49 protein-coding genes (1 of these 49 running past the window's edge) are annotated in these 57671 nt (G+C 59.7%); 28 read left to right on the top strand and 21 right to left on the bottom strand.

The features are described 5' to 3' along the window. Nucleotides 1-208 precede the first annotated feature (208 nt). From Q7W83_RS28170 to Q7W83_RS28180, 3 genes are all read left to right on the top strand, one after another. Nucleotides 209-1240: a histone deacetylase family protein gene (locus Q7W83_RS28170; RefSeq protein ID WP_473658240.1), complete on the top strand. Its 1032-nt coding sequence runs from the start codon at nucleotides 209-211 to the stop codon at nucleotides 1238-1240. A 13-nt stretch (nucleotides 1241-1253) separates the two neighbouring features. Then, nucleotides 1254-2354, top strand: coding sequence for a polyamine ABC transporter substrate-binding protein (locus Q7W83_RS28175; RefSeq protein ID WP_473658242.1), 1101 nt, complete (start codon nucleotides 1254-1256; stop codon nucleotides 2352-2354). Nucleotides 2355-2504: 150 nt separating this feature from the next. After that, nucleotides 2505-7088: a hypothetical protein gene (locus Q7W83_RS28180; RefSeq protein ID WP_473658245.1), complete on the top strand. Its 4584-nt coding sequence runs from the start codon at nucleotides 2505-2507 to the stop codon at nucleotides 7086-7088. Nucleotides 7089-7116: 28 nt separating this feature from the next. Here Q7W83_RS28180 and pdxR read toward each other — a convergent pair whose 3' ends face one another. Continuing rightward, nucleotides 7117-8667, bottom strand: a complete 1551-nt coding sequence (pdxR, locus tag Q7W83_RS28185) for a MocR-like pyridoxine biosynthesis transcription factor PdxR (RefSeq protein WP_473658247.1) — start codon at nucleotides 8665-8667, stop codon at nucleotides 7117-7119. Nucleotides 8668-8757: 90 nt separating this feature from the next. On the opposite strand from pdxR, the gene Q7W83_RS28190 reads away from it, so the two are divergent. From Q7W83_RS28190 to Q7W83_RS28200, 3 genes are read left to right on the top strand one after another with little or no spacing between them, the layout of a single operon-like run. Then, nucleotides 8758-9381 (top strand): FMN-binding negative transcriptional regulator, encoded by a 624-nt coding sequence (locus Q7W83_RS28190; protein ID WP_473658249.1) that lies wholly within the window; start codon nucleotides 8758-8760, stop codon nucleotides 9379-9381. Between the two features lie 9 nt (nucleotides 9382-9390). Beyond that, a complete protein-coding gene (locus Q7W83_RS28195; protein WP_473658252.1) occupies nucleotides 9391-9837 on the top strand; it encodes a GNAT family N-acetyltransferase in 447 nt (148 codons plus the stop codon). A 17-nt stretch (nucleotides 9838-9854) separates the two neighbouring features. Then, nucleotides 9855-10526 (top strand): GNAT family N-acetyltransferase, encoded by a 672-nt coding sequence (locus Q7W83_RS28200; protein ID WP_150638234.1) that lies wholly within the window; start codon nucleotides 9855-9857, stop codon nucleotides 10524-10526. 125 nt (nucleotides 10527-10651) lie between these two features. Here Q7W83_RS28200 and Q7W83_RS28205 read toward each other — a convergent pair whose 3' ends face one another. Continuing rightward, on the bottom strand, nucleotides 10652-11551 hold the full coding sequence (locus Q7W83_RS28205; protein WP_150638236.1) for a homocysteine S-methyltransferase family protein: 900 nt from the start codon (nucleotides 11549-11551) through the stop codon (nucleotides 10652-10654). 111 nt (nucleotides 11552-11662) lie between these two features. On the opposite strand from Q7W83_RS28205, the gene Q7W83_RS28210 reads away from it, so the two are divergent. The 3 genes from Q7W83_RS28210 (at nucleotide 11663) to Q7W83_RS28220 (ending at nucleotide 15982) form a co-directional block, all read left to right on the top strand. Beyond that, the gene (locus Q7W83_RS28210) at nucleotides 11663-12484 is read left to right on the top strand and encodes an ABC transporter substrate-binding protein (RefSeq protein ID WP_150634581.1); all 822 of its coding nucleotides are present in this window, start codon (nucleotides 11663-11665) and stop codon (nucleotides 12482-12484) included. After that, nucleotides 12481-13317: an amino acid ABC transporter permease gene (locus Q7W83_RS28215; protein ID WP_150634580.1), complete on the top strand. Its 837-nt coding sequence runs from the start codon at nucleotides 12481-12483 to the stop codon at nucleotides 13315-13317. The genes Q7W83_RS28210 and Q7W83_RS28215 overlap by 4 nt, the downstream gene beginning before the upstream one ends. Before the next feature lie 331 nt (nucleotides 13318-13648). Beyond that, nucleotides 13649-15982, top strand: coding sequence for an autotransporter outer membrane beta-barrel domain-containing protein (locus Q7W83_RS28220; RefSeq protein ID WP_473658258.1), 2334 nt, complete (start codon nucleotides 13649-13651; stop codon nucleotides 15980-15982). Between the two features lie 78 nt (nucleotides 15983-16060). Here Q7W83_RS28220 and oadA read toward each other — a convergent pair whose 3' ends face one another. Further along, complete coding sequence (gene oadA / locus Q7W83_RS28225; protein WP_150634579.1) at nucleotides 16061-17869, bottom strand: sodium-extruding oxaloacetate decarboxylase subunit alpha; 1809 nt, start codon at nucleotides 17867-17869, stop codon at nucleotides 16061-16063. A gap of 11 nt (nucleotides 17870-17880) precedes the next feature. Then, on the bottom strand, nucleotides 17881-19296 hold the full coding sequence (locus Q7W83_RS28230) for an acetyl-CoA carboxylase biotin carboxylase subunit (RefSeq protein ID WP_150634578.1): 1416 nt from the start codon (nucleotides 19294-19296) through the stop codon (nucleotides 17881-17883). Between the two features lie 190 nt (nucleotides 19297-19486). On the opposite strand from Q7W83_RS28230, the gene Q7W83_RS28235 reads away from it, so the two are divergent. Next, complete coding sequence (locus Q7W83_RS28235; protein ID WP_150634577.1) at nucleotides 19487-20449, top strand: LysR family transcriptional regulator; 963 nt, start codon at nucleotides 19487-19489, stop codon at nucleotides 20447-20449. Here the strand turns inward: Q7W83_RS28235 and Q7W83_RS28240 are convergent. Both Q7W83_RS28240 and hexR read right to left on the bottom strand, forming a co-directional pair. Further along, entirely contained in the window at nucleotides 20391-20600 is a 210-nt protein-coding gene (locus Q7W83_RS28240; protein WP_010465375.1) for a PA3496 family putative envelope integrity protein, read from the bottom strand. The two genes, Q7W83_RS28235 and Q7W83_RS28240, sit on opposite strands and share 59 nt — an antisense overlap. Before the next feature lie 216 nt (nucleotides 20601-20816). Beyond that, on the bottom strand, nucleotides 20817-21683 hold the full coding sequence (gene hexR / locus Q7W83_RS28245; protein WP_008027445.1) for a transcriptional regulator HexR: 867 nt from the start codon (nucleotides 21681-21683) through the stop codon (nucleotides 20817-20819). Between the two features lie 353 nt (nucleotides 21684-22036). Between hexR and Q7W83_RS28250 the strand changes: the two genes are divergently transcribed. Next, complete coding sequence (locus Q7W83_RS28250; RefSeq protein ID WP_150634576.1) at nucleotides 22037-22351, top strand: hypothetical protein; 315 nt, start codon at nucleotides 22037-22039, stop codon at nucleotides 22349-22351. A 60-nt stretch (nucleotides 22352-22411) separates the two neighbouring features. Here Q7W83_RS28250 and Q7W83_RS28255 read toward each other — a convergent pair whose 3' ends face one another. After that, the gene (locus tag Q7W83_RS28255; protein WP_458376884.1) at nucleotides 22412-25279 is read right to left on the bottom strand and encodes an EAL domain-containing protein; all 2868 of its coding nucleotides are present in this window, start codon (nucleotides 25277-25279) and stop codon (nucleotides 22412-22414) included. Nucleotides 25280-25537: 258 nt separating this feature from the next. Between Q7W83_RS28255 and uvrD the strand changes: the two genes are divergently transcribed. From uvrD to Q7W83_RS28270, 3 genes are all read left to right on the top strand, one after another. Continuing rightward, complete coding sequence (uvrD, locus tag Q7W83_RS28260; protein ID WP_150634574.1) at nucleotides 25538-27721, top strand: DNA helicase II; 2184 nt, start codon at nucleotides 25538-25540, stop codon at nucleotides 27719-27721. 240 nt (nucleotides 27722-27961) lie between these two features. Next, nucleotides 27962-28834, top strand: coding sequence for a Tim44 domain-containing protein (locus tag Q7W83_RS28265; RefSeq protein ID WP_473658267.1), 873 nt, complete (start codon nucleotides 27962-27964; stop codon nucleotides 28832-28834). A gap of 137 nt (nucleotides 28835-28971) precedes the next feature. Next, complete coding sequence (locus tag Q7W83_RS28270) at nucleotides 28972-29379, top strand: SMI1/KNR4 family protein (RefSeq protein WP_003187120.1); 408 nt, start codon at nucleotides 28972-28974, stop codon at nucleotides 29377-29379. Nucleotides 29380-29400: 21 nt separating this feature from the next. Here the strand turns inward: Q7W83_RS28270 and Q7W83_RS28275 are convergent, their stop codons facing one another. After that, nucleotides 29401-31164, bottom strand: coding sequence for a cation:proton antiporter (locus Q7W83_RS28275; RefSeq protein ID WP_150639419.1), 1764 nt, complete (start codon nucleotides 31162-31164; stop codon nucleotides 29401-29403). A gap of 201 nt (nucleotides 31165-31365) precedes the next feature. On the opposite strand from Q7W83_RS28275, the gene Q7W83_RS28280 reads away from it, so the two are divergent. After that, on the top strand, nucleotides 31366-31848 hold the full coding sequence (locus Q7W83_RS28280; RefSeq protein WP_150630602.1) for an acyl-CoA thioesterase: 483 nt from the start codon (nucleotides 31366-31368) through the stop codon (nucleotides 31846-31848). An 89-nt stretch (nucleotides 31849-31937) separates the two neighbouring features. Here Q7W83_RS28280 and pdxY read toward each other — a convergent pair whose 3' ends face one another. Next, nucleotides 31938-32810: a pyridoxal kinase PdxY gene (pdxY, locus tag Q7W83_RS28285; RefSeq protein WP_150630603.1), complete on the bottom strand. Its 873-nt coding sequence runs from the start codon at nucleotides 32808-32810 to the stop codon at nucleotides 31938-31940. 118 nt (nucleotides 32811-32928) lie between these two features. Between pdxY and Q7W83_RS28290 the strand changes: the two genes are divergently transcribed. Then, complete coding sequence (locus tag Q7W83_RS28290) at nucleotides 32929-33342, top strand: DUF3301 domain-containing protein (RefSeq protein WP_150630604.1); 414 nt, start codon at nucleotides 32929-32931, stop codon at nucleotides 33340-33342. Here the strand turns inward: Q7W83_RS28290 and Q7W83_RS28295 are convergent. Next, nucleotides 33339-34304, bottom strand: a complete 966-nt coding sequence (locus tag Q7W83_RS28295) for a CobW family GTP-binding protein (protein WP_458376881.1) — start codon at nucleotides 34302-34304, stop codon at nucleotides 33339-33341. The two genes, Q7W83_RS28290 and Q7W83_RS28295, sit on opposite strands and share 4 nt — an antisense overlap. A gap of 27 nt (nucleotides 34305-34331) precedes the next feature. Here Q7W83_RS28295 and Q7W83_RS28300 point away from each other — a divergent pair, with 27 nt between their 5' ends. Next, nucleotides 34332-34688, top strand: a complete 357-nt coding sequence (locus Q7W83_RS28300; RefSeq protein ID WP_473658278.1) for an NADH:ubiquinone oxidoreductase — start codon at nucleotides 34332-34334, stop codon at nucleotides 34686-34688. Between the two features lie 4 nt (nucleotides 34689-34692). Here the strand turns inward: Q7W83_RS28300 and Q7W83_RS28305 are convergent, their stop codons facing one another. Next, on the bottom strand, nucleotides 34693-35343 hold the full coding sequence (locus tag Q7W83_RS28305) for a DUF1826 domain-containing protein (protein WP_473658281.1): 651 nt from the start codon (nucleotides 35341-35343) through the stop codon (nucleotides 34693-34695). Then, on the bottom strand, nucleotides 35343-36551 hold the full coding sequence (gene zigA, locus Q7W83_RS28310) for a zinc metallochaperone GTPase ZigA (protein ID WP_150630608.1): 1209 nt from the start codon (nucleotides 36549-36551) through the stop codon (nucleotides 35343-35345). Before zigA ends, Q7W83_RS28305 begins: the two co-directional genes overlap by 1 nt. 141 nt (nucleotides 36552-36692) lie before the next feature. Between zigA and Q7W83_RS28315 the strand changes: the two genes are divergently transcribed. Beyond that, a complete protein-coding gene (locus Q7W83_RS28315; protein WP_150630609.1) occupies nucleotides 36693-37070 on the top strand; it encodes a glutamine synthetase in 378 nt (125 codons plus the stop codon). Here Q7W83_RS28315 and Q7W83_RS28320 read toward each other — a convergent pair. Further along, nucleotides 37067-37210 carry a hypothetical protein gene (locus Q7W83_RS28320; protein WP_473658404.1) on the bottom strand — a complete coding sequence of 48 codons (144 nt, stop codon included), beginning with the start codon at nucleotides 37208-37210 and terminating at the stop codon, nucleotides 37067-37069. The genes Q7W83_RS28315 and Q7W83_RS28320 overlap by 4 nt on opposite strands. An 85-nt stretch (nucleotides 37211-37295) precedes the next feature. Between Q7W83_RS28320 and folE2 the strand changes: the two genes are divergently transcribed. From folE2 to Q7W83_RS28355, 7 genes are read left to right on the top strand one after another with little or no spacing between them, the layout of a single operon-like run. After that, a complete protein-coding gene (gene folE2, locus Q7W83_RS28325; protein ID WP_473658287.1) occupies nucleotides 37296-38192 on the top strand; it encodes a GTP cyclohydrolase FolE2 in 897 nt (298 codons plus the stop codon). Continuing rightward, a complete protein-coding gene (locus tag Q7W83_RS28330) occupies nucleotides 38189-38857 on the top strand; it encodes a metal ABC transporter ATP-binding protein (RefSeq protein ID WP_458376877.1) in 669 nt (222 codons plus the stop codon). The genes folE2 and Q7W83_RS28330 overlap by 4 nt, the downstream gene beginning before the upstream one ends. Beyond that, complete coding sequence (locus Q7W83_RS28335; RefSeq protein WP_150639416.1) at nucleotides 38857-39723, top strand: metal ABC transporter permease; 867 nt, start codon at nucleotides 38857-38859, stop codon at nucleotides 39721-39723. The genes Q7W83_RS28330 and Q7W83_RS28335 overlap by 1 nt, the downstream gene beginning before the upstream one ends. An 11-nt stretch (nucleotides 39724-39734) precedes the next feature. Continuing rightward, the gene (locus tag Q7W83_RS28340) at nucleotides 39735-40610 is read left to right on the top strand and encodes a metal ABC transporter substrate-binding protein (protein ID WP_150630613.1); all 876 of its coding nucleotides are present in this window, start codon (nucleotides 39735-39737) and stop codon (nucleotides 40608-40610) included. Beyond that, nucleotides 40607-41167 (top strand): gamma carbonic anhydrase family protein, encoded by a 561-nt coding sequence (locus Q7W83_RS28345; protein WP_150630614.1) that lies wholly within the window; start codon nucleotides 40607-40609, stop codon nucleotides 41165-41167. The genes Q7W83_RS28340 and Q7W83_RS28345 overlap by 4 nt, the downstream gene beginning before the upstream one ends. 2 nt (nucleotides 41168-41169) lie before the next feature. Further along, a complete protein-coding gene (locus Q7W83_RS28350) occupies nucleotides 41170-42507 on the top strand; it encodes a dihydroorotase (protein WP_473658297.1) in 1338 nt (445 codons plus the stop codon). A gap of 22 nt (nucleotides 42508-42529) precedes the next feature. After that, complete coding sequence (locus tag Q7W83_RS28355) at nucleotides 42530-43435, top strand: His/Gly/Thr/Pro-type tRNA ligase C-terminal domain-containing protein (protein WP_473658300.1); 906 nt, start codon at nucleotides 42530-42532, stop codon at nucleotides 43433-43435. A gap of 90 nt (nucleotides 43436-43525) precedes the next feature. Here the strand turns inward: Q7W83_RS28355 and Q7W83_RS28360 are convergent, their stop codons facing one another. After that, nucleotides 43526-44047 (bottom strand): DUF3617 domain-containing protein, encoded by a 522-nt coding sequence (locus tag Q7W83_RS28360; protein WP_473658304.1) that lies wholly within the window; start codon nucleotides 44045-44047, stop codon nucleotides 43526-43528. 132 nt (nucleotides 44048-44179) lie between these two features. Here Q7W83_RS28360 and cls point away from each other — a divergent pair, with 132 nt between their 5' ends. Further along, a complete protein-coding gene (cls, locus tag Q7W83_RS28365) occupies nucleotides 44180-45619 on the top strand; it encodes a cardiolipin synthase (RefSeq protein ID WP_473658308.1) in 1440 nt (479 codons plus the stop codon). On the opposite strand, the gene cfaB is transcribed toward cls, so the two are convergent. The 5 genes from cfaB to hflK (Q7W83_RS28390) all read right to left on the bottom strand — a co-directional run bounded on the left by cfaB (nucleotide 45616) and on the right by hflK (Q7W83_RS28390) (nucleotide 52950). Then, nucleotides 45616-46800, bottom strand: a complete 1185-nt coding sequence (gene cfaB, locus Q7W83_RS28370) for a C17 cyclopropane fatty acid synthase CfaB (RefSeq protein ID WP_150630619.1) — start codon at nucleotides 46798-46800, stop codon at nucleotides 45616-45618. The genes cls and cfaB overlap by 4 nt on opposite strands. Before the next feature lie 192 nt (nucleotides 46801-46992). Next, nucleotides 46993-48903: a cation-translocating P-type ATPase gene (locus tag Q7W83_RS28375; RefSeq protein WP_150639412.1), complete on the bottom strand. Its 1911-nt coding sequence runs from the start codon at nucleotides 48901-48903 to the stop codon at nucleotides 46993-46995. Next, nucleotides 48900-49958, bottom strand: a complete 1059-nt coding sequence (gene hflK, locus Q7W83_RS28380) for a protease modulator HflK (protein ID WP_150630621.1) — start codon at nucleotides 49956-49958, stop codon at nucleotides 48900-48902. Before hflK (Q7W83_RS28380) ends, Q7W83_RS28375 begins: the two co-directional genes overlap by 4 nt. Next, complete coding sequence (gene hflC, locus Q7W83_RS28385; protein WP_150653873.1) at nucleotides 49955-50995, bottom strand: protease modulator HflC; 1041 nt, start codon at nucleotides 50993-50995, stop codon at nucleotides 49955-49957. Before hflC ends, hflK (Q7W83_RS28380) begins: the two co-directional genes overlap by 4 nt. Next, the gene (hflK, locus tag Q7W83_RS28390; RefSeq protein ID WP_473658399.1) at nucleotides 50992-52950 is read right to left on the bottom strand and encodes a protease modulator HflK; all 1959 of its coding nucleotides are present in this window, start codon (nucleotides 52948-52950) and stop codon (nucleotides 50992-50994) included. The genes hflC and hflK (Q7W83_RS28390) overlap by 4 nt, the downstream gene beginning before the upstream one ends. Before the next feature lie 217 nt (nucleotides 52951-53167). Here hflK (Q7W83_RS28390) and lpdA point away from each other — a divergent pair, with 217 nt between their 5' ends. Beyond that, entirely contained in the window at nucleotides 53168-54568 is a 1401-nt protein-coding gene (gene lpdA / locus Q7W83_RS28395; RefSeq protein ID WP_150639410.1) for a dihydrolipoyl dehydrogenase, read from the top strand. 114 nt (nucleotides 54569-54682) lie between these two features. Here lpdA and Q7W83_RS28400 read toward each other — a convergent pair whose 3' ends face one another. Then, on the bottom strand, nucleotides 54683-55156 hold the full coding sequence (locus Q7W83_RS28400) for an Lrp/AsnC family transcriptional regulator (RefSeq protein WP_008027506.1): 474 nt from the start codon (nucleotides 55154-55156) through the stop codon (nucleotides 54683-54685). Between the two features lie 144 nt (nucleotides 55157-55300). Between Q7W83_RS28400 and Q7W83_RS28405 the strand changes: the two genes are divergently transcribed. Next, nucleotides 55301-55930, top strand: coding sequence for a LysE family translocator (locus Q7W83_RS28405; RefSeq protein ID WP_150630624.1), 630 nt, complete (start codon nucleotides 55301-55303; stop codon nucleotides 55928-55930). A 3-nt stretch (nucleotides 55931-55933) separates the two neighbouring features. Here the strand turns inward: Q7W83_RS28405 and Q7W83_RS28410 are convergent, their stop codons facing one another. Beyond that, on the bottom strand, nucleotides 55934-57671 hold the 3' portion of the coding sequence (locus tag Q7W83_RS28410) for a hypothetical protein (protein ID WP_473658316.1). It continues 383 nt past the right edge of the window; 1738 of the gene's 2121 nt are visible here — the last part of the coding sequence; its start codon lies off the right edge, out of view; its stop codon occupies nucleotides 55934-55936.

Raw genomic sequence — 57671 nt, forward strand, 5'->3', positions numbered from 1 at the left:
TCTCCGGTTTAAAACGTAAAGGATGTCTCCGGTTTCTACCCGGGCAAGCCCGCTCCCACAGGGTCGGTGCACCCCCTTGCCAACAAGGGGCGAATTTCGGTCAACTATTTTGGCCATATCGATCCCCTTTTGGCCTTTCCTGCCGTTCTCCGAATCGCCATCCGCCGCAAGACTGTGTTCAACCGAATCAGCCTGCGGAGAACAAGAAATGCTGACGATCTACTCGCACGATCACCACCTGCACCACGGCCGCTGTGAATTGATAGACGGGCAACTCAAGCCCTGCTTTGAAATGCCTTCGCGTGCCGACCATGTGCTGGCGCGGGTGCAAAACCAGAACCTGGGCCCCGTCGAAGTGCCGAAGGATTTCGGCCTCGACCCGATCGCGCGCATCCACAGCCGCGACTACCTCGACTTCTTCAAAGGCGCCTGGGCGCGCTGGACCGAATTCAACACCGACGGCGATTTGCTGCCCTACACTTGGCCAGCCCGCACCTTGCGTCGCATCAAACCCACCAGCCTGCATGGCGAACTGGGTTATTACAGCTTCGACGGCGGTGCGCCAATTACCGCCGGCACCTGGCAAGCAGCGTACAGCGCAGCCCAAGTGGCGCTCACCGCCCAGGCAGAAATCCAGCGCGGCGCACGCAGCGCTTTCGCGTTGTGCCGTCCACCGGGACACCACGCCGCCAGCGACTTGATGGGCGGCTATTGCTACCTCAACAACGCGGCCATCGCCGCTCAGGCCTTCCTCGATCAGGGCCACCAGAAAGTCGCGATCCTCGATGTCGACTACCACCACGGCAACGGCACCCAATCGATTTTCTACGAGCGCAGCGACGTGCTGTTCACTTCGATCCACGGCCATCCGGAAGCCGAATTCCCGTTCTTCCTCGGTTATGAAGACGAGCTGGGCGAAGGCGCGGGCGAAGGCTTCAACTTCAACTACCCTTTGCCCGCCGGCAGCGGTTGGGACACCTGGAGCGCAGCGCTGGAACACGCCTGCAAAGAGATCGAAAAGTACGGCGCCGACATCGTTGTCGTGTCCCTGGGCGTCGATACGTTCAAGGACGATCCGATTTCCCAATTCAAGCTCGACAGCCCGGATTACCTGGCGATGGGCGAGCGCATTGCGAAACTCGGCGTGCCGACGCTGTTCGTGATGGAAGGCGGTTACGCGGTCGAAGAAATCGGTATCAACGCGGTGAACGTTCTTGAAGGTTTTGAAAGCGCTCAATGAGGAAACAACAATAATGAACAGACTCAAGCGTCTTATCGTCCCCGCCCTGTGCGCCACGGTGCTCAGCGGGGCCGCTCACGCCGAAGAGCGAACGTTGCGCGTCTACAACTGGTTCGACTACATCACCCCCAAAGCGCTGGAAGACTTCAAGGCACAGAACACCCAGACCAAACTGGTCTACGACATCTTCGACACCAACGAAGCGCTGGAAGCCAAGTTGCTGACCGGCAACTCCGGGTACGACGTGGTGGTGCCGTCCAACGTGTTCCTCGCCAAGCAGATCGAGGCCGGCGTTTTCCAACCGTTGGACCGTAGCAAACTGCCGAACTGGAACCACCTCGATCCGAAGCTGATGAAGCTGATCGAAGCCAACGATCCGGGCAACAAATTTGCCGTGCCGTACATGTACGGCACCATCCTGATCGGTTTCAACCCGGACAAAGTCAAAGCCGCGCTGGGCGCCGACGCGCCGGTGGACAGCTGGGACCTGATCTTCAAGGAAGAAAACATCAGCAAGCTCAAGCAGTGCGGCGTCGCCCTGCTCGACTCGCCGTCGGAGATCTTGCCGCTGGCCCTGCAACACCTCGGCCTGGACCCCAACAGCAAGAAGCCGGCGGACTACGCAAAGGCTGAAGCGCTGTTGATGAAAATCCGCCCGTACGTCACGTACTTCCACTCCTCCAAGTACATGGCCGACATCGCCAACGGTGACATCTGCGTCGCGGTCGGTTATTCCGGCAGCTTCTCCCAGGCCGCCAACCGCGCCAAGGAAGCCAAGAACGGCGTGACCGTCGACATGCGCCTGCCCAAAGAGGGCGCGCCGATCTGGTTCGACATGCTCGCCATTCCGAAGGGCGCGAAGAACACGGAAGACGCCTACACCTTCATCAACTATTTGCTGCAACCGCAGGTGATCGCGCCGGTCAGCGACTTCGTCGGTTACCCGAACCCGAACAAGGACGCCACGGAACTGGTCGACCCGGCGATCCGCAACAATCCCAACCGGTACCCGACCGAAGCGGCCATGGGCACGCTTTACACACTGCAACCACTGCCGCGTGATGCCGAACGTGCACGCACGCGCGCCTGGACCAAAATCAAGTCAGGGACCTGAAACCCCTTGAAAACCGAAGACCCGCCGTGATGCGGGTCTTTTTTTGCCTGCGATATTTATGTACCGCCAGGCCTGTGAGGTCGCCCGATACCGTCACCTGATCCAGCGCTGCGCAATCAACAGCGGCGCATCCTCAATCAGGAAACGACCATGCCCGACACCGCTTCCCCGAGTGCAGAAAACATACTGACCCAACTGGTCACCGGCCCCTCGATCAGAGAGGTTGCAGCGACTGCATTGGCGCCTGCGCTCAACGCGCTCTATCCGCAGTTGAAGATTGATCCGACGCTCGCCACGGTCGTCACCCCGACCTGGGTCGAGACCGGCGACGATGTCGTGCCCGGCAGTAATCTGTATGAATCGCTCACCGACGTGTTGGTGCGGATCGGGCTGTCGGACTCCACGGTGACACTCATCGATGGCGAGCATTTCCTGACCCTGCAACCGGGCGTTGACCCGCCGGCTCAACTGCCGGTAAACATTACTGCCATCGGATCGCTGATCAATACGCTCGCTTCGCAGCTGTTCATTGCCTACCAGCAACAGCAACTTGATTACTGGAATCATGAGACAAGCCCTTCGATCCCGCGCTGGCATCAGCTCTCACAGGCGCTGCAGGACCTCTGGAATCTCGATGAGGCCACGGATTGGGATGCCGATCAAAAAGCCATGGCCCGTGCCGTGTTCAATGATCCGGATCGAGCCACACGGCGCCTACAGGACAAGTACCTGACCAAGGCCTGTTTGATCGACACCGAACGCACAGCAAACGCGGTGACCGAACATCTGCGTGTAATGGAGATCGCCGTGTTCGTGGGCACGCTGGGCACCCGAACCCTGGTGCTGACGCACTCGATTGCCGAAGGCTTCAAGCACTACGACTCTGTTGCGGCACTGGGTGAAACATTGTTCGCACATCCTGGGACGTCAAGCACCGAGCAGACGCTGCAATGGCGCCTGTACGAACCCGAGGGCAATTTCTTTCATCATCAGGCCTGTGCACTGATCGCACTTGAAGCAGAAGCCATCGGTACCTTCAATTCCTTCCGGAGCACCGCTCCAACGAGGCTTTCACCGCACATCAGCGCGGCAGCCAAAAGCTTCACAGAATTTGAAGCCTTGCCCTCGTCGCGTTTCAACAAGGTTCAGGGGTTGCTGACAGACTGGCTGAAAAACGCATCGTCCGCGGACCTGACCCGTTACAGCCGCCACCTGATGGACCTGGCGCAGTTGCGGGAGCAGGACGCTGGAAAAACCTTCGACGAAGGCATCGCTTCACTGCCGGATTTCGCCTTGCACACCTTGCGAGAACAGATGATCAAAGATCATCCAGCGGCAGCGAACCTGAACCTTGAGGACGTGCAAATCAGCATCACCAGCGTCATCGTGCTGGGCGCAATCGTGATACCCGGCAAAACGCAGACCTTCACCTTGTCGCTGATCGAGCTGGCGTTGCAAAACCTGATTGCCGTTCCGCTGGGTAACAAGACAGTGCAGTACAAAAACGGCGACCCGGTGCCCGTCTGGATGACGCCCGCCTACCTGGAGAACCTCGTCACCCAGGTGGATATCGGCGCAGTTTACCCGGCACTGATCAAGCGCAAGCTGCTTGATGACTCGCAAGAAACAGCGCGCCGGCAAGCGCTCTACACGCGTCATTTACGCACCCAGTTGCCGTTGCAGGCGCTGCAACACAAGATGCGCGGCGAAGCCGGTATCGATGAAAGAGGCTACCAGTACGTCAACGCAGCCCTGCAGCAAAACGCGACCGACCGCCGAGTGAACGGACAGGAGATTGTCATTCGCCCGTTGGCCTTCATCACCGGCGATCGCGCCGACAGCAAGGGCGACGAAGTCGCCAACATGTTCGTCATCGGTCCGAAGTCCGCTGATCAGGGACCCTGTCTGCTCTACCGGCCATTGCTCGTCCCCTCGCTGACGCAGTACCCGAACGAGGCCAATCTGCTGTATGCGATCAAGCACGAAAAGTCCCTTCGCCAATCGGTTCTGGCGTGGCTGGCCGATGACGTGCGCTTCAACTATTCCCAGTATGTGTTTTGCGGTGAGTTGCCTTCGGTCTGGACCCTGACCCAATTGCTGGTCGACCCCACTTCAGCGCTGGGCAAAATGGGCGCGGTGTCGCTCAGTGCGGCAGCCCTTGATGACGCTTCACTGGCGCCGCTGTTCAAAGCCAACGCCAACGCTATGATGACCCTGGCTGACCGGCAATCGGTGTCCAACGCCCAAGCTCGCTGGGCAACGCTCAAGCACGGCGCATGGATGCTGTTCAACGTCGCACTGCCCTTTCTTGGTCGCACTGCCGGGGTTGCCGGGTGGATCTGGCAGATCATGGACGACTTGCAGGCCATCACCGATGCCAAAGAGAACGACGACAGCGAATCCGCCTGGTCCGCCCTGACCGACTTGCTGTTGACGCTCGGCATGGTGCTGGCCCATCGGGCTGCCGCTCGCCAAAAACCGGTCTCGCGGCGGGTCGAGAACGTCGGGCCACCGGTCACAACGGACATCAAACCGGCGCAGGAAATCACCGTCACGCGTCTGCCCGACCTCAATCAACTGCCTCACACCCATGAGACGTCTCTGCACGCTGTCGCTACGTTACCGCCCGTAGCGTTGGGCACCTTGCTGGATGAACTGGCCATCGCCGAACCCAAAGACCTGGCCGGTGCTTCCAGCGCGCCCGGCCCTCACCAACACCTCAATTCACTTAACGGAAAATGGTATGCGAAGGTGGGCCAGCGCTGGTTCGAAGTGACCCTCAACGACAATCACGACGTGCAGATCATTGACTCACGCCAGTCCCCCACACGCAGCGGGCCGTTGTTGGTCAAGAACGCCAAAGGCGAATGGTTTATCGATACGCGACTGAGACTGAGGGGCGGGGGCAAGGAGAGGCAACGGCTGGAACAGCAAAACAGGCAGCGCCAGGCTGAACTGAAACAGCAAATGATCGCGTTCGAGGGCCAGGCCAAAAGTCGGGAAACCGAGCTCAAAGAAGCAGAAAAAAACGCGAAGGCCCCCACCGCCACCGACAGCCATCGTCGCTTGTACCTTGAAATGCTCGACGCGCAGATGGCATTCATCAGCACCAACATTGAACAGATGAAAGCGTTCAATGCTCGCGAGGCCATCCCGAATTTCCGAAAGGCGATGATCAGCCGCCTGGATTTTCAGTTAGCGCTGCTGGAAAGATGGTTCAACCACCAGCGTCCTGTTTTCGAAAATCAGATGCGCCTGTCCCTCAATCTTCTCGACACAGAGCCAACGGAAAACACGCAGGCCGCCCGACAGACCTATCAACTCACGAGCGATCTGACCGAAGGCTACATCGAGAAAATCGAGTTCGCGCATTCGCGCTTCGAGCAACTGAACCTGCTCGGTAAAGAAGCCGTGGAAGTGATTCGCGACGTCAAGGCCAATATGCCGTCGTTCGATTTACAGGACCTCAAACTGTTCCAGATCACACTGGGCCAGGAGTTGTGCCTCGAGACCTCTGTTGCAGCCCCACACGAAGCACGCCCGGCGCTGGAGACCGTCGTCGAAAACGCAGCGCTCGCCATTCAGGCTTCACTGGATCTGGCCGCCGACGAAGAAGTGTTGCGCTTGCCGGAGCGAATCGAAGGGCTCAGTGATCTGGTGGAGCAACTCACGATTACCGACCAGCGCATCATCGATCTGCCTGGCGAGTTTCCCGGCCAGTTCCTGCAACCACCGCTCGATCTGATGCGCCAACGTATCGACGCGTTTCAACAACGCACCGTGAAGCACTTGGCGAGTCTGCTGCGAGAGCGTCAGGCGCTCGAGCCACAACCTGGCCCTTCCCGCCTGCCGACCGCTCCCGCCAAGCGCATCATCAAGACTCGCTACAACGGCACGGTGGTCGGCCAGCTACGCGCCGGTTCCGGGGCGGACGGATCAGAACTGGTCGACGTTACCTCGACGCTGACGGGCAAAGTCATTTCGACATTTCATGAGAAAACCCCGGGTGTATGGGTTGAAAGAGTCGCCGCGAAAGCGGTTTCCCCCGTCGTCGTCCTACCTGATTTGAGTGCCAGCATTGTTCAGGGTCAGGCATTGCTGAACGGGCTGGAGGCGTTCATTCGCCGAACGGACGCCCATTCAAAAGGACCGCGGCGAATACCCGTGGAAATCGAAGAGATGTTCCATCAGCAAGCCCATCGATTGCAGGAGGTCGCCAAGGCTATCGACGAAGCGCTGATTGCCAGCAACTCCGTCGATGACGGTCCGGGATCTGCCGTCACACTGGCCAAGCAGCTGAATGACGGAGCAACCCGGCTCTACAGCCAGGGCCGCGCAACGCGAATCAGCATGACCAAGCTGCAGCCGCCTACGGCAGAACGTGTTCAGTGGCTGCAAAGCGAAGGTCAAGTCGACATCGTCAAGAACCCCGGCCGACGTTTGCTCAAAAGCCGCAAAAAAGACTACCTCGAGGAATACGAAGTCCGTGACCACACCAGCAAAAATGTTCTGTGGTATGCCCACTTTCACTATTCAGAGCCCGCATCGCCCGCACAAACCTTCACCGCGGCGCATTTGAAAACCGTGCAGCAACGGCTGCTGGGCGGCGCATTCGAAGCTCGCAGTGCGAATGACGATCTCCATGCGATCTCGATCTATCGCAGCGAAATCAGCCCACAACTGGCGACGGCCCTGTTCTTCGCAAAGGTGCTGCCATCGGCCTCAAAATCGTAAGGCTTGCGTCGCGTTGAACCGCAACCGCTTAACGGCGCCAGACCTTTTCCAGTTGCCCGAGTGCGGTACTGATGGCCGCCTCGGGCACGGCCGCGAAACCCAGGACCAGCCCGGCACGCTGGTCCACCGGTTGCTGCGAATCCGGCAGCCAATAGCTGCTCAGTGCATTGATCTCGACATCGACGCTGGCGGCTGCTTCTATCAGTTCGTACTCGCGGGCCTGTGATTCGACCGGCACCGTCATATGCAACCCTGCCGCAACACTCGGCAGGCTGCCGATGCCGGGGATGTTCTGCGGCCAGCCGGCCAACAATGTATTGCGTCGACTCAGGGCCGCACGGCGCATGCGGCGGATGTGCCGCTGGAAATGCCCGGTGGCCATGAACTCGGCCATCACCGCTTGGGTGCTGACTTCGGAATGCCGAACGTCCACCGCTCGACGTTGAGAAAACGCCTGCACCAGTGCGGGCGGCAACACCAGATAACCCAGGCGCAACGCCGGGAACGCGACTTTGCCAAAGGTTCCGACGTACAAGACCCGACCCTGTCGATCGAGTGCCGCCAACGGCGCCAGGGGAGCGCCGCTGTAACGGTATTCGCCATCGTAGTCGTCCTCGACGATCCAGCCTTGGTTGTGCTCTGCCCACGCGAGTAATTCAAGGCGTCGCGCCAGGCTCATCACCACCCCGGTCGGGTATTGATGCGAAGGCGTGACATAGGCCAGCCGACAATCGCTGAGCCGGGCCAGCTCGGTGCAGTCGATCCCCTCATTGTCCACCGACACTCCGTGCAATTTCGCACCGGCCACGGCGAACGCATGACCCGCCGCCCGATACCCCGGATTTTCAATCGCCACGCCGTCGCCCGGCTCCACCAGCAGCTGTGCACAAAGGCTAATCCCCTGCTGCGCGCCACTGGTGATCACTATTTGCTCAGCCGTGCACTGCATGCCTCTGGAACTGCGCAAATAAGCAGCAATCATTGCGCGCAAGCGCGCATCCCCCGCCGGATCGCCATAACACAGTTGCTGCAAATCCGGTTTTCGCCAGAAAGCCGCGTTCAACTTGGCCCACACCTCGAAAGGAAAAAGATCGAACGCCGGAACACCCACCCGAAAAGCCCGGGGCGGACCACTGGGCGGCGTGGCTAAATGGTTCTTTTCAACGCGCCCCAGCGCTCCGCTGTGGATAACTTTACTGGATGGAACCACAGGTAAATCCAGCCAATTTGTGGATAAGGCTGTGGGTAACCCTGTTGAAAACCCTGTGGATACTTTTGTGGATAGTTTTTTCGTGGGCCGCGACGCTTGAGGCAATTGCGCGACGTAAGTCCCGTCACCGACACGCCCCTCGATGAAGCCTTCTGCGTAGAGCTGATCGTAGGCGCGAACCACGCTGTTGCGAGAAATTGCCAGCGCTGCCGCCAAATCCCGACTGGCCGGCAATCGCGTGCCGCTGGCCAGTCGCCCGTCGAGCACCCGCACGCGCAAGGCTTGATAGAGCTGGCGACTGAGACCCTGACGGCGGTCAAGTTCGATGCCTGCGGGGTTGAATGACAGGGAAAGCGGCGCTTCGCTCATGACAATGGACCTATGAAATTGGTCGTTAATGGCTCTTACAACAGACCAATAGCCTGCCTAGGATGGACGCATTCGCCAAGGAATTTTTCCATGTACAACCCCAACGGCTTTGCCATCAAAGATTTGCATGAACTGCAGCAGCAGATACTCGATACGCGCCTGGCCGTGGTGGTCACCCACGACGAGCAGGGTCTGCAAGCCAGTCATCTGCCGCTGCTGTTCAGCCCTGACCAAGGTCCGAATGGCACTCTGTACGGTCACTTCGCCCGGGCCAATCCGCAATGGAAGGCACTACAGAACGGTGCCGAAGCGTTGGTCATTTTTGCCGGTGCCGACGCTTACGTCAGCCCGGGGTTTTATCCGAGCAAAGCCGAGCACGGCAAAGTCGTGCCGACCTGGAACTACGTCGCTGTACACGCTTACGGCACCGCAGAGGTTTTCAGCGATGCCGACCGCCTGCTCAACCTGGTCAGTGCGTTGACCGACCGCCATGAAGCCGGTCGCGACCAACCGTGGAAAGTCGCCGATGCACCCGCCGACTACATCGACGGCATGCTCAAGGCCATCGTCGGGTTTGCCCTGCCGATCCAGCGCCTGGAAGGCAAACGCAAACTCAGTCAGAACCGCAGCACCGCAGACATCGCCGGCGTGCGCGAGGGGCTTGCTGCCAGCCCCGATACGCATGATCAGGCCCTCGCCCACTTGATGCGCTAAGGATTGAACATGAGTCAGATTGAAATCCGCCAGGTCACCGCCGACGATCACGCGGCGTGGCTGCCGTTGTGGCAGGCCTACCTGCGCTTCTACAACACCGAACTGCCTGAGGTGGTCACTGACAGCACGTGGCAACGCCTGCTCGACTCGAATGAACCGACACATTCGGCACTGGCCTGGAGCGACGGCAAAGCGGTCGGCATGGTGAACTTCATCTACCATCGGTCGAACTGGAGCATCGAAAACTCCTGCTACCTTCAAGATCTGTTGGTGACACCCGAAACCCGCGGCACTGGCGTCGGCCGCAAGCTGATCGAGTTTGTCTACGCGACCGCCCAAGCGGACGGTTGCTGCAAGGTCCACTGGTTGACCCACGAAACCAACGCCACCGCGATCCAGCTTTACGAGCGCATTGCTGAACGCCCTGGTTTCATCCAGTTTCGCAAAGCCCTTTAGTGTTCAAAGAGAACGACATGACGAATTCACTCGCAGACTGGAAAGGTGCCCCAGCCCCCTCCGTGCAAACCCTCGAAGGGCGGTTTATTCGCCTGGAAAAACTTGACCCGGCGCGTCACGCCGACGGCTTGTGGAAAGCCCTGCAAGGTCCCGGCGCCGACCCGAAACTCTGGGACTATTTGCCTTACGGTCCTTTCCCGGAGCGCAGCGTTTTCAACGACTGGCTGAACAACCACGCCGCCAACAGCGATCCGTATTTCTTCTGCGTGATCGACCGTGCCAGCGGTGATGTGCAAGGCATTCTCAGCTTGATGTCGATCGTTCCGGCACAAGGTCGCATCGAGATCGGCCACGTCACCTTCGGCGCGTCGATGCAGCGTTCGCCAAAAAGTACCGAAGCGGTGTATCTGCTGGCCAAAGAGTCGTTTGCGCTGGGTTACCGGCGTCTGGAGTGGAAATGCAACAACGGCAACGCACGCTCCAAGTACGCGGCGGAGCGGTTGGGGTTCAGTTTTGAAGGGGTGTTCCGCCAGCACATGGTGGTGAAGGGTCAGAACCGGGATACCGCGTGGTATTCGATTCTGGATTCGGAATGGCCGGCGATTGGTGCGGGGTTTGAGCGGTGGCTGTCTGATGAGAATCAGACGGGTTCGGGGCAGGTGAAAACTCTGGCTGAGTGTCGCGGGTAAATCAGCGGCGCCCTTTCGGACGCCATCGCGAGCAGGCTCGCTCCCACAGGGTTTTGGGTTGACCACACATTTGTGAACAGCCCCAATCCAATGTGGGAGCGAGACCGGCTTGCCGGCGATTGGCTTCACCCCAACTTCTGGGCCAACACCGCAATATGCTCCGGCCCAATCCCGCAGCACCCACCCAAATGGCTGGCGCCGCGCTTCTGCCAATCGGCCGCCCACTGCAGATAACCCGGCGGATCAAGGTCCTCGCGCAACGGGTCCAGACCATCATTGGCCGTCGCCTCTTTCGGTTGCGGCGGGAAGGCATTGGCATACGCGCCGATGTGAATCTTCACCCCCAAACGCTCGAAGGTTTCTCGCGCTGCATCAATCGCCGCACCGATCACTTCCGGTTGGCTGCAGTTGAACAGCAACGTCTCGACGCCCAGCTCGGCAGCCACCGCAGCCGCTTCAGCCACAGGCTCACCGGAGCGTAAACGCGGGACTTCGTCCGTGTCCTCATCCTTCAGGGTAAACGAGAGCCAGAACGGCTTGCCGTCTTTCGGCAGACCGGCCTGAATCGCTCGCGCTTCAACGATCGAACTCTGGGTTTCCGCCAGCCACAAATCAACATAGGGTGCCAGGCCGTTTACCAGCGGCGTCAGCAGTTCAGTTACCCGACTGGCGTCGAACAGGTCTGGGCGGTAGGAGCCAAACAGCGGCGGCAGTGAGCCCGCCAGGCGGACCGGTTTGCCCGAGGCATCAACCGCACGCCGTGCCAGCTCACCGGCCAGCGCTGCAAGCGCCTGCCCCTCAGCAGCAAAACGCGCTTCGCCAATGTGAAACGGCACCACCGCGTAACTGTTGCTGGTGATCACGTTCGCACCGCTTTCGATATAAGCCGCGTGCACCGCCTCCACGGCCTGCGGCGCTTCGCTCAAGGCCAGCGCCGACCATTCAGGCTGCCTGAATGGCGCACCGCGGCGCTGCAACTCACGACCCATGCCGCCATCCAGAATCACTGTGCTTGCTGCGCCCATATGCTTTTCACTCATAAGCTTATGAAAAAAACTCACTACCGGAGTCATATTTATAACTATTTAATACGTACCATTCGGTGAATAACAACCAATTTTTTTCAGGGATCGACTGTGAAACTTCAACCACTCCTGGCCCTGGGCCTGACGATTCTGGCCGCCTCCACCCATGCCTTCGGCGGCGCAACGCTGGACCGCATCGAGCAAAAGAAAGAACTGGTCGGCGTGCTGATGGAAAGCTATCCACCCTTCTCGTTCCTCAATGACCAGAACCAACTCGACGGCTTCGATGTTGATGTGGCCAAAGCCGTGGCGAATAAACTCGGGGTCAAACTGCGCCTCGAAACGCCATCCTGGGACGTGATCGCCGCCGGCCGCTGGAGCGGGCGCTATGACATTTGCATCTGCTCCATGACCCCGAGCAAGGCCCGCGCCGAAGTCTTCGACTTCCCGGTCGAGTACTACGCCTCACCGGCGGTGATCGTGGTCAACGCCAAGGACGACAGCATCCACAGCGCCAAGGACCTGAGCGGCAAGAAAGTCGGCCTCACCAGCGCCTCCAGCTACGAAAGCTACCTGAACAAAAACCTGGTGATCGAAGGCGCCGAAGACACGCAGTTGCAGTACCCCTTCGAGAATGTGCAAATCGCCCCGTACGACACCGACAACGTGGCGTTCCAGGATCTGGGGCTGGGTACTGGCGTGCGACTGGATGCGGTCCTCACCAACCTGGTTACCGCGCAGCCGCGACTGACCGAAGACAAACGCTTCAAGCTCGCCGGCGAACCGCTGTACTCGGAGCCGAACTCGGTGGCCATCGAAAAAGGCGACGCGCAGTGGGACGCCAAGGTGCGTGACGTCTTCGCGCAACTGAAACAGGACGGCACCCTGAGCAAGCTCTCGCAAAAATGGATCGGCGCCGACATCAGCAAATGACTTCCTTTCCCAACCCACCTCAGCCGCCACAACCGGCGGCTGAGTCTCGGCTGCAACGGTTCTTCGGTTTTCGCACGCGGCTGTACCTGACCTGGGCGGCAATGCTGGGTCTGTTCGCCAGTTTCTTCCTGAGCTTCGACCTGAAGTTCTCGATCATCCTCGACAAACTGCCCAACCTGATCGGCCTGCACCTGGCGCCGAACGGCTTTCTGCAGGGCGCGGCGCTGACCCTGTTTTTGTGCCTGTGCTCGATCCTCGCATCGTCGCTGCTGGGCTTCATCACGGCCATTGCACGACTGTCGAAAAGCGCTGTGGCCTTCGGGATTGCGAGTTTTTACGCCTCGTTCTTTCGCGGCACCCCTTTGCTGATCCAGATCCTGCTGATCTACCTGGGTCTGCCGCAACTCGGCATTGTGCCGGGCGCCGTCGCCGCCGGCATCATCGCCCTGTCGCTGAACTACGGCGCGTACCTGAGCGAAATCTTCCGCGCCGGCATCCTCGGCGTCCCCCACGGCCAACGCGAAGCCTCGCTGGCACTGGGCATGCGCGAAACCGTGATATTCTGGCGCGTCACCCTGCCACAAGCCATGCGCACCATCATCCCGCCGACCACCAATCAATTCATCTCGATGCTCAAAGACTCGTCACTGATCTCGGTGATGGGCGTTTGGGAAGTGATGTTTCTGGCGCAATCGTATGGGCGGTCGAGCTATCGGTATATCGAGATGCTGACGACCGCGGCGATTATTTACTGGGTGATGTCGATTGGGTTGGAGCTGATTCAGGCGCGGATGGAGCGGCATTACGGGAAGGCGTATTTGGGTCGCAGCTAGGGAAGGATTGCAGCTTTCGAACATGCGCAACCCTTGTAGAACGGGCTTGCTGGCGATGACGATCTCGAGGGCGCCATCGCCGGCAAGCCGGGCTCTCCAGAGCAATCAGCTATGGGTAGACGAGTTTCCAGGCCTTAACAAACAGACCGGTCCTGAAATGCTGTAGGCAAAAACCCCGGCTCATGAAGGCCGCTGCGCAAGTAGACTTCAACGCCCAATTTTAGCTACAACCGAATGTCCAAGACCCTGCAGAAATGCCCGAAACGCCCGGCATTCAAGCACTGGGCCTGCCTCCTAAAGTTCGACCTCCTGAAAAACGAGGTCGCACTCAATGCCCAAGCCTTACACCCATCGCCCGCACCGACTCGCATTAGCGATCGCCCTCACACTCGGCAGCATCGAGCTGTCCATGGCTCAGCAAGCAGAGCCTGTTACCGTCATCGAAGCTCCTGTCAAGAAGACTAGTGCAGCGCTGTGGCCGAAAAAAGACGACCTTCTGGCGATCAGAAACTTCATTGGCCCGATGTCGCATGCCGTCAACGCCGCTGCGCCTGAACCGAAAGAACCGTCCATCCCGGTGGAATCCGCTCCACCGGCTCCGGAACCTGTGGATCTTGCTGCAGATCTTTATGAGTTTCCCGAAACGCCCAACGATTCACTCTTACCCAACCTGCCCGAAACAGTCGCAGAGCACATCACCGCCGAGCCGATCATCAATGACCCGTTAGCAACCGGGAAATTGCCCCCTTCGATGGATCAGCATGATGAAACTCACAAGACACCTGACCCCCCTTTCGAACCGGTAAACGACGACGTGCTGCTCACGTTCTTGGACTTTGCAAAAGCCGACACAACCAAGCGCACTACTGCTTCAGGGCAGTACGCAAGCATCGATGGAGTCTCGCTGGCGCTAGGGGAGGAAAATGACCTGTTGATCATCAACAAGGGCGCCAGCTTTTCAGGGGAAATACAGGGCGGCGACGGGGTGAACGGTATACTCCTGGACTCACCCGAAGGCGGCATACTCGGCCAGACCCGTAACTTTCTTGGCTTGCGAGTGGCCCAAGGTGCCTGGACTTTGATCGGCAAAGGTGACTTTGGCCTGGGAGCAGAAGTGTTGAGCGGTGCGAAGCTGTTCAATCGGGGCAGTATCGCGGGTGATGTCGATGTTTTCGAGGGCGGCACCTACGGTGGGCACGGTGAAGTTCGCGACCTGTTCGTAGACGGTACGCTAATGGTCACTGAGCTGTTGGGGGCGCCCCACGTCAAAGGAGAGCTGACCCTTTCGCAAAGCGCCACGTTATCTTATGTAGTAACCGCTGCAGATCAAATACCGACCCTTGTTGTCGACGGTGTAGCCGAGCTTTGGAACGCCTCTCTGAATCTCGTCGCACTGCCGGGCAGCTATTCCACCAACACCGTATACACCCTGATCCGGGCCAGCAAAGTGGATGGTGAATTCGATCATGTCACCAGTAATCTGGCGTACTTGACTCCAAAACTATTCCAGTCCGAAACCGAGGTGATGCTGCAATACGCTCGCAATGAACTGCCGTTGGGGTACTTCGCCCTCAACGACAACAGCGAGAACTTTGGCCAGAGTGTTGTGGAACCTGCGGCCTCAGCAAATGCCGCCATTGCTGCCCTCCTCGGTTCGACCGCGGACACTGCGGCCAATGCCCTCGATCAACTCGCCGGTGACAACACCGCCAATCTCGCCAAGATGACCCTGAACAGCGACGCCCCGATCAGCGCCAGTATGCTTTCGGCGATGCGTCAGTTGGATAGCGCCGATAGCAAACCCGGCAGGCGAAACAACGCGCCTCGCTTGGCTGCCGGCAGCGAAAACGGCGGTAGAGTCTGGCTGCAAGCGCTGGGACACGGTGGGAAAGTGGATCGCGACTATGACGCTCTGCGCCATTCCACCAAGGGTCTGGTCGTGGGGGCTGATTGGGCAATTGATGAGGAATGGCGCTTGGGTGTGATCGGCGGCAAATCCGACACTCGCCTGGATAGCCGCACACTCGACGGTGACCTCGATAGCTGGCATTTGGGGGCCTATGCAGTGCGCCAGAATGGACCACTGGCGCTGCGTTTAGGGCTCACCCATAGCAGCCACGATGGCAGCACCAAACGTCGAGTAGCCTTCAATGGATTCAGCGACAACCCCAAAGGTCAGTACGAGGCCAATACGCAACAAGTCTTCGCAGAAGCGGGTTACAACCTGGGTCGCGACGTCTACCGCATCGAACCGTTCGCCAGCCTCGGCTATCAGCGCTACCAACGCGACGGCTACACAGAAAAAGGTGGGGATGCGACCCTGAAAGTCTTGGGACAAACGCGCAACAACGTCAACAGTACCTTCGGTCTGCGCGTGGCGAAGCTCAATACGTTCGATAACGGCATGCAGTTGACCCCGCGTTTCAGCGCAGGCTGGAAGCAGACTTACGGTGAACTCGAGAGCCACACCCGACAAAAACTGGCGACGGGTGGCACGCGCTTCACCGTGGAAGGTGCACCGCTGGATCGTCACAGCGTGGTGCTCGATGTCGGGCTCGACCTGTCTCTTTCGGCGCGGCATACGCTGGGCGTTGGCGCCACCGGAGAGATCGGCACCGACAGCCGAAACCATGGCGTCACGGGTCAGTGGCGAATGACCTTCTAACCCTCACAAATCCCGGGCGAAAAAAAAGGGGAGCACATGCCCCCCCGAGGTTTAAAGCGGTAAATCGAGGCTGTTAACTCAGCCTTCGATCTCGATCAGTATTTCGCCCGGATTCACCCGATCGCCCTTGGCCACGTGGATGGCGGTGACTTTGCCGGCGATGGCCGCCTGCACTTCGGTCTCCATCTTCATCGCTTCGGTGATCAGCACGGCCTGGCCGGCTTTCACAACGTCGCCTTCCTTGACCAGCACGTCGACGATGTTGCCCGGCATGGTGGTGCTGACATGGCCCGGCGCGGTGGCTTGCTTGCGCTTGCTGTTGCCGCCGCTGACGAATTCGTTGAGTGGTTCGAACACCACTTCTTCCGGCATGCCGTCGATGGACAGGTAGAAGTGACGCTTGCCTTCCGCCTTGACGCCGACACCGGTGATGTCGACGCGGTAGGTTTCGCCGTGGACGTCGATGACGAACTCGGTCGGCACGCCTTCGCCACCGGCAGAGGCTACGCCACCCGCTTCAGGAATCGGCAACAGCACTTCTGGAGTGAGCGTACCCGCAGCGCGTTCTTCGAGGAATTTGCGGCCGATGTCCGGGAACATCGCGTAGGTCAGCACGTCCTCTTCAGACTTGGCCACCGCGCCGATTTCGGCACGCAGCTTGGTCATTTCCGGCTTGAGCAGGTCAGCCGGACGAACGTCGATCACTTCTTCGCTGCCAATGGCCTGGCGACGCAGTTTTTCGTTCACGGTGCCCGGCGCCTTGCCGTAGCCGCCTTGCAGGTAGAGCTTCACTTCGTTGGTGATGGTCTTGTAGCGCTCACCGGCCAGCACGTTGAAGAACGCCTGGGTGCCGACGATCTGCGAGGTCGGGGTCACCAGCGGCGGGAAGCCGAGGTCTTCACGAACGCGCGGAATTTCAGCGAGCACTTCGCCCATGCGGTTCAGCGCGCCCTGCTCTTTCAGCTGGTTGGCCAGGTTGGAAATCATCCCGCCCGGCACCTGGTTGACTTGCACGCGGGTGTCGACGGCGGTGAATTCGCTTTCGAACTGGTGGTACTTCTTGCGCACGGCGTAGAAGTACAAGCCGATCTCTTGCAGCAGCTCCAGATTCAGGCCGGTGTCGAATTCGCTGCCTTTCAGGGCAGCGACCATCGACTCGGTACCCGGGTGGCTGGTGCCCGAGGCGAAGCTGGAGATCGCGGTGTCGATGTGATCGGCGCCGTTTTCGATGGCCTTGAGCTGGCACATGGTCGCCATGCCAGCGGTATCGTGGGAGTGAATGAACACGGGCAGCGACTGCTCGGCTTTCAACGCCTTGACCAGTTCGCCGGTGGCGTATGGCGTCAGCAGGCCCGCCATGTCCTTGATCGCCACCGAGTCGCAACCCATGGCTTCCATTTGCTTGGCTTGCGCAACGAACGCATCGATGGTGTGCACCGGGCTGGTGGTGTAAGCGATGGTGCCTTGGGCGTGTTTGCCCGACGCTTTTACCGCTTCGATGGCCACGCGCAGGTTACGCACGTCGTTCATCGCATCGAAGATACGGAACACGTCGATGCCGTTGACCGCTGCCTTGGCGACGAAGGCTTTGACCACGTCATCGCTGTAGTGGCGATAGCCCAGCAGGTTCTGGCCACGCAGGAGCATTTGCAGACGCGTGTTAGGCAACGCCGCGCGCAATTGGCGCAGACGCTCCCACGGGTCTTCTTTTAGAAAGCGTACGCAGGCGTCGAAGGTTGCGCCGCCCCAGCATTCCAGCGACCAGTAGCCGACTTTGTCGAGCTTGTCGCAGATCGGCAGCATGTCTTCGGTGCGCATGCGGGTGGCGAGCAGCGATTGGTGGGCGTCGCGCAGGATTGTGTCGGTAACGTGGATTTGCTTGCTCATTGTTCTTTTCCTCACAGGCCTGCGTGGGCGGCGATGGCGGCGGCGATGGCCAGGGCCAGCTCTTCGGGTTTGCGCTTGATCGAGTAGTTGGTCAGTTCCGGGTGGCTTTCAACGAAGCTGGTGTTGAACTGGCCGCTACGGAATTCCGGGTTACGCAGAATTTCCTGGTAGTAGGCGGCGGTGGTCTTGACCCCTTGCAGACGCATGTCGTCGAGGGCGCGCAAGCCACGGTCCATCGCTTCTTCCCAGGTCAGCGCCCACACCACCAGTTTCAGACACATGGAGTCGTAGAACGGCGGAATGGTGTAGCCGGTGTAGATCGCCGTGTCGGTACGCACACCAGGACCGCCGGGTGCGTAGTAACGGGTGATCTTGCCGAAACTCGGCAGGAAGTTGTTTTTCGGGTCTTCGGCGTTGATCCGGAATTGCAGGGCGAAACCGCGGTGCTGGATGTCTTCCTGTTTCACCGAAAGCGGCAGGCCCGACGCGATGCGGATCTGTTCACGCACGATGTCGATGCCGGTGATTTCTTCGGTGATGGTGTGTTCTACCTGCACCCGGGTGTTCATCTCCATGAAGTACACCTCGCCCTCGGCGAGCAGGAACTCCACGGTACCGGCGTTCTCGTAGCCCACGGCCTTGGCCGCACGCACCGACAGGTCGCCGATGTAGGCGCGCTGTTCCGGGGTCAATTGCGGGCTCGGGGCGATCTCGATGAGCTTCTGGTTACGGCGCTGGATCGAGCAGTCACGCTCGAACAGGTGCACCACGTTGCCAAAACTGTCACCGAGGATCTGCGCTTCGATGTGTTTTGGATTGACGATGCATTTTTCGAGGAACACTTCCGCCGAACCGAAGGCCTTGGTGGCTTCGGAAATGACCCGAGGGAATGCTTGTTCAAGTTCTTCACGGCTGTCGCAGCGACGGATACCACGGCCACCACCACCGGAAGTCGCCTTGAGCATCACCGGATAACCGATGCGGTCGCCTTCGATCAACGCTTCGGCGATGTCCGCGACGTTGCCCTCGGTGCCTGGGGTGACGGGTACGCCAGCCTTGATCATGCTGCGGCGGGCTTCAGTCTTGTCGCCCATGCGACGAATCACTTCAGCCGATGGACCGATGAACTTGATGCCGCGTTCTGCGCAAATATCTGCCAGTTCAGCGTTTTCCGAGAGGAAACCGTAGCCGGGATGCAACGCATCACAACCGGTTTCTACCGCCAGATTCACCAGCTTGCGCGCATTCAGGTAACCAGCCAGGGGCTCGGCACCGATGCTGTGAGCTTCATCCGCGCGCTTCACATGCAAGGCATGGCGGTCGGCGTCGGAATAGATCGCGACCGAGCGAATGCCCATCTCGGCGCAGGCACGCACGATTCGTACGGCAATCTCACCACGGTTGGCGATCAGGATCTTTGTTATCACTTGGAGGTTCCCTTGAGCCGGTGGTACCCACGACCTGCTAGACCAGGTCGACGCGTGACCAAATGTTTCAATTTAGTCGCAGCCCCACACTAGTCCCCACAAGGAATAAACAAAAATGATTAATTATTGGGTCAGGCATAAGTAAAGACTTATAGTTGATTTATCAGCCTGCTGTGGGAGCGCTCAAATAATGCGTAAGTCATTGATGCGTATGACATTACGTCAATTGCAGATCTTCAATGAGGTCTGTGATTTACGGTCATACAGCCGCGCGGCCGACGAAATGTCGCTTACACAACCTGCTGTGAGCTTACAAATTCGTCAACTTGAGGAGCTGATTGGTCAGCCGCTGTTCGATTACGTCGGCAAAAAACTCTATATGACGGAAGCCGCCGAAGCTCTTCAACGTGCCAGTCGGGACATTTTCGGGCGCCTGGAAAACCTCGACATGCAGCTGTCGGACATGCAGGGCTCGCTGCAAGGCCAATTGAAGCTGGCAGTGGAATCCAGCGCGAAGTATTTCGTGCCACACCTGTTTGCCGCGTTCAAACGCCAGCATCCGGAAGTGAACCTGCAACTGACGGTGGTCAACCGAGGGCAAGTGATCCGCCGCCTCTCCGACAACCGCGATGACCTGGTGATCATGTCCATGGTGCCGCAGGACATGGGGCTGGAGTTTCTGCCATTCCTCAACAATCCGATCGTGGCCGTGGCGCCACCGGATCATCCGCTGTGCCACATGGGCCCGCTGCGCTTGCAGGACCTCGAACCCTACACACTGCTACTGCGCGAGCCCGGCTCGGGTACGCGACTGGCGTGCGAAGAGTATTTCAAGGAAAAGCGCGTGCACTTCAACCAGACCCAGGAGGTCGCATCGGCCGAAGCGCAGCGTGAATGTGTGCTGGCGGGTCTGGGCGTTGCGCTGTTGACGCGCCACGCCCTGAACCTTGAATTGGCGACCGGTGGACTGATCGAGCTACCGGTCGAAGAACTGCCGCTGTTTCGCAGTTGGTGCCTGGTGCAGGCCAAGGCCAAACGGCTGTCGCCGGTGGCCCACGCATTCCTTGCGTTTATCCGCAGCGAACGGGTGCAGATCAGCGCCCTGGTTGAGCGTTTCGACGGGAAGTTGCGGGCGCTGCCTGCCAGTAGTTGAGTTCCAGATCAGAAAAATCGCCGATCTCGGCCAGCAGCTGGCGGCGCTCGCAGCGATCTTCGATGGCGCGGCGAAATTCCATGCGGCGCTGGTCTTCTTGCTGACGACGGGTTTTAACGGCGCTGTTGCGTTCTTCGTAGGGCTGGGCCATTTCGAGTCTCCCAAGGCGAGTACGGGAGTTACAGGATGGGCCCGAGGGATGACGGTTTGGCGGCGGGTGAGTTACAGGGATGTGAATCTTCGGCGTTTTCGATGACGCCATCGCGAGCAGGCTCGCTCCCACATTTGACCGAGTTGTTCTGACGGACGCGGCCCCTGTGGGAGCGAGCCTGCTCGCGATCAAGGTCGGAACGACCTTACGACGACGTCAGTCGTCCAGCGCTTTCACCGACTTGGGCGACAACCGCAAGCTGCGCAGGCTGCGCTTGACGCTCTTGAGGTGGTTGACCAGGCTCGGCCCGCGCGCCATGGCCACGCCCATCGCCAACACGTCGATCACCACCAGGTGGGCGATGCGCGAGGTCAGCGGCGTATAGATTTCAGTGTCTTCGTGCACATCGATCGCGAGATTGACGGTCGACAGCTCAGCCAGCGGTGTCTGGCTCGGGCACAAGGTGATCAGCGAGGCGCCGCTTTCGCGCACCAGGTTGGCCGTGATCAACAGGTCTTTGGAGCGCCCCGACTGGGAAATGCAGATTGCGACGTCGGTCGGCTTCAACGTGACCGCCGACATCGCTTGCATGTGCGGGTCAGAATACGCGGCCGCCGTCAGCAGCAAACGGAAGAATTTGTGCTGGGCATCCGCCGCCACGGCACCCGAGGCGCCAAAACCATAAAACTCGACACGTTGAGCCTGGGACATCAGCGATACCGCCCGCTGCAATTCCACCGGGTCGAGCTTCTCGCGAACCTCCATCAGGGTGTGCAGGGTGGTGTCGAAGATTTTCAGGCTGTAGTCGGCGACAGAATCATCTTCATGGATCGCAAACTGGCCGAAGCTCGCACCCGCCGCGAGGCTCTGCGCCAGTTTTAATTTCAGATCCTGAAACCCGGAACAACCAATGGCGCGGCAGAACCGCACGATGGTCGGTTCGCTGATGCCCACGCTGTGGGCCAGGTCGGCCATGGAACTGTGCATCACCGCCGCTGGATCAAGCAGCACGTGGTCGGCGACCTTCAGCTCCGACTTGCGTAACAGGTGGCGTGACTGGGCGATGTGTTGCAGCAGATTCAAGGGGCTGGACTCTTTGTTATTGGCAGGTGCCGGGGATGTAGCAAGCTTGTAGTTATACTACATGAATTGGCTTTTTGCCTGCTCAATGCGTAACCGAATCCCTCGTTTTCAGGCGTGCGCGCTTCATGTAGCACTCATTGTCAGTGCTCCAACGCAACCGAAGCACACCCTTGAGGCTGACAACCACCCCTGATCGACCTACTCGAAGTTTTCGAAGCTTAGTTGCAATTACAACAAATTAATTAAACACTAAAACTTACAAATACAACTAACACCCCCCTTCCAAAAACAACGGCGCCTAGTTACTTTGATCGTGCAGGAGCAATCAAACTTAATTACAGGAGTTACGCACTATGAGTATTAAAACCAAAAACTGGACCGCACAAATCGACCGCATGCCTGGCGCAGCTTCTTTCCGCACCGCTGGCACCGTAACCGTCGCACACACAGGCATTACCCCTAAGCTGGTGATGACAGCTCTGCAGGATAAATCCTTTGATCTGCGACTGGAGTTGATTCTTGAAAACTCCAACGACATTTCGCTGCAAGTTGAAACAGACAAAGTTGTCGAATATAAAGCGCTGGGGGATTCTAATGTTTCCGGCGTGAGCATCTTCTATAACGGCGAAAAAATTCACCACATCGATGAAGTGCTGATTACAAACTAAGTCTATAAATACCTTCCCGTCACTTTACGTGGCGGGAAGGCCTGATTGTACGATGCACAATCAATGAGAGGATTGCGCTCGTAGAAGGTCCGCCAACCCACCCGCTTCTATCGGGCGACTGATCAGATACCCCTGCACTTCATCACAACGCTCAGCCTGCAGGAACTCGAGCTGCTCAGCCCGCTCCACGCCTTCAGCCACGACCTTCAACGACAACCCGTGAGCCATGGCGATGATCGCCCGGGTGATCGCGGCATCCACACTGCCCTCCCCCAGACCGCGGATAAACGCCTGATCGATCTTCACGTAATCCACTGGAATGCGCTTGAGGTAGCTCAGGGACGAATACCCGGTGCCAAAGTCGTCGATGGCCAGTTTCACCCCAAGATCACGCAACTGCTGGAAGGTCGCGATGATGTGTTCGACGCTGTCCAGCAACTGGCTTTCCGTGAGCTCCAGTTCGAGGTAGTGCGGCGCCAGGCCGGTTTCCTCCAACACCTGGCGCACCAGGCTGACCAGCTTGCCCTGTCGCAACTGATGCACCGACAAATTGACCGACACCCGAATCGGCTCCAGCCCCTGGCGCTGCCATTCGCAAGCCTGCCAGCACGCCTGGCGCAACACGAATTCGCCGATCGGGCCGATCAGTCCGGTTTCCTCGGCCAGACCGATAAAGTCTCCTGGCGGCACGCTGCCCATGGTCGGGTGATCCCAGCGCACCAAAGCCTCGGCGGCATTCAGCCGGCCCGTGGCGAGGCAAAGCTTCGGTTGGTAAAACACCTTCAGCTGCTTCTCTTCGATGGCTTTACGCAATTGGTTTTCCAGCTGCAAGCGCTCAAGCGTGCTCGCTTGCAGGCTGTCGGTGTAGAACTGGAAATTGTTGCCGCCCAGGTGTTTGGCATGTTGCATCGCCATGTTCGACTGGCTCACCAACGCAGAAATTTCCCTGGCGTTATCCGGCAACATGCTAATGCCCATGGAGGCGCTGACCACCAACTCATGCCCCTCGACAGTCACCGGCACACGCAATTTGCTCGAGAGGCGCGTCGCCACTCGCGCCAGGCTTGAGAGGCTGCCGTACGCATCGAACAGCACCGCGAACTCATCGCCGGACAATCGCGCAATGGTGTCAGCTTCCGGTAGTGCATGGACCAGCCGTCGAGCCATCTTCTGCAACAGCTGATCGGCGATTTCATGGCCAAGGCTGTCGTTGAGCAACTTGAAGCGATCAAGGTTGATGTGCAACAACGCCAGACTGCGTCCGCCCTGACGCCCGCGTTGATGGGCTTCGCGCAACCTTTCGCGGAACAGCGAGCGGTTGGCCAGGCCGGTGAGTTCATCGTAGTGAGTCAGGTAGCGCATGCGCTCTTCGGATTCGCGTCGCGCCGAGAGATCGGCGAAGAAGCCGACAATATGACTGACATTTCCCCGCGTATCCCGCACCGCATTCAATTGCAGCCATTGCGGATACAGCTCGCCGTTCTTGCGGGTTTCCACCAGTTCGCCCTGCCAACTGCCGTGCTGCTCCAGGGCCTGATGAATCGCCCCATAGTGGCGGCGGGCGTCGCGACTGCACGGCAACTCCACCACATTGCGCCCGAGCATGTCGTCGATGTCATAGCCCGTTAAGCGGCTGAACGCCTGGTTTACCGCGATAAGTGCGTAATTCGGATCGAAAATCATGATGCCTTCACTGGCCGCCTCGAACACCGTCGCGGCCAATTGCTGCTGCGCTTCCTGGCGCTTGCTGGCACTGATGTCACGGCGGGTGCCGACCATGCGGATCACCCGGCCGCTTTCGCTGCGCTCAACCGCTCGACCGCGGTCCTCGATCCAGACCCAATGACCATCGCCATGGCGCACGCGGTATTCGATCTGATAGTCCTCGCTGCGCCCCTTCAAATGCTCGACCAGCGCGCGCCTCAGCGACGGCAAGTCCTCGGGATGCAGGCGCGGCTTGAGGTGACGCAACATGGCCGTCACGAACTCCGGCTCCAGGCCGAACAATTCCTGAATATGCGTGTGATGGACTTCGTCGGTTTGCAGGTTCCAGTCCCATAGCCCCAGCTCACTGGCCTTCAACGCCAGCGCCAGGCGCGCCTCACTTTTGCTCAGGGCCTGGTTGGCCGCATCCAACTCCAGGCTGCGCTGGGCGACGCGGCTTTCCAGTCCAGTCTGAATTTCGCGCAACTCGTCTTCGGCACGACGGCGCTGATCGATTTCTTTGGCCAGATCGTGGTTCAACTGGTCGCTACAGCTCTGGGCCTGCTGCAAGTGCTCGATCAGTGCCTGATTCTGGAAGCGACGCAACAACCCGCGGTCAATCAGCCGATTGACCTGCCAGGCGACCACGCTCAACGCCCCCAGCAAAATCAGGCCGAACCAGCCCCAGCCCTGCTCCTGCGGGTCGCCGCCCCAGAATAAATAGGCAATGGCCGGCAAAAGACACGGCAAGGTAAAGGATAGAAAGGCCGGAAGACTGACCGCGTAGGCCACGCTGGCCGAAAGCGCTGCCGCGCCGATCAGGCCAAACACCCAGGCTTGCTGGATGAAATTGTCGGCGGGCACCAGGGCGATGCCGGCGCCGGCGAGGGTCAGGCCGGTCATGGCCGAACCGAGCAAAAACATGCGACGCCAGATCGGATGCGCCTGACGATGGGGAATGGCCGAATCGAAAGCGGCGACCTGAATCACACGCAACGCCACCAGCGACAACAGCCACACCAGCCAGACGCTGACCAGGAAGTAGCGCTGCGGACTCCAGAGCAATCCCGCGCACACCAGGCCATTGATCAGCATGAACAGCGTCGGCAGCAACGAGCCTTGATAAAGCAGGCGCGTGCGCTCGACCGCCATTTCCATGGCGTACTGTTTGCGGATAACCCGGGGCTCCACAGTGGGGCCCGACAGGTCGGAGCTGAGGGTCATAGGCAATGTTCTTGTTCTTATAATGATGAGCATGAGCCCGAAACGTGGACGGAGCATACACAAGCCAATGCCCTTACCAAACAGCTCCAGATCATAATTTTTACTAAAGTCCGAAGGACCTTTGCCCCCCGAAAACGCTGGAAGCGAGCCCCGCCAACGCCTGCAGCCAGTGACCGACCGGTCGTCCTGCGCGTATCTTTCATCGGCTAAAGCAAAGCGGGGTTTGCCCGGTGTGACGCCTCCCCCTAGAATGCCCCGATGCGCGATGATCTCTCCCTTCTGCTGAACTCCCTCAACGATGCCCAACGCCAGGCCGTAGCTGCCTCCGTGGGTCGTCAGTTGGTCCTGGCCGGTGCTGGTTCCGGTAAAACCCGAGTGCTGGTGCACCGTATCGCCTGGTTGATCCAGGTCGAGAACGCCTCGCCCCACTCAATCCTGTCGGTGACCTTTACCAACAAGGCCGCAGCCGAGATGCGTCATCGCATCGAGCAGCTGATGGGTCTTAACCCGGCCGGCATGTGGGTTGGCACCTTCCACGGCCTTGCGCACCGCTTGCTGCGGGCGCACTGGCAGGAAGCCGGCCTGAGCCAGACCTTCCAGATTCTCGACAGCGACGACCAGCAACGCTTGGTCAAGCGGGTGATCCGCGAGCTGGGCCTGGACGAGCAACGCTGGCCGGCCCGTCAGGCCCAGTGGTTCATCAACGGGCAGAAAGACGAAGGTCTGCGTCCGCAACACATTCAAGCCAGCGGCGATCTGTTCCTGGCGACCATGCGCAGCATTTATGAAGCCTATGAGGCCGCGTGCCTGCGCGCTGGCGTCATCGACTTCTCCGAACTGCTGCTGCGCGCCCTCGATCTGTGGCGCGATCACCCGGGGTTGCTGGCGCACTATCAGAAGCGCTTCCGGCACATTCTGGTGGACGAGTTCCAGGACACCAACGCCGTGCAGTACGCCTGGTTGCGTCTGCTGGCCAAGGGGGGCGACAGCCTGATGGTGGTCGGCGACGACGATCAGTCGATCTACGGCTGGCGCGGCGCGAAAATCGAGAACATCTACCAGTACTCCGACGATTTCCCGGACGCCGAGACCATTCGTCTGGAGCAGAACTACCGCTCCACCGCCGGCATCCTCAAAGCGGCCAACGCCCTGATTGCCAACAACACCGGGCGTATGGGCAAAGAGCTGTGGACCGATGGCGGCGAAGGCGAAGCGATCAATCTGTACGCGGCGTTCAACGAACACGACGAAGCACGCTACGTGGTGGAAACCATCGAAAGCGCGCTGAAAACCGGCCTGGCTCGCAGCGATATCGCGATTTTGTACCGCTCCAACGCCCAGTCGCGCGTTTTGGAAGAAGCTTTGCTGCGCGAGCGCATTCCGTACCGCATCTATGGCGGTCAGCGCTTCTTCGAGCGGGCAGAAATCAAGAACGCCATGGCTTACCTGCGGTTGCTGGAAGGTCGTGGCAACGATGCAGCGCTGGAGCGGGTGATCAACGTTCCGGCTCGTGGCATCGGCGAGAAAACCGTTGAAGCGATTCGCGACCATGCTCGCCACAGCGATGTGTCGATGTGGGAGGCCATGCGCCTGCTGGTCGCCAATAAAGGCCTTACCGGCCGTGCGGCGGGTGCGCTCGGCGCGTTTATCGAGCTGATCGAGAACCTCGCCGCCAAATGCATGGAAATGCCACTGCACTTGATGACCCAGACCGTCATCGAGCAGTCCGGACTGATTGCTTACCACGAAGCGGAAAAAGGCGAGAAAGGCCAGGCCCGGGTAGAAAACCTTGAGGAACTGGTCAGCGCAGCGCGCAACTTCGAGAACGCTGAAGAAGACGAAGACCTGACGCCATTGGCGGCGTTCCTAGGTCATGCGTCGCTGGAGGCTGGCGATACTCAGGCCGACGAGCACGAAGACAGCATTCAGTTGATGACTTTGCACAGCGCCAAAGGCCTGGAATTCCCCTACGTGTTCCTGGTGGGCATGGAAGAAGGCCTGTTCCCGCACAAGATGAGCCTGGAAGAACCGGGACGTCTTGAGGAAGAACGGCGTCTGGCTTATGTCGGCATCACCCGGGCCATGCAGAACCTGGTGATGACCTACGCGGAAACCCGACGCCTGTATGGCAGCGAAACCTACAACAAGGTGTCGCGTTTCGTACGTGAAGTGCCGAAAGGCCTGATCCAGGAAGTGCGGCTATCCAACAGCGTCAGCCGTCCGTTCGGCGGCGGTCAGCAGCAGAGTTCCAGCAGTCTGTTCGGCGGAAGTGAGATTCCGGATACCGGGTTCAGCCTCGGCCAGGCCGTTCGGCACTCAGTGTTTGGCGATGGCGTGATCCTGAACTTCGAAGGCGCCGGGGCTCAGGCGCGGGTGCAGGTGAACTTCAGCGAAGGCAGCAAGTGGCTGATGCTCGGTTACGCCAAGCTGGAAGCGATCTAAAGCCCCCATTGATTCAACGTGGGAGCGAGCCTGCTCGCTCCCACAGAGTTCGTCCGGTCGGACATCATTCCTACAGAACTTATCCACTCGTCCTACAGACCAAAGTTTACAGGCCTTAATGCCCTGACTGAAGCTGAACGCAACCTGTCAGGCAAAAGCCCGAAACACTCTGCCGCTAGCCAGTAACACTTCAGCTGTGCAACATGGCGCGCGTGCCTTCCACAAATGGGAATTCCCTTTATGAAACGTTTTCTTAGCATCGCCATGGCGTTGTGCATCGGCCTGACGATGAGCCTCGACGCCAACGCCAAGCGCTTTGGTGGCGGCAAGAGCTCCGGCGCTGCGCCGACTCACCAGACCAGCCAAATGGCTCCTTCTTCTGCTGCAGGTGGCGCTGCGGCCACTGCAGGCGCGGCCGGTGCCGCTGGCGCTGCGGCCAAGGCCGGCGGTGCGTCGCGCTGGCTCGGCCCTCTGGCCGGCATTGCTGCCGGTGGCCTGCTGGCCTCCATGTTCATGGGCGGCGGCTTCCAGGGCATGCAGATCTTCGACATCCTGATCATGGCGGTCATCGCCTTCCTGGTCTTCCGTTTCATCGCCGCTCGTCGTCGCAAGCAGCAGGAGCACCTGGCTCCGGCTGGCGCGCCGATGCAGCGTGAAGTGTTCGAGCAAAAGCCATCCGCCATGGGCTCGATCTTCGGTGGCTCGGCCGCGCCTGCTGCCGCTCGTCCGGTCATCAACGCGCCGGCCTGGTTCAATGAAAAGAACTTCATTGAAGCGGCCCGCAACCACTTCCAGTCCCTGCAGCAAAACTGGGACGCCAACGAAATGGACAAGATCGCCGAGTTCGTGACCCCGCAATTGCTCGAGTTCCTCAAGCGCGAACGTGCCGATCTGGGTGAGGGCTTCCAGTCCACCTACATTGATGACCTCAATGTTCAACTGGATGGCGTCGATGATCGCGCCGACAAGACCATCGCCACCCTGACCTTCAGCGGCGTGTCGAAAACTTCGCGTTTCGACCAGGGCGAAGTGTTCAGCGAAAGCTGGAACATGGAACGTCCACAGGGTGAAAACCAGCCTTGGCTGGTAGCCGGTATCCGCCAGAACGGCTGAACCGACCCGCGTTAAATGTGTCGCAACAAAAGCCCCGGCCTCGGCCGGGGTTTTCTATTTCACGGTTGCATCTATAGCGAGCTACTGTATAAACCGCCCCAACTAAACCGCGCCATACAAGCACGAGGATCCCGGACGTGGAAGAAATCATCGAACAACTGCGTGAAGCCAACGAACCGGTACCGGTCCCCCTGGAGCTGCCCGACGAAGATCTGCTGGTCGAAATCGAAGAACAACTGTTCATCGACATTCCGTTTGTTTTCAGAGAATTTTTGCTGACCGTCAGCGACGTGGTCTACGGCAGCCTGGAGCCGGTGACCGTCACCGACCCGCAATCCCACACCTACCTGCCCGACGTTGCCGCCAACGCCTGGGACGCCGGTGTCGATCGCAGCCTGATCCCGATCTGCCAGGACGGTGACGACTACTACTGCGTCGAGGAAGACGGCACTGTCGTGCTGTGGCAAGCCGAAGAAGAGCTGATCGCCGAGGAAACCTGGGAATCGGTGTGGCACTGGGCGCGAGACGTCTGGCTGGAAAGCTGAGTCGTCTGACGCGCCACGTGGTCAATGCCCCGAAGATTCCTTGTGATTGTCCAGGGTTTCCAGCAAGGCCACCTGCATCCGCGTGTGCACGCGGATGAACCAGCGCCAAAGCAGCGCTGCCACAGCAGCCGCGACCACGACAATCAACACCAGCAACTTGTTGGTCGGCAGAATACTGGCCGACAAGGCTGCCAACAGCAGGAAGATCACCAGCAGCGACAGGATCGGGATCACTTCGGCGATCACACGACGCACTCGCTGCGTGTGCCGGCCAGCCATCTCCGGCTTCACGCCCATCTCCGCCAACAACATCGACAGCGCCTTGAGCTTGCGATAGGCGGCGATCAGGAATGGCAGCGACAACAACAATGCCCCGCCCCAGATCAATGCTTTCTGCCAGCTCGGGTCGCTGATCCAGTCCTCCAGGTACGTGGACATGCGCTCGGCGAAGAAAGCGCCTGAGAAGAAAATCGCAATCACCAGCGCCAGATTGACGCCCACCTGCAACAGAATCCGCCGGATCATCGACGCCAGCAGCGCACCTTCGCCCTGAGGCTGGATGCTGCGCAGCCATTCGCCGTACATCCCCAATACGCGGCCCAACCGCTTCGGTATCACGCCAGCCAGTTTGATCGACAGCGGGTCGGCGGCGCGGATCAGATAAGGCGTCAGCAGCGTGGTAATCACCGACACCGCCACAGCGACCGGGTAGAGGAAGTTGCTGGTGACCTGCAAGGTCATGCCCAAGGCCGCGATGATGAAAGAAAATTCGCCAATCTGCGAAAGCCCCATTCCCACGCGCAGTGAGGTGCGTCCGTCATTGCCGGCAATAAAGGCACCGAGACCGCAGGACAACATCTTTCCGAGCACCACGGCCACAGTGATCACCGCAATCGGCCACGCGTATTGCAGCAAAATCATCGGGTCGAGCATCAGCCCGATGGCCACAAAAAAGATCGCACTGAACAGATCGCGAACCGGCTCGATCAAGCGTTCGATCTTCAGCAACTGGCGGGATTCAGCCATGATCGCGCCAATCAGAAACGCGCCAAGCACCATGCTGTATTCGAGCTTCACCACCAACAGGCAGAAGCCGAAACACAGGCCCAGCACGGTGATCAACAGCATCTCGTTGCTTTCGAATTTGGCCACGTAGGCCAGTAGCCGCGGCACCAGCAGAATCCCAATCACCAGTGCCACGATCATGAACAGCGACAGTTTGCCGACCGTGGAAAACACTTCACCGGAACTGACCGTGCCACTGACCGCGATGCTCGACAGCAACGCGATGATGCCGATGCCGAGAATGTCCTCGACGATCAGCACACCGAAAATCAGCTGCGCAAAGCGCTCGTTCTTCATCTTCAGGTCATTGAGTGCCTTGACGATGATGGTGGTCGAGGAGATGGCCAGGATCGCGCCGAGGAACAGCGAGTCCATGGTGTTCCAGTCGAACCAGCGACCGATTTCATAGCCGATCCAGATCATCAGCACGATTTCCAGGAACGCTGCAATAAACGCCGTGGCGCCGACCTTGAACAGTTTGCGCAGGCTGAACTCCAGGCCCAGGCAGAACATCAGGAAAATGACCCCGAGTTCGGCGAGGGTCTTGATGGTTTCTTCGTCGTGGATCAGACCGAAAGGTGGCGTGTGCGGGCCGATGATGAACCCGGCGACGATATAGCCGAGCACCACCGGTTGCTTGAAGCGATGAAACAGCACGGTCACCACACCTGCGACCAGCATGATCACTGCCAAATCCTGAATAAAACTGATGGCATGCATGGTGTGGGGCTCCTTAAGGTGGACTTTCGGAGGGTAACACCGCGACTTCCGCCAGAAAGGCGGTGCAATATATGGAAACAGATCGATCCGGCGTGACGACGATCACCCGCCCGGCGTCCCGATAACTGTGGTTTGAAAAAACCGACCAGGCACCCACAGAGGTGCACTCCTCCGAAACCTGCCTTGAACCGTGAGAACGCTATGGAACCCGGAAATGCCCAGCTGTCGATGACGGTACTGATGACCCCCGACATGGCCAACTTCTCTGGCAATGTCCACGGCGGCACCTTGCTCAAGTACCTGGACGAAGTGGCCTACGCCTGTGCCAGCCGCTATGCCGGCCGCTACGTGGTCACCCTGTCGGTGGATCAGGTAATTTTTCGCGAGCCGATCCATGTTGGCGAACTGGTGACCTTCCTGGCGTCGGTCAACTACACCGGCAACACGTCCATGGAGGTCGGCATCAAGGTGGTGACCGAAAACATCCGCGAGCGCTCGGTGCGCCACACCAATAGTTGCTTCTTCACCATGGTCGCGGTAGACGACGACCGTAAACCGGCCACCGTGCCGCCGTTGCAACCGCAGAACAGCGAAGACAAACGCCGTTTCATGCAGGCCCAGCAGCGTCGTCAGATTCGTCAGGAACTGGAAAAGCGCTATCAGGAGATCAAGGGCGACGCTTGAGGGCTGTTATCAGCTTCAGATAACCATCGCGAGCAGGCTCACTCCCACAGGGATCTATGTGGGAGTGAGCGAACGGGTGCGACGCGTAATCAGAGACTGATCGCCGTCGCTTCGAACCGCACTCGCGGATGCGCAATCCGGTCCTGCGCCCGAACCAGCTCCAGCTCGTAACTGGCGCACGCCTGGGTTTCCAGCAGTACTTCATGCACTGCCGACGCAGCAAATTCGAACGCCGCCACCAGGTTGTCTCCCAACAGTACACGCGCCAGAAACAGCCCGGACGTCAGGTCGCCGACGCCCACCGGCTGACGCGGAAACGCCAGCATCGGACGTCGCAGGTGCCAACTGCCTTCACTCGTCACCAGCAACATCTCAAACGCATCCGCCGGTTTGCCGGGATAGGACAGATGCTTGACCAGCACCGCTTGCGGGCCGCGCGCCAGCAACGCTCGCGCCATGGCCAGGCAATCGAACAGAGACTGCGGCTTGCGCCCTGAGAAACTGTCCAGCTCCAGCTGGTTCGGGCACATGAAGTCCGCCACGGCAGCCGCTTCTTCCAGCAGGAAATCGCTGACTTCGGCCGGCACGCTGCAGCCCTTCTCTGGATGGCCCATCACCGGATCGCATAGATACAGCGCCTTGGGATTCATCGATTTGATCCGCGCCACCCCCGTCAGAATCGCCCGGCCCTGCGCCGCACTGCCAAGGTAACCGGACAATACGGCATCGCAATTGCCCAACTCGCCAATCGCCGCAATGCCTTCGACCAATTCAGGAATCTGGTGCGGCGACATCACTTCACCCGCCCACTGGCCATATTGGGTGTGGTTGGAGAACTGCACGGTGTTGAGCGGCCAGACATTCACCCCGACCCGCTGCATCGGGAAAACCGCGGCGCTGTTGCCAGCGTGGCCGAACACCACGTGGGACTGGATGGCGAGCAGATGGGGCGTACGTTTCATGCGGTGAGTTCCGTAAAACGATTGAAATTCGAGCCGCGCAGTATGCGACTAAACGCAGCCTGTACGACAGACCGGCGACGCAGTTAAGCTGGCACTATCTTGTTGGAGCACCCTGTTGATGCTGACCCTCGGAAATATCTTCGTGCTGATGCTGCTGGCCACCGGCGGCGCGTGGCTGTGGCACAACCATGGCTTGCGCGAGCGTGCGCTGGAGCGGGTCAAGCAGCATTGCGGCAAGCTCGGGATCGAGTTGCTGGACGGCAACGTGGCGCTGAAAAAAATCGCTTTCATCAAGGATGCCAACGGTCGGCGACGCTTGGCCCGCGTGTACAACTTCGAGTTCACGGTGACCGGCGAAACCCGCCACAACGGCACCATCACCCAGTTCGGCGCCCATAGCGCGCAGATCGAACTGGCGCCCTACCCGATACCGTTCGACGACACGCCTGCAGTGGTGGATGTCGCGAAGCCGCGCGCTGAAGTGATTGAGCTTAGTCAGTGGCGGCAAGATCACACCAAGTGGCGTCCTTAATTCAATCGGCAGTCGGCCAGTGCCCTTTGCAACGCATCAACTTCCTGCGGCTCACTGAAAATCAGCTCGATCCGCGAATCCCGGCGCCATTCGCTGGGCTGCCAATCCAGCGGCGAGTTATCCAGGGCATTCGCCGAAATCCAACCCTCGGTGCTGTGGATAACCAACTTGGCCCGCCGCCACGCAAGGCTTTCGAGCCACCGGCCAACGCGGGCGGAATCGAAAGTCTGGCGCGGATGCCAGCGCCAACCGATGCTCCAGCCACCCTCCTGATCTTGACTCAAGCAAATCGGCACCTCGGGATCGGTCCAGATGGCCGGCATCTGCGCCAATCCTGTGGGTGGGACGAAGTTATCCACACCCGCCACAGCCTGCGCCTCCAGGCCTGGTAACTCGCTCAACGGCAACATGGCCTGTTGCGTCCAATACACACGCCGTTCCGGCAACTGCGCGACGATTCGCTGACGATCGCTTGTGTCGAGATTTTCCGACTTGTTCAGCAACAGCAATCCGGCGCTGCCCAACGCCTCCTGCTGCGTCACAGGCAACGGTTTGCCGGCTGCCAGCGCTTGGGCATCCAGCACCAGCACGCAGGGCTGAACGGCCAGCACACCCAGCCACGGCGCCTCATGCAATTGCCTGAGCAACTGCGCCGGATGGCCCAGTCCGGACGGCTCGATGAACAACCGATCCGGCCGTGCCTTGCGCAGCAAACGACCGAGACCGATCTGAAACGGCGCACCATTGACGCAACACAAACAGCCCCCGGCCACTTCGCCCATTGCGATACCATCGGCGTCCCGGGTCAGCAACGCAGCGTCGAGGCCGATCTGGCCAAACTCGTTGATCAACACCGCCCAGCGCTCGTTCGCCGGTCGCTGCGCCAACAGATGCTTGATCAAACTGGTCTTGCCTGCGCCCAAGGGGCCGGCAATGACGTGTGTGGGAATGTTCTGCAACATGGTGAGTGTTTTCTGAGGAGGTAAAGGATGCGGTTGATTGGCTGGACGTTGCTTCTGGCGCTGGTTTGCGGCGAGGCGCTGGCCCAGGCCTGCGTGGTACATAGCACGGCTGAGCGACTCGACGTAAAAGTCTGCCAGCAGAACCGCAACATCCCGGAAAAACTCTTCGCCGATGGCTTCTGTCAGCCTAACCTTCCTGGCCAGAAAATCGACGTGCAATACGTCGACCAATGCCCCGGCGGCGCATTCGGCGTGTGCAGCAATGCCCAGGTCGCCAATATGCCTTACCGGCAGGATATTCACTATTACGGCGTGGCCACCGACGCGGCGTACCTGAAGCCTTTTTGCGAAGGCCAGAGCCAGGGCAACTGGCTCAAGCCTTGATCCGCTAATTCAGCCAGTCGAGGGTCAGGATCAAGCGGCGCTCGCCCGTCGCGAGTTGCGGCGAACGGTGAATCAGGCCAAAGCCTTCGTTGCCGTGCCATTTCTCGCCCTTGAGTAAAGCCACATAACCGCTGCCGATCTGCTGGGTCAGCGAATCATCCGTGGGTTCGGCTTCAGGTTTGCTTAATTGGCGACGATCCATTGCGCCTTCCTTCAGCCATTCGCTGCCGATTCCGGCATACGTGGTGATCAAGCGCACCGGCACATGATCGACGTGAAAACGCGGGCACATGGCTTTGTCCAGAACCCGCAGACGCACGCCGATACGCTGGGCGCCCAACAGACAGGCGAATGCACTGACCAGCCAGGAAACGTCGGCGATAAAGCCTTCATACCCCTCAAGATCGCTGAAGCCCGAGGCCAGTCCCTGCAGATTGGGCTCGGTGTCGTCACCGGGTATTTCCAACACCAGCGACTCGGCCAACGGTTCGTTCAGGGACAGCAACAAACCGCCGAAATCGGCGATGTGCACCGGGAGCCGACGCTGCCAAATAGCGAGGTTCACGCCGTCGTCCAGAATCCGCGCGAGGGCTTGCGGCGTCTCGCCCTGAACCTGACTAATGACCGGTCGCAACTTCAAGGTCGGGGCCAGCATCAGGCGGCTTCCTCTTCATGCCAGGGGCCGAATGGATCGGGCAACAAGCGCCAGCCTTCAATGCCTGAGGCCATTTCTTCATCACTCAGCAAGCAGTCGTCCAGTTCCGTGGTGAGTAAGTTGAAGTCGATGTTCTGGCCAATGAACACCAGCTCCTGCCGACAATCGCCAGTGGCGGCGGTCCAGTTTTGCATGATCCCGGCGGTGCTTTCTTCATCCTGCGGCCACTGGGTTTTCGGCACGAAACGCCACCAGCGTCCGGCAAAACCATGGCGCATCAAACCGCCCGCCTGAGACCAACTGCCCGCGTCCATGGGTTTGCTCGCCAGCCAGAAAAACCCTTTCGAACGCAACAGTTTGCCATTCACCCAAGGACGGTCGATGAAGCTGAAAAAGCGCTGTGGATGAAACGGCCTGCGAGCTCGATACGCGGTGGAAGCGATGCCGTACTCCTCGGTTTCCGGCACGTGTTCACCGCGAAGCTCCTGTAACCAGCCTGGCGCCTGCGCCGCTTTTTCAAAGTCGAAGCGACCGGTGTTGAGGATCTTCTTCAGCGCAATTTCGCCCATGACCATCGGGATGATGTCGGCTTGCGAGTTCAAGCGTTCGAGGATCGCGATCAACTCCTGACGCTCGCGGCTGCTGATCAAATCGATCTTGCTGATCAGGATCACGTCGGCGAATTCGATCTGCTCGATCAATAGATCGGTGATCGAGCGTTCGTCCTCTTCGCCCAGGGTTTCGCCACGGGAGGCGAGGCTTTCGGCGGCCTGATAGTCGAGCAGGAAGTTCATGCCATCGACCACAGTGACCATGGTGTCGAGCCGCGCGATGTCGGCCAGGCTCTGCCCTTCTTCGTCGCGGAACGTGAAGGTTTCCGCCACGGGAAGGGGCTCGGAAATGCCGGTGGATTCGATCAGCAAGTAGTCGAAGCGGCCGTCCCTGGCGAGTTTGCCGACTTCTTCCAGCAGGTCTTCACGCAAGGTGCAGCAGATGCAGCCGTTGCTCATTTCCACGAGTTTTTCTTCGGCACGGTTCAGGGTGACATCACGCTGAACTTCGCTGCCATCAATGTTGATTTCGCTCATGTCGTTGACGATCACGGCGACTCGCAGGTTTTCACGGTTACGCAGCACGTAGTTGAGCAGCGTGCTTTTTCCGGCGCCGAGAAAGCCCGACAGGACGGTCACAGGGAGACGATTGGGCATCAGGTTGATCCTCACAGGAGATGCCCGGTCGCAGTGTCGGGCTTAATTCAATGTTATAGTATAACAATGCAATTAAACCACTCCCCTCTTGCCGACCGTGACTAAGGGCACGATGCTGTAGCCCGCCCTGTGAGAAATCCCATGCGCATTGCCCTGAAATTAACGCTGATGAGCGTTTCGCTGCTGCTCGCCGTAGACACCTGGGCGCAAATCCCGAGCCTTGCCACCTGCACTCGCAGCGCCAACCTGCTGGCCTGTGTGGATGCGGACGGCAATGCTTACAGCGTCAACACCGTCGGCAGTACGATCTACTTGCGCGGCTTCGAACGGGCGGGCAAGCGCTATTGGGCGCAAACCAACAGTCGCTACGGGCAACTGACATTCTTCACCGGGATCGCTTCCGACGGCGAAGCCTGGGTGGGCTATAACCGTCGGGTCGGCTGGACCACCATCAATCGGTTTTCCAGCTCCGGCGGTAGCAGCGCCAGGTTCACCTGCAGCCGGATTACGGGCTGCTAGGCCTGCTGATGCGGTGCTGTGAGCAGCAGCTGATTGTCGCGAGCGTTGGAAATGAAGCTGGTTTCCACCAGGATCGACGGCGCCCCCAACAGGTCCGCGCCGTTCTCTCGCTGCGCCATGAGCAAGTGACGTCTGTGCATGGTGAAAGCCACTCGTGAAAAAGGCGTAGTCGACTCTAATGTAATAACATAACATGTCGAACCGACTTCCACGATGGACCTGCTCATGAATGCGCTGACTCTGCCGGATATCGCCGCGCAGGCCTCACGCCAAGCCCTGCCACTTGAATGGGTGGGCATGTGTGGCATTGCTCTTCCAATTCTATTCAATGGCCAGCGATTGAGCGCGAAGGCCGATGCAGGTGTGAGCCTCGATGATGGAGAAGCGCGCGGCATTCATATGTCGCGGCTGTACCTGGCGCTGGAAATGCTCGAGCAGGAAAACCTGACGCCGGCCCTATTGCGGCGTGTCTTGCAGCGATTTCTCGATACCCATGAAGGTTTGTCCAACAGCGCTTACCTGACAATCCACGCAGATTTCTTGCTCAAACGACCCGCGCTGATCAGTCCCTTGGCCGGTTGGAAATCCTATCCAGTCAGCATCAATGCACGTTTGAAAAACGCGATGTTCCACGTGGAACTAAAAATCGACATCTCTTATTCCTCAACTTGCCCCTGCTCAGCCGCACTGGCTCGGCAGTTGATTCAGCAGCAATTCGTCGATGACTTCGCCAACCAGCCGCTGCAACACGCTGATGTTTTGGCTTGGCTAGGTTCCACAAAAGGCATTGTTGCCACGCCGCACAGTCAACGCAGCAATGCGCAGTTGACGTTGCGCCTCGGTGATTATCTCGATGACTTGCCGCTGATTACCCTGATCAACGACGCCGAAGCCGCCCTCGGCACCGCCGTCCAAACCGCGGTAAAGCGTGCCGACGAACAAGCCTTCGCGCTGGCCAACGGGCAAAACCTGATGTTCTGCGAAGACGCGGCTCGACGTTTAAATCTGGCATTGAAGCGCTCGCCTGGCATCAACGCCTTCCACCTGAAAGTCGTCCACGCCGAAAGCCTGCACGCCCACGACGCCGTCGCCGAAAGCAGATGGAATTGGGAGGCCGCGTGATTCGCTGCGAGGCGTTGTGCTGGGGCGCACCGGGCCAACCGCTGACGCCACCGGTAGATGTCGAACTGAACCAAGGCAGCCTGACCGCTGTGATCGGGTCCAATGGCTCAGGCAAAAGCAGCCTGTTGAAAGTCATCGCCGGTCTGCAAAAACCCTTAACCGGAAAAGTCATCCTTGATGTTCCACGCAAAGGCTCACTGTCGTTTCTGCCCCAGCAACAGCACCTTGACCGGCAATTCCCAATCAGCCTGCAAGAGTTAGTCGCGGCGGGTTTTTGGGGCAGCAAGCAATCCCCCGACGTCCGAAGCCAACGTCTCAAATCCGTGCTGGAAAACTGGTGCCTGACCGGCCTGGAACAGCGCCCATTGATGGCCCTCTCCGGCGGTGAATTGCAACGCGCCCTGCTCGCCCGATTGAGCCTTGCCGACGCCCCCTTGCTGTTGCTCGACGAACCTCACGCCGCCCTCGATGAGCTAGGTCAATCACTGCTGTGGAAAAACATTCACGCCTGGCATGCCGAAGGCCGAACTCTGGTGGTGGTGTGCCATGACCTCGCCGCCGTGCGCCAACACATTCCTCAAACGCTGTTGATCAAAAGTAGCGGCTGCGTCCTCGGCTCAAGCACCGAGCTTATCCGTCAGCAACCACAGACGCAGGTGGCCTGATGCTCACCGCCGCTCATCTATGGCAGCCCTTCCACGAGTTTGTGTTCATGCGCCGGGCACTGCTCGGTGGCTTGGTGTTGGCCTGCAGCACGGCACCGCTCGGGGTGTTTTTGATTCTGCGGCGCATGAGTCTGATCGGCGACGCGGTGGCTCACGGAATCCTGCCCGGCGCTGCACTCGGTTTCTGGTTCGCCGGTCTGAGCCTGCCGGCACTGACCCTCGGTGGTCTCGGTGCGGGCCTGAGCATGGCCGGGCTCGCGGCATGGATCACCCGTCGCACCGGTCTGCGAGAAGATGCGAGCCTTGCTGCGATCTATCCCATCTCACTCGCCAGCGGCGTGCTGATCCTTGGCATCGCGGGCAAACGTCTGGACCTGCTGCACCTGCTGTTTGGCTCGGCGTTGGCAGTCGACGGTCCGACGTTGACGGGCATGTTGTGGGTCTCAGGGATCAGCCTTATCGCCATGGCGCTCATCTACAAACCGTTGTTGCTGGACACCCTCGACCCACTCTTTCTGCAAACCGTCAGCCGTCTCGGTCCGCTGGCACACGGCGTATTCCTGACATTGGTGGTGCTGAACCTGGTGATCGGTTTTCAAGCCATTGGGGCGTTGATGGTCGTCGGTCTGATGATGTTGCCCGCCGCCGCGTCGCGATTCTGGAGCCGACGCTTGCCCGTATTGATGGCCGTCGCCGGGCTGCTTGGCTGCCTTTCGGTGTGGCTCGGCTTGTTGCTGTCGTTCTATTACTCGCTGCCCAGCGGCCCGGCGATCGTGTTGGTAGCGGGTGGCTGGTACCTGCTGTCCGTGGTGTTCGGACCGGTGCACGGCTTGCTGCGCCGCCCGCCCTTGCTCACATCCCAATGAGGTGTTTCCCGATGCGCGCTTTACTCGTGCTGTTCAGTTTGATGCTGTCGATGTCGTTGTCTGCGGCAGAAAAACTGCAGGTGGTCACCAGCTTCAGCATCCTCGCCGACATGACCCATCAGGTCGGCGGTGAGCACATCCAGATCACCAACATGGTCGGCCCCGATGCCGATGCTCACACCTATGAGCCGACCCCGGAAGATGCCAAGGCATTGCTCAAGGCCAGACTCATCATCAAAAATGGCTTGGGTTTCGAGCCATGGCTGGACCGCCTGGTGACCAGCACCGAGACCAAAGCCCCGGTCATCAGCGCGAGCCACGGCGTCATCCCACGCTCGCTGGATGAAGACGGCGAGACTGTTCCAGACCCTCACGCCTGGCACAACCTGGCAAACGCCGAGCTGTACATCAGCAACATCACCAAGGCGCTGATCGCCGCTGACCCGGCGAACAAAACCGACTACGAACGCAACAGCCAGGCCTACCTGAAACAGATCTACGCGCTGCTCGCCGAAGCCAAAGCCAAACTCGGCTCTCTGCCGCCGGGCAACCGCAAGATCGTTACGTCCCACGATGCATTCGGATACCTCGGTCAGGCCTATGGCATCGACTTCATGGCACCACAGGGTCTGTCCACCGAGCGCGAACCTTCCGCCGCCGAAGTCGCTGCGCTGATCACTCAGATTCGCCAGGCCAAGGTCAAAGCGGTGTTCATGGAGAACATCAAGGACGCCCGCCTGCTCAAGCAGATTGCCGATGAAAGCGGTGCGCACATCGGTGGCACGCTGTACTCGGACGCGCTCGCCGCAACCGGTCCGGCGAGCACCTTCACCGGGTTGTTCGAGTACAACCTCAACACCTTGTACGAGGCGTTGAGCAAGCCATGATCCGCAAGAATCCCTCAGGTGATTTGCCGCTGATTGCGGAGTCCGCTTACGTCGATAAAACCGCGATCATCTGCGGCAAAGTAGTGATCGGCGAGAACGTCTTCGTCGGCCCCTACGCGGTGATTCGCGCCGACGAAGTCGACGCCTCGGGCGAGATGGAGCCGATCACCATCGGCGCCAACTCGAACATCCAGGACGGTGTGGTGATCCACTCCAAGTCCGGTGCGGCGGTGACGATCGGCGAGTTCAGCTCGATCGCCCACCGCTCCATCGTGCATGGTCCGTGCTCTGTGGGCGACCGGGTGTTCATCGGATTCAATAGCGTACTGTTCAACTGCGCCGTCGGTGATGGCTGCGTGGTGCGGCACAACTCGGTGGTCGATGGCCGCGACTTGCCCGCCGACTTCTACGTGCCTTCCACCACCCGCATCGGGCCCAACACTGACCTGTCGCAATTCCCGCCAGTGAGTGTCAGCGCCTCGGAGTTTTCCGAGGACGTGGCGCGCACCAACGTCGATCTGGTGCGTGGCTACAAAGCCCTGCAGAACGAGTTCTGACCATGAGCAGCGTGCTGATTCGTAATGCCCGGTTGGTGAATGAAGGACGTGAGTTCGACGGTGATCTGTTGGTCAGCCATGGGCGCATCGTCAAGATCGCCAGCAGCATTAAAGGGGAAAATGCAGCGATAGAAATCGATGCTGACGGCCAGTGGTTGGTGCCCGGGATGATCGACGATCAGGTGCACTTCCGCGATCCCGGTTCGCCCGCCAAGGGCAGTTTCTACTCCGAATCGCGAGCGGCGGTGGCCGGTGGTATCACCAGTTTCATGGACATGCCCAACACGAATCCGGCGACATTGAGCCTTGCGGCACTTACTGACAAGAAGCGTCGCGCAGCGATTAGTTCTGTGGCCAATTATGGATTTCACTTCGGTGTGAGCAACGACAATCTGGACATCGTGGCCGCGCTCAATCCTTATGAAGTGGCCGGTGTAAAAGTGTTCATGGGCGCGTCCACGGGCAATATGCTGGTGGACGATCCAAGGATTCTCGAACGGCTATTTGCTGAAGTGCCGACCATTCTGTTGGCCCACTGCGAACACACCCCCAGCATCAACGCTAATGCGATGAACCTGCGAGCACTGTTTGGCGAGCACATTCCCGCCTCGGCCCATCCGTTGATCCGCAATGCCGAGGCCTGCTTGCACTCGTCCTCGATGGCCGTGGATCTGGCCAAGCGTCATGGCACCCGACTTCACGTGTTGCACCTGACCACCGCACGCGAACTGGCCTTGTTCGAAGACAGGCCACTGTCACAAAAACACATTACCGCCGAAGTCTGTCTGCACCACCTGCTCTTCGACGATCGCGACTATGCAAGCCTCGGCAACCTGATCAAATGCAACCCGGCGATCAAGACCCAGGCCGATCGCGACGCCTTGCGCCGAGCCTTGTTGAGTGATCGACTGGACGTCATCGGCAGCGACCACGCGCCTCACACCTGGGACGAAAAACAACGTCCCTACGACCTGGCACCGTCCGGTTTGCCGTTGGTGCAACACGCCCTGCCCGCGTTGCTGGAGTTGGTGGCGGATGACGTTCTGCCGATCACAACCCTTGTGGCCAAGACCAGTCACCGTGTCGCTGATCTGTTTGCGATTCCCGACCGAGGTTATTTGCGCGAAGGTTACTGGGCCGACCTGGTGCTGATAAAACCCGAACCTGGTGGCGTTGCCGTCTCTCAGCAACCCATCCTATCCCAATGCGGCTGGACGCCCTTCGCACGAAGGCGCTTTCGCCACAGCGTGAGTACCACCCTGGTATCTGGGCAAATGGCCTGGCACGACCAACGTCTTAATGACAGCTGCCAGGGTTTACCGCTACGGTTTATGCGCTAGCGCAGCACTCGAGAGCACCGACATGATCCACATCACTCTGAGCGATGGTTCATTGCGTGAATACGACCAACCGTTGTCGGTGTATGAGTTCGCCGCGAGCATTGGTCCCGGGCTTGCCAAAGCAGCCGTCGCCGGTCGGGTGGACGGCGTGTTGGTGGACTGCGAATTCATGATTGAGGCCGATGCCCGGGTCAACATCGTGACGCCTCGAGAGCCCGATGGCCTGGAAATATTGCGCCGTTCCTGCGCGTTGATGCTGGCGATGGCCGTGAAACAGCTCTATCCAAAAGCGCAATTGCAGACCGGGTCGGCGCTGGGTGACGGGTTCTATTATGAGTTTTCCTTAGAGCGACCGTTAAACCTGGTCGACCTTGCAGGCATCGAAGCACGCATGAAAACCCTGGCGGCGACCAATCATTCGATCCGCCGGCGCGAGCCGTCATTGCGGTCCAGGTACATGGAAAAGTTAACGCCCTACGTGCTCGGGGGCTTCGAATGTGTGTCGACAGGTCCGCATGCCCCTGCAACCAGAGTGTTGCAGGCATTCGCGCTCGATCACATCAGCGGCACTGCGCCACAGCGGATCTATGGCACTTGCTGGTCCTGCCAGGAGGAACTGGAAAACTGGCGCGCCCCACCCCACGTCATGGTGGTGAGCATGGATGATCGCCAATCGGACTACGCACAGTGGGTGACCGAGGCGTTGCGCCGAAGCGGTATACGCGCCCGCGCGGACCTGCGCAACGAGAAAGTCCGGCACAAGATTCGCGAGCACAGCCAGCAAGTGCCGTATCTGGTGGTGATCGGGGAGAAAGAAAAAGCAGGCGGGTTTGTCAGCGTGCGAAGCCGCACCGGGGAGAATTTTGGCCGGATGGCCATTGAAGCGATGTGCGACTGGCTGAGATTAACGGGCATTGCCGGTGTCTGAGCGCACGCCTTTGTCGGAACGCCGCCCGGCGCCGGCTCGCTCCCACAGGGTGTAGGCATCCTGTGGGAACGAGGCCTGCCCGCGAAGCTTTTAGGCTCTTGGTTTTACCGTCCCGCAATCCTGCCCCAACCAAACCGCGCGAGTATCAAGGCTACCCTTCTGCTGAATGCCGGTGGCGTTGAACGTGCCATTCACTTTGGTGGTGAACTCGCGATCACTGAGGAATGTGGCGACGCCCGCACCCTGTGCTTTCGGACAGCTGAAGCGAAATTTCCAATGATTACCGGTGCGCTCGGTGATTTCTTGCTTGCAGCCCGATTGCGGATCCGTCAGTGGAATGTTGTCGGTCTTCACTTGCTCCGGCGTCAGGCAAGACCGGATCCCCTTGCCACCCATGGTGATGCCTTGCTTTTCCAATTGAGCGCGCTGTTCAGGCGTCATTTGGCTCTGAATCTGACCGAGGATCAGTTGCAGATCCGGCAGGTTCTGGTCATCGACTTTCATGTTGCTCGAGGTCAATTCCCACAGACCCGGCTGCAGCATCTGCGCCTGAGCGGCCACCGGAACTGCTAAACCTAAAGCCACAGCCAAACCCAGCAGACGAACGTTCATCGAGTAACTCCTGATCAGTAGTGGCCGTTAGACGTCGGCCACGGGCTTCGGTTCATGGGCCAATTAAATAGCGACATTCTGCACGGAACATGGTCTGTTAAGCACTGAATCTTCAGGAGCAAGGCTGCCCCCATGGATTATTTTGGACCGCATATATTCGGTTATCTGATCGCACTTCTGCACTCGTTAGGCATGATCGCCGCCATTCATGCCGTATTGACCGTTCGGACCGCCCAAGGCTCGATCGCCTGGGCCTTGTCGTTGTTGTTCATTCCCTACCTCACGCTCATCCCGTATCTGGTTTTCGGCCGCAGCACCTTTGATGGTTACATCAAGGCGCGGCGACAGGCCAACGAGGAAATGCGCAAAGCCATCTCAGAGCTGAACTGGCGCCCGTGGGTCGAAGAGGCCCTGACCGCCCGCGCCTCCAACGCCTACGCATCATTAAGGGCAATGCCGAAACTGGGGCGAATGCCATGCCTGGCGAACAACGAAGTCAGCCTGCTGATCAACGGCACCGCCACCTTCGAAGCGATTTTCGACGCCATCGGCCAGGCGAAGGAAGCCGTGCTGATCCAGTTTTTCATCATCCACGACGACCGTCTGGGCCAACGCCTGCAAGCCTTGTTGCTGAAAAAAGCCGCCGAAGGTGTCCCCGTTTATTTACTGTACGACCGCATCGGCAGCCACTCCCTGCCTCACAGTTATGTGCAGCCGTTACGCGATGCCGGTGTCGAGGTCAAAGCCTTCGCGACGCGTGGCGGCTGGCTCAATCGCTTTCAGGTCAACTTCCGCAACCATCGCAAGATCGTCGTGGTGGACGGCGTGCTGGGTTTTGTCGGCGGGCATAATGTCGGCGACGAATACATGGGCGAGAAACCACCCCTCTCCCCTTGGCGTGATACCCACGTGCGCGTGCGTGGGCCGGTGGTGGCGAGCATGCAGGAGTCCTTCGCCGAAGACTGGTTTTGGGCAGCGCGCTCGTTGCCCCCGTTAATACTGCCGGACACGTATCCGGACAACGGCGTACTCTGCCAATTGCTTGCCAGCGGGCCGGCAGATTCCTACGAAACCTGTTCGTTATTCTTCGTCGAAGCCATTCACGCGGCGACCGAGCGGGTGTGGATTACCAGCCCCTATTTCATCCCCGACGAAGCGGTGTTTGCCGCCTTGAGGCTGGCGGTTCTGCGCGGCGTGGATGTGCGATTGCTGCTGCCTTCACGACCGGATCACCGCATCGTCTACGCCGCCTCCAGCCTGTATGCCTTCGAAGCGGTACGCGCCGGTGTGCGGGTATTCCGTTACGAGCCCGGTTTCCTGCATCAGAAAGTGGTGTTGATCGACAGCGAAATCAGCGCTATCGGTAGCGCCAATATGGACAACCGTTCGTTCAGGTTGAATTTCGAAGTGATGTTGCTGACCGTCGACAGTGCCTTTGCTGGCGAAGTGGAGCAGATGCTCAACAATGACTTCGCCCAAGCGCACGAAGTCGCCAAAGAAGAAAGCCGGGAGACCCACCGCCTGCAACAGGTCGGCATGCGGATCGCCCGGCTTATTTCACCGATCCTTTAAGGGTTGTAGATGTCGTCGCGGGTCCAGGGCAGTTCATGGCTGCCATCGGGGTGGGCTTTAACCGCGAGGATCTGGTGCAGGTTGATCCAGCCCCGGGCAAACGCATAAGCGCAGCCTGCCAGGTACAGCCGCCAGATGCGCAAGGCCTGCTCCGGCACCTGCCGGGCCGCTGCTTCCAGGTTGTCCTCCAGGCGTTCGCTCCAATGGTCCAGGGTGCGCGCGTAGTGCAGGCGCAAACTCTCGACATCGACGATCTCCAGCCCGGCTTCGCTGATCTCGGCAGAGATCATCGACAGGTGCGGCAGCTCCCCGTTGGGGAACACGTACTTCTCGATAAAATCACCGGCACCGCGCCCCACCGGCCGGCCATCGGTGTGCTTGGCAGTGATGCCGTGGTTCATCACCAGGCCGCCCTCCTTCACCGCGCCGAACAAGGTTTTGCAGTACTCGGCCAGGTTCTCATGCCCCACGTGCTCGAACATGCCGACGCTGACCACTTTATCGAAGCGCCCGTCCTGAGGCAGATCGCGGTAGTCCAGCAGTTGCAACTCGACCAGATCGTCGAGGCCCTCCTCTGTCACCCGTTCACGGGCCAGGGCCAGTTGCTCTTTGCTCAGTGTGATCCCGAACACCTTCGCGCCGAACTCCCGCGCCGCATAACGCGCCAAACCGCCCCAGCCACACCCGACGTCCAGCAGGTATTCGCCAGGTTGCAGGCGTAACTTGCGACACAGGTGGCGGAACTTGGCTTGCTGGGCCTGCTCAAGCGTTTCGCTGCCGGTCTCGAAATAGGCGCAGGAGTACGCCATGTCACTGTCGAGCCACAGCTGATAAAACGCGTTGGAAAGGTCGTAGTGATAGGAAATCGCCTTGGCGTCGGTTTCCTTGTCGTGGGCGGTGCGAACAGGCTGACTGTCGAGGTCGCCCAGCAATGCATGACTCCATTCATCAACGACGCGGATCACCTCGCTGATAGAGCCTTCCAGCTCGAGTTTGCCCTCGACAAACGCCGCTCCGAGCGCGTCGAGACTTGGATGAGTCAACTGGGTAACCATTTGTGGGTCCTTGACCACAATCGTGACGCTGGGCGTCGGCCCCAGATTGAATTCATGGCCGTCCCAGAGTCGCAGGCGTAGCGGTAGCTGCAGATTCTGTAAGGCCGGTGGAAGTTGCGCGAGCATGGAATATCCCCCTTGTTTCAGACGTCTGCTGTGAGGTTAGACCATCCTTGAAAAATAGCAGGCTATCGATTTCATAGCCCTTTTCTATGACCCGCAGCGTTCAAACCAACCCGGCGCACATTCACAGAAATGATTGCCCTTACCCTAGATGACTACGTATCGGGCGCACAGTTCTGAAAAGTTGAACCCCCCTCAAATATCGTCCTTCAGCTTGAGCAATGGCTCCTGAAAGCGCAGCAGCCGCCCGGCGTTCCCCAGTACCAGCAAAGTACTCAGGTTATGCAGCAACGCCGCAATCATCGCCCCCGCCGCGCCAAGCCAGCCGAAGGCCGCGAAAGCGACAATTGCCAGTGTCCAGCCCAGACCGATAATCACGTTGACCTGCAAGGTCTGGCGGCATTGCCGACTCAAACGTACACAAGTGCCGAGCCGACGCAGGTCGCTGCCAATCAGCACGATATCGGCGGAAGCCAAGGCAATGTCGGCACCGCCCGCGCCCATCGCAACGCCGACCACGCCTGCCTTGAGGGCCAGCGAATCGTTGATGCCATCCCCGACCACCATCGGCCGGAAGCCGCTGTCGATCTCCTTGAGCACGCGATTGAGTTTGTCCTCGGGCAAGGCCTGGGCCTCGACATCACGGATTCCGACATCCCGGGCCAACGCATTCGCGACGCTTTGGCGATCGCCGGTGAGCAGCAATTGCCGGCCCAATCCGAGTTCACGCAACTCGTTCAAGGCAAACCGCGCTTCGGGTTTGACGCTGTCCGCCAGTAACAGCCAGGCGAGAAACTCTCCATTGAGCGCCAGCCCGGCAATCGGGCCATCGTGTTCGGGAACAACTGAAACGGGAATGCCCAATTGAGCAAACAACTCCGGTCGCCCGAGTGCCGCTTCGCCCTGCTCCGTCATCGCTACCACGCCCAGACCCTGCCGCTCGTGAATGTCCGTGAGCAGCAGAAAATGCTCTTGAGTGACCAACCCGGCGAGCGCACGACTGACCGGGTGACTGCTGGCGGAGCCCAGGCTGGCAGCCAGTTTCAGCACGTGGCTGCGGTCTTCCAGCGGACTGTCGATGGATTGCAGGCGCAAGGTGCCGAAGGTCAGCGTCCCGGTCTTGTCGACCACCAACGACGTCAGATCCGCCAGCTCTTCGAGAAACGCCGAACTGCGGATCAGAATCCCGTGTCGTGCGGCAACCGCAACGCCGGCAATCGCCGTGGCCGGTGCCGACAACACCAACGCACACGGACAGGCTGCCACCAACACGGCAAGCATCGCTTGCGCATCGTTGGTGATGAACCAGGTCACAGCGGCCAGCAACAACACCAGCACCATGTAGCTGCCGGCGTAGCGTTCCAGCAACCGGGTGATCGGCGGTTTGGAGCGCTCGGCGCTTTGCATCAGCGCGATGACTTTACCGAGTGTCGACTCGTTGCCGGTGCGGGTCACTTCGATGCGCAGCAGGCCATCAAGGTTGATCGCCCCGCCGAACACCGTCATGCCGACGCCCGCCTCCATCGGCACCGACTCGCCCGTGATCGACGCGGTATCAAGACTCGCCTGACCGGAGAGGACACGACCATCGGCCGGAACTCGATCACCGGCGCGCACCTCCACGCGGTCGCCGGCCTTGAGTGTGCTGTTGTCGACTTCAACGATGGAGCCATCCGCCTGAACCTTGCGCGCATGGCTGCGCGTCAGCTTGCCGAGCGCGTGAATCGCCTCCTGGGAACCGATTACGCTGCGCTCTTCCAGCACATGGCCGAAGATCATGATGATCGGCAATAACGCAGCGGTCAGCAGATCGCCAGTCGCCCAGGCACCCAGCATCGCCAACGCAATCAACTGATCGGTGATCCCGTGCAAGCTGGGATAACGCAGGCTGTACCAGGCCGAACGCATCACGGGTACGGCGACCAGCAACGAGGCAAAACCCAGCAGCAATTGACTGACACCCGTCTGCTCCGGCGACCACCAGCGCCAGATCAAACCAAGCGCCAGCAAGCCTAGCGCGAGCATGGCCAGGGTCAGTTGGCGTGCAGCGCTGCGTTGTTCGGCCGAGGACAACATGCTCGGTGCGGCGGCGGTTTGGGCGGTCATTGTGCAGCTCCCTGAATGATCAGGCGGGAATCGTCTTTCGGATTGACCGTGGTCACCGAGCCGGCCTGGCCAAGTATTTTCGGCAAGCGTTCGCGGTAAATGCGCAACAGCATTTGCGGGTCGGTGCCTTGTTGTTGCGCCTTGGCCAGGCTCAGTACTGTGGCCGTGTCGGCGGAGGCTTTGGCCAACCGCTCGCTGGCTTGAGCGTGGGCGACTTGCAGCGAGCGGTCGGCTTGCTCGTTGGCCGTCTGAGTCAGTTTCTCGGCGTCAGTGCGGGCGTTGGCAACGGCTTTGTCGGCTTGCTGACTCGCCGTCAGAACGGCATTGAAAGCATTGACCGCAGGTCCTGGCAGACTCGATTGCACATCAACGCGTGCCACTTCGATGCCCAGTCCCTGCCCGGTTGCGGTCAGCTGCGCGAGACGTTGATTGATGCCTTGTACCAAATCTCCGCGCAGGCGTTCGCGTCTTTCCGCCGCTTGATTGTCCGCCCCGATCAACTCCGGTCGGGCGACCAGGATGGTGTCCAGATCTCGCGCAGCGGTGAGTGCCACGGCACTGCGGGTCACCAGACGATCCAATGCAGGCAGCACGTGTTCACCTTGAACCACAAACGCATACGGTTCGGTGACTTTGTAAAACACCCGCACATCCAGTTGCACCACACCCGCGTCACCGGTCAGCAGATAACCGGAACCTGCAAGCGCATCACTGATCGGCGTGGCGAATGTGGCGGCTCGGTCGGCCTGCAACGCGGCATCGCTGCGCAGCAGATTGTCGACCCGACGCTCGATCACCCGATCTGCTGCCGGCAACAAAATCACCTGCTCGAACGGTCGCGGCCACGCCAACAACAGACCGGCATTCTGGATGCGATCCAGCGCGCCAAAATGCAACACCACCGCACGATTTTGCGGGTCGATTTGCCGCACGTTGGAAAACGCCCACGCCAACGCGGCCACCACCGTCACCGCATACAGGGCGAGAAAAGCCAAGCGCCCGGCCTGAATCCACGGGCTGCTCAATTCAATTGTTCCACGTGGAACCAAATTCATGGCTGCGACCCGGACTTATTATCGAGCGTCGGCGGACCGTCAACCAACACCCGGAACGGCGCGGCATCGGTGCGTAGAATCAGTTTGGTCCCAGGCGTAACGATGGTGCCCAAGGTGTCGAGGGAGCGCAGCAAGTTATACAACTGCGGCGAACCCGCGTAAGCGCGGCCGTATATCTGTGCGGCTTCGACCCGGGATTGAGCTTCGATGTCGGCCGCTTTAACCGTGGCATCGGCCTGGACGATTCGCGCATCACGCTCGGCGGCGGAGCGGATTTGCGCCGCTTCCCGTTTGCCGATGGCCGTGCGTTCGGTGGCGATTGTTTCACGCTCGGCACGCATGCGATCGACCGTGGCGGCAAGGGTCACCGACGGCAAGGTCAACCGTTCAATGCCGACTTGCAGCACACGAACACCGTAAGTGGTGAGCAACTGCTGATCAATTTGCTGACGCAACTGCGTTTCGAAGTCGGCAATGTGCACCTGGTTGGCATCGGTGTTCACCAGATTGGCCAGATCAAAACTGCTGGCCGTGGTTTCCAGCGCCGAGCCGACGAAGGTGCGAATCTGCCGCGCCGCTTCGTCCGGCTGATTCTGCACGGCGCGCATGAAGCGCTGAACATTGTCCGGATCGCCTTGCACCTGCCACGCCACGTAGGCCTGAACGATGATGCGCAAACCGTCACGCGTGCCCACATCCTGCAAACCGCTGGACGTGGTGCGCAGACGCAAATCGACTGGTATCGCTGCTTCAAAAGGCGCGGGCCAGCGCCAGCCCAGTCCCGGCTCCAGCAACACCCGCGACGGATTACCGAAGCGCGTGATCACCGTGGCCTCGCCGGAACGCACTTGCACCAGGCTCGCCGCAGCGATGGCAAACGCCACCAGCAACGCCGCCCATCCCATGCGTCGCCATGGGAATGGACCTGCTTCCTGTGGATCGCCATGGTGGTGATGGTGATGCCCGTGGTGATGCCCGCCATGGCCGTGATCGAGGCCGGCGTGGTCATCATGATCGTGAGTGTGCGACTGGCTCAATTGGCAGCTCCTGGCTGAGCAGTTTTACGCGCCGATGCAGGGTCAACCGGCAGCGTGAAAGTACGGAGGTCGATGGTCGGCGCGTTACTGCTGCCGCCCAGACGATGATCGAGAACCAGCAACCTGGAGTTGCTCAGGCCTTGGGAGAGCTGGCTGAAATACTGCTCCAGCACGAAAGCCTGGCCTGCGTGGGCATAGGCTTTTTGCTCGGCGCTGAATTTCAGATCCGCCGCTTGCGCGGCAGCATTGATTTCACGCGCGCTGGCCGTCGCTTGATCGCGCGCGATGCTGGCTTGCAATTGCGCCTGATGGGTGGCTTCGGCAGCTGCGCCGCGCTCACGCGAGATCAAGGCTTGCGCAGCAATTTGCGCCGCTTGCACGCCGTGATAAGCGTTGGCCGCGCCGGCCGGTGGGTGAATCGCTTCGACCACGGTCGCGAGAATTTCCACACCGCTGTCGAGTTTTTCCAGGTCCGCCTGCACCGCGCGGCCGATCTCCTCGGCGAGCCCTACCCTGTCCTCACCGAGCAGACCGTCGAGGGTCCGAGAGGCAAAGTCGTGCACCAGAATTCGGCTGGCGGTGCTGCGGATCAGTGTGGGTACGTCGGCGCTGCTGTACGTCGCGGCCAACGCCGCTTGATCCGTGAGGCCGATGCGATAGACGAAACGCACGTCCATGTTGACGATCTGGAAGCTCTGTTTATCGGCGCGACTACTGGCAATCACCTGAGACTTGTCGTTCACATGACTGGCGTCCCACAAGCGATTGGCCGTCGCCGGCGCCGGACCTTCAGCCGGTTCAGCCACTATCGGCGCCGCCGCTTCGCCGACACTGGTGGCCAACTCGTGGACCACACCGTTCTCGACACTCAACACCCGGCCCAGCGGCCACGGCAGACCTGCGTGCAAACCGGGCCCGAAGACCTCCACCGGTTTACCGAAACGCTCGTAGATGCCCCGCCCTTGCAGGGCAATTTCGTGAATGCCGGTGAGCGACCAACCGACCAGTGCCACCACCGCCAGCACCGGAACGAACGCCCGGCGCATGTAAGTGAAGGCCCAGATCTGCCGCAGATCGATGCCGAAGCGGTTATGCAATTCGTGTTGCAGCGCCAGCAACGGTTGGGGCGGCCAGCGCAGCATGTCGGCGACGAAGCTGCGTGCCAGCAACGCCGGTTCGAGTTGTTCACGCTGCGGACTGAACAGCGACAACACCGCGCGTAGCAGCAGTTCGACCGCGACCAGCCCCGGAAGCAGGCCAATCAGCACCGCCAGACGTACCGGCCACACCGACGCTTCGCTGCCCAACAACAGGCACAGCGCGCTTAGCACAAGGCAGATAATTGCCACGCGCGTCAGCTGCGCCAGCGAACCTGCTTCGGGCCATTGCGCTACGTTTTCCTGGGCGAGTTGCCGTTCCAGCACCAGCAAACCAAAGGCCAGCAGTAACGACAATGCCGCCGCGACACTGGCCGAAAAACCCAGTGCAGCGGGAGGCAGGGCCAGGTCCCAGACCCGTTCAACGCTGAACAATACCAGCAGAGCCCAAGCGCCAAGCCACAGCGTCGAAGCGCCGATCTGCGCCAGCAGCCGTAGCCATCGTTGACCGATCCGCTCCAGCAATCGGTCATACCAACCCATCGGCGGCGATTCAGCGACAACTTCCACCGGGAGCATCGCCGGGCTCATCGCCCTTGCGCGCCACTGTGTCACCCACCACGCCGATTGCAGCCCGGCGACCAGCACCAGCAAACCGACGCTCTGATTGACCAGCAACGCTGGCCAAAGCGACTGCGGCGCAAACAGTCCGACAAAAAACGCCAGCACCAGCCCTGTCGCCGCGAGTGCGCCGAAGCCAATGGCCAACTGGCGCAATCGCCGCCCTTGAAAGACTGCCTGCTGAAAACGCGGCAGCCCCGTTACGGTTGCGCCCTCAATTTCGAGATCGACTTGCATACCACCCCAGTGTTTATCTTTGCTCATGTCGCAGTTCGTTACGATATAACGAAACCCGTGAAATTTTTGTACTAAATCCTTCTATCTAAAGACGCACAACCTGTCGCTTGGCTGAAGCCTTGACCGAAAGGCCCGGCAGCGCACATATTACGCTCGTAATTTTATTCAGGAACTACGTTTATCCAGCCCGATTTCCATTCCATTCAGGAGTACATCCATGAGCAACTATGACGTCGTGATACTGGGCGGAGGCCCTGGCGGTTACAACGCGGCGATTCGCGCCGGTCAGTTGGGCCTCAAAGCCGCCTGTGTCGAAGGCCGCGCGACCCTCGGCGGCACCTGCCTGAACGTCGGTTGCATGCCGTCCAAGGCATTGCTGCATGCTTCTGAACTGTATGACGCGGCCATGGGTGCGGAATTTGCCAACCTCGGTATCGAGGTCAAACCCACGCTGAACCTCGCGCAAATGATGAAGCAAAAAGACGAAAGCGTTACCGGGCTGACCAAGGGCATCGAGTTTCTGTTCCGCAAGAACAAAGTCGACTGGATCAAGGGATGGGGCCATATCGACGGGCCGGGCAAAGTCACGGTGACAGACAGCCAGGGCGGCAAGACTGAACTGAGCGCCAAGGACATCATCATCGCCACCGGCTCCGAGCCCACTCCCCTGCCCGGTGTGGACATCGACAACACGCGCATTCTCGATTCCACCGGTGCGCTTTCTTTATCCGAAGTACCCAAGCATCTGGTGGTGATCGGCGCCGGGGTCATTGGCCTGGAATTGGGCTCGGTGTGGCGGCGTTTGGGCGCACAAGTGACGGTGGTCGAATTTCTCGACCGGATCTGCCCCGGCGTGGACGGCGAGGCGGGCAAAACCCTGCAACGCTCGTTGAGCAAGCAAGGCATCAGTTTCAAGTTGAGTTCGAAAGTCACCAGCGCCACGACCTCGGCGAATGGCGTTCAACTCAGCGTCGAACCGGCGGCCGGCGGCACTGCCGAATTGCTCGACGCCGATTACGTGCTGGTGGCCATCGGGCGCCGGCCTTACACAGAGGGTTTGGGCCTGGAGAACGTTGGCCTCACCACGGATAAACGCGGCATGCTCGCCAACAAGGGTCATCGCACTGAAGCGGCAGGTGTGTGGGTCATCGGTGATGTCACTTCGGGGCCAATGCTCGCGCACAAGGCTGAAGATGAAGCCATGGCCTGTATCGAGCAGATCGTCGGCAAGGCGGGAGAGGTCAATTACGACCTGATCCCCAATGTCATTTACACCCGTCCGGAGCTGGCCAGCGTCGGCAAGACCGAAGAGCAACTGAAAGCTGAAGGGCGCTCGTACAAGGTGGGTAAATTCCCCTTCACCGCCAACAGCCGGGCGAAGATCAACCACGAGACTGAAGGCTTCGCCAAAGTGCTGGCCGATGAGCGCACCGACGAAATTCTCGGTGTGCACCTGGTGGGTCCGAGCGTCAGTGAAATGATTGGCGAGTATTGCGTGGCCATGGAGTTCAGCGCTTCGGCTGAAGACATCGCGCTGACTTGTCACCCTCACCCGACCCGCTCCGAGGCGTTGCGCCAGGCGGCGATGAATGTGGAGGGGATGGCGACGCAGATGTAGGGCTTCACACCGAGTTGCGCCCATCGCCGGCAAACCGGTCTCGCTCCCACACTGGTTTTGTGTACGCCACAGATCCCATGTGTGGAGGCCTGTTCGCGACGGGCGCAACTCGGTTTAGAGCGGTAAATGCTCCAACGGCAACGCCCCCGGCGTTTTCACCGTGTGAATCGCAAAGTTGCTGCGGATGTCGCTCACCCCCGGCAACTTCAGCAAACGCCCGGTCAGAAAACGGTCGTACGCACGCAGATCCGGTACCACCACCTGCAACAGAAAATCCGATTCCCCTGACACCAGAAACGCCGAAATTACCTCGGGCAACGCCATCACCGCCACGCGAAAGGCTTCAGCCTGCTCGTCGTTGTGGCGTTCGACCTTGACCCCGACAAACACCGTCAGCCCCAGCCCGACCTCATCACGATCCAGGTTGGCCTGGTAGCCGCGAATCACCCCGGCCTCCTCCAGCATCCGCACCCGGCGCAAACAGGGTGACGCCGACAGACCGATTTCATCCGCCAGTTGCACGTTGCTCAAGCGACCGTCCCGTTGCAGGGCGGCGAGAATCTTGCGGTCGTAAGCGTCGAGTTTCATTTTTGGCAGATCCTGCTGATTCAGATGACGTTAAGTAGCAGGTTATGCCAACCAACGACTATTTAGAAGCAAACTACGCAACCACCTGCCCTGTGCTTCAGCCCTAGACTGGCGCTACCGAATCGACAACGAAAGGAGTGCAGCATGGCGGGGCTTTGGCTGTTTTTCATGGCGCTGGCAGTGGTTTACCTGTTGCCGGGCCCGGACATGATTCTGCTGCTGCAGACCGGCGCACGCCAAGGCAAAGGCGCGGCGCTGGCCACGGCGGTGGGTTTGGGCATTGCCCGAGGTTGTCATGTGGCCTTGGCGGCGCTGGGGTTGGCGGCACTGTTCAAGGCCGCCCCCTGGACTTTCGATATGGTGCGCCTGGCCGGCGCCGCGTACCTGTTGTGGATCGGCATTCAATGCCTGCGGACCACGATGCTGCCGAACCTGAACGGAGCAGATCCAGCCTGTGGAAAACTTCATTGGCGCCAAGCCATTCAGCGCGGATTGCTGACTAACCTGCTTAACCCCAAGGCGCTGTTGTTCTGCTCGGTGCTGTTGCCGCAGTTCATCGATCCACACGCCGGGCCGGTACTCGCACAATTCGCCACCCTGGGCGTGGTGCTGGTCGGTGTCGGCCTGATGTTCGACAGCGCGTACGCCTTGGCCGGTGCAGCGCTTGGCCGTTGGCTGCAACGCAGTCCCTCGGCCCAGCGCTTCCAGCAATGGTTATTTGGCAGTCTGTTGATCGGCTTTGCGGTGCGGCTGACTTTTGTTCAACAGGCTTGAAGCTCACTGCGACTTACGGCGGCGACGATTAATCAGCAACAACGCCGCTGCCGTGACCGCCAACACACCGCCGATCTGTAAAGGCGTTTTGTACGGCCGCAGCTCGGAGCGCGCTGCGTCAGTGACTTGGGTGACGTAGCGCTGGTCGGCGCTCTGAAAGTCCGGATCCTGGCATTGATGACCAAAATCACCCGCCCAGATGACATACGGACCTTCCTCGACGTAACGGCGATAGAACGCGCTTTGCTCTTGCAGGCTAGTGCCCCACGACGAAGCCTTGCACAGCACCGATGCGAAAGCCTGACTGCTGTGGGGCAAATGATCAGCCGCTTTACTTGCCAGCGCGGTGGCGACAAACCGGTAATGGAAACGCTCATCAGGTTGCGCCAACGTAGCTTGCTGCCGTTGCACCTCACCCGCGGCCATCAATGGGCCGACCTTGAGCTCGGGAGCCTCCAAACTGTAATTGCCACCGAAGGTGGCGTAATCCGGAGACATCTCGTAACCCAACAGCTCCATCCCGTCGAAACGAGCCAATGTCGCGGCAGAGTAATAAGCGAATGCCCGTTTGGTTGGCCACCATTTCGATTCGGCGTCGTGGCGCAACTCCCCGTACCACTTGGCCTTGGCCTGCAAGTCGGCACTGTCGAAATAGCCTGGCGCTTCGTCGTAACGCGCCTCACGCAGCAACCGCCGCCCAAGCAGGTTGCGCAACTTCGCCGCCACCGGCAGTGGCACGTAATTGTCGCGATCCTGCTGAGTCAGCGCAGGCGGTGCCGGCACCTGCGTGTCGACGTAATGCTTGAGCTCATCGACAGTCAGCACACGCTCAGCGACGGTCGCGGCATCGAACCAGTAAATGTCGTTGCTGCGATAAAGCTGATCGAACGCCTGCAGATAATCCCCACGTTGCAACGCCAGGATCGCGCTTTCCCCCTCGACCCGGCACTTGGGCTGAAGCGTTTCGAAATCCCAGTCCGGCGTCCGCCGCTCGCCCCAGGATTCGCTCTGCGGGAAAGCCTGGGCAGCCTTGGCGTACGCTGCAGTCGCAGCGGATTTATCGCCTTCACGCATCGCCAGTTTCGCCCGCAGCCACCACGCCAGGCCACCGTCGCCAGCGTGTTCAAGGAAGGCCTTCGCAGTGACGTAATCGCCCTGTTGGTAATTTACGGCGGCCAGTCGATCGGCATTATCGAGGCTACCGCGCGTGCTGCTTTGCAGCAGCTTGATCAGCTTTTGTTCATTCGGCGGTTGATCACCAAATGACCAACCCAAGCGGCTGATCAAGGACGCAGTCACCAGTTGCTGCACTGGTTTTCCTTTAAGCAACGCGGCCAGTTGCTCGTCAGGCATCGCCGCCAGATCCGCCATCAATAGCTTTAGCGAGGTGTAGCCCACCGCCGAGCCGTGGAGATTCTGTGTGGCGTAGAGTTCGATAGCGCTGTCCCAGTCGCCCACCGCGCGAGCGACGCGAGCCTCTTCGCCGAGGCTGGCGACGCCCAGTTCCAGCGGGTCGCTGAAGCCGTCGATACTCAGCTGACGCGCCCGCTCGAAGGCTTTGCGCGATTGCATCAGCAGGTCGGGCGTGGCGTCCGCTTCGCTGCTCATGGCGAAGAGCGCCCGGCCCAGCGAGTACGCGGCCCAAGTACTGCGCAACGCGCGTTGATCAGCCGGCAATGCGAGCACTTTTCGGAAGAAGTCGGCAGCCAGGCCATGTTCACCGGCGCTGAACGCCACGGCA

It is taken from the genome of Pseudomonas sp. 300, assembly GCF_055803035.1.

Excerpts from the sequence above, each read along its gene's own strand:
- Q7W83_RS28250 (WP_150634576.1), top strand. The coding sequence starts at position 22,037 with ATGAGTATTAAAACCAAAAACTGGACCGCACAAATCGACCGCATGCCT.
- Q7W83_RS28355 (WP_473658300.1), top strand. The coding sequence starts at position 42,530 with ATGATCCACATCACTCTGAGCGATGGTTCATTGCGTGAATACGACCAA.
- hflK (WP_150630621.1), bottom strand. The coding sequence starts at position 49,958 with ATGAATTTGGTTCCACGTGGAACAATTGAATTGAGCAGCCCGTGGATT.
- Q7W83_RS28235 (WP_150634577.1), top strand. The coding sequence starts at position 19,487 with ATGCGTAAGTCATTGATGCGTATGACATTACGTCAATTGCAGATCTTC.
- pdxY (WP_150630603.1), bottom strand. The coding sequence starts at position 32,810 with ATGAAACGTACGCCCCATCTGCTCGCCATCCAGTCCCACGTGGTGTTC.
- uvrD (WP_150634574.1), top strand. The coding sequence starts at position 25,538 with ATGCGCGATGATCTCTCCCTTCTGCTGAACTCCCTCAACGATGCCCAA.
- Q7W83_RS28180 (WP_473658245.1), top strand. The coding sequence starts at position 2,505 with ATGCCCGACACCGCTTCCCCGAGTGCAGAAAACATACTGACCCAACTG.
- Q7W83_RS28220 (WP_473658258.1), top strand. The coding sequence starts at position 13,649 with ATGCCCAAGCCTTACACCCATCGCCCGCACCGACTCGCATTAGCGATC.
- Q7W83_RS28215 (WP_150634580.1), top strand. The coding sequence starts at position 12,481 with ATGACTTCCTTTCCCAACCCACCTCAGCCGCCACAACCGGCGGCTGAG.
- Q7W83_RS28320 (WP_473658404.1), bottom strand. The coding sequence starts at position 37,210 with ATGCACAGACGTCACTTGCTCATGGCGCAGCGAGAGAACGGCGCGGAC.
- Q7W83_RS28195 (WP_473658252.1), top strand. The coding sequence starts at position 9,391 with ATGAGTCAGATTGAAATCCGCCAGGTCACCGCCGACGATCACGCGGCG.
- Q7W83_RS28350 (WP_473658297.1), top strand. The coding sequence starts at position 41,170 with ATGAGCAGCGTGCTGATTCGTAATGCCCGGTTGGTGAATGAAGGACGT.
- cls (WP_473658308.1), top strand. The coding sequence starts at position 44,180 with ATGGATTATTTTGGACCGCATATATTCGGTTATCTGATCGCACTTCTG.
- Q7W83_RS28340 (WP_150630613.1), top strand. The coding sequence starts at position 39,735 with ATGCGCGCTTTACTCGTGCTGTTCAGTTTGATGCTGTCGATGTCGTTG.
- Q7W83_RS28375 (WP_150639412.1), bottom strand. The coding sequence starts at position 48,903 with ATGACCGCCCAAACCGCCGCCGCACCGAGCATGTTGTCCTCGGCCGAA.
- Q7W83_RS28265 (WP_473658267.1), top strand. The coding sequence starts at position 27,962 with ATGAAACGTTTTCTTAGCATCGCCATGGCGTTGTGCATCGGCCTGACG.
- Q7W83_RS28190 (WP_473658249.1), top strand. The coding sequence starts at position 8,758 with ATGTACAACCCCAACGGCTTTGCCATCAAAGATTTGCATGAACTGCAG.
- Q7W83_RS28255 (WP_458376884.1), bottom strand. The coding sequence starts at position 25,279 with ATGACCCTCAGCTCCGACCTGTCGGGCCCCACTGTGGAGCCCCGGGTT.
- Q7W83_RS28200 (WP_150638234.1), top strand. The coding sequence starts at position 9,855 with ATGACGAATTCACTCGCAGACTGGAAAGGTGCCCCAGCCCCCTCCGTG.
- Q7W83_RS28335 (WP_150639416.1), top strand. The coding sequence starts at position 38,857 with ATGCTCACCGCCGCTCATCTATGGCAGCCCTTCCACGAGTTTGTGTTC.
- Q7W83_RS28315 (WP_150630609.1), top strand. The coding sequence starts at position 36,693 with ATGCGCATTGCCCTGAAATTAACGCTGATGAGCGTTTCGCTGCTGCTC.
- cfaB (WP_150630619.1), bottom strand. The coding sequence starts at position 46,800 with ATGCTCGCGCAACTTCCACCGGCCTTACAGAATCTGCAGCTACCGCTA.
- Q7W83_RS28290 (WP_150630604.1), top strand. The coding sequence starts at position 32,929 with ATGCTGACCCTCGGAAATATCTTCGTGCTGATGCTGCTGGCCACCGGC.
- Q7W83_RS28170 (WP_473658240.1), top strand. The coding sequence starts at position 209 with ATGCTGACGATCTACTCGCACGATCACCACCTGCACCACGGCCGCTGT.
- Q7W83_RS28300 (WP_473658278.1), top strand. The coding sequence starts at position 34,332 with ATGCGGTTGATTGGCTGGACGTTGCTTCTGGCGCTGGTTTGCGGCGAG.
- folE2 (WP_473658287.1), top strand. The coding sequence starts at position 37,296 with ATGAATGCGCTGACTCTGCCGGATATCGCCGCGCAGGCCTCACGCCAA.
- Q7W83_RS28360 (WP_473658304.1), bottom strand. The coding sequence starts at position 44,047 with ATGAACGTTCGTCTGCTGGGTTTGGCTGTGGCTTTAGGTTTAGCAGTT.
- Q7W83_RS28175 (WP_473658242.1), top strand. The coding sequence starts at position 1,254 with ATGAACAGACTCAAGCGTCTTATCGTCCCCGCCCTGTGCGCCACGGTG.
- zigA (WP_150630608.1), bottom strand. The coding sequence starts at position 36,551 with ATGCCCAATCGTCTCCCTGTGACCGTCCTGTCGGGCTTTCTCGGCGCC.
- Q7W83_RS28240 (WP_010465375.1), bottom strand. The coding sequence starts at position 20,600 with ATGGCCCAGCCCTACGAAGAACGCAACAGCGCCGTTAAAACCCGTCGT.
- Q7W83_RS28400 (WP_008027506.1), bottom strand. The coding sequence starts at position 55,156 with ATGAAACTCGACGCTTACGACCGCAAGATTCTCGCCGCCCTGCAACGG.
- Q7W83_RS28305 (WP_473658281.1), bottom strand. The coding sequence starts at position 35,343 with ATGCTGGCCCCGACCTTGAAGTTGCGACCGGTCATTAGTCAGGTTCAG.
- oadA (WP_150634579.1), bottom strand. The coding sequence starts at position 17,869 with ATGAGCAAGCAAATCCACGTTACCGACACAATCCTGCGCGACGCCCAC.
- Q7W83_RS28295 (WP_458376881.1), bottom strand. The coding sequence starts at position 34,304 with ATGTTGCAGAACATTCCCACACACGTCATTGCCGGCCCCTTGGGCGCA.
- pdxR (WP_473658247.1), bottom strand. The coding sequence starts at position 8,667 with ATGAGCGAAGCGCCGCTTTCCCTGTCATTCAACCCCGCAGGCATCGAA.
- Q7W83_RS28205 (WP_150638236.1), bottom strand. The coding sequence starts at position 11,551 with ATGGGCGCAGCAAGCACAGTGATTCTGGATGGCGGCATGGGTCGTGAG.
- Q7W83_RS28405 (WP_150630624.1), top strand. The coding sequence starts at position 55,301 with ATGGCGGGGCTTTGGCTGTTTTTCATGGCGCTGGCAGTGGTTTACCTG.
- Q7W83_RS28280 (WP_150630602.1), top strand. The coding sequence starts at position 31,366 with ATGGAACCCGGAAATGCCCAGCTGTCGATGACGGTACTGATGACCCCC.
- Q7W83_RS28345 (WP_150630614.1), top strand. The coding sequence starts at position 40,607 with ATGATCCGCAAGAATCCCTCAGGTGATTTGCCGCTGATTGCGGAGTCC.
- Q7W83_RS28275 (WP_150639419.1), bottom strand. The coding sequence starts at position 31,164 with ATGCATGCCATCAGTTTTATTCAGGATTTGGCAGTGATCATGCTGGTC.
- lpdA (WP_150639410.1), top strand. The coding sequence starts at position 53,168 with ATGAGCAACTATGACGTCGTGATACTGGGCGGAGGCCCTGGCGGTTAC.
- hflK (WP_473658399.1), bottom strand. The coding sequence starts at position 52,950 with ATGCAAGTCGATCTCGAAATTGAGGGCGCAACCGTAACGGGGCTGCCG.